Annotated in this window: 47 protein-coding genes and 1 pseudogene; 19 read left to right on the top strand and 29 right to left on the bottom strand. The window is 64.6% G+C overall.

Translation table 11 applies throughout. From position 1 onward, the window contains the following. Positions 1-5: 5 nt before the first annotated feature. The gene (locus QY049_RS11000; protein WP_194481721.1) at positions 6-1,418 is read right to left on the bottom strand and encodes a mannose-1-phosphate guanylyltransferase/mannose-6-phosphate isomerase; all 1,413 of its coding nucleotides are present in this window, start codon (positions 1,416-1,418) and stop codon (positions 6-8) included. Positions 1,419-1,865: 447 nt separating this feature from the next. Between QY049_RS11000 and QY049_RS10995 the strand changes: the two genes are divergently transcribed. Both QY049_RS10995 and QY049_RS10990 read left to right on the top strand, forming a co-directional pair. Next, complete coding sequence (locus QY049_RS10995; RefSeq protein WP_301269326.1) at positions 1,866-2,825, top strand: lysylphosphatidylglycerol synthase transmembrane domain-containing protein; 960 nt, start codon at positions 1,866-1,868, stop codon at positions 2,823-2,825. A gap of 50 nt (positions 2,826-2,875) precedes the next feature. Next, complete coding sequence (locus QY049_RS10990; protein WP_258766928.1) at positions 2,876-3,829, top strand: glycosyltransferase family 4 protein; 954 nt, start codon at positions 2,876-2,878, stop codon at positions 3,827-3,829. Here QY049_RS10990 and QY049_RS10985 read toward each other — a convergent pair. The 6 genes from QY049_RS10985 to rfaD form a co-directional block, all read right to left on the bottom strand. Further along, entirely contained in the window at positions 3,817-4,764 is a 948-nt protein-coding gene (locus tag QY049_RS10985; RefSeq protein ID WP_258766180.1) for an NAD-dependent epimerase/dehydratase family protein, read from the bottom strand. The genes QY049_RS10990 and QY049_RS10985 overlap by 13 nt on opposite strands. Further along, positions 4,761-5,981, bottom strand: a complete 1,221-nt coding sequence (locus QY049_RS10980) for a glycosyltransferase family 4 protein (protein WP_258766179.1) — start codon at positions 5,979-5,981, stop codon at positions 4,761-4,763. The genes QY049_RS10985 and QY049_RS10980 overlap by 4 nt, the downstream gene beginning before the upstream one ends. A gap of 2 nt (positions 5,982-5,983) precedes the next feature. Next, entirely contained in the window at positions 5,984-7,897 is a 1,914-nt protein-coding gene (locus QY049_RS10975; RefSeq protein ID WP_258766178.1) for an SDR family NAD(P)-dependent oxidoreductase, read from the bottom strand. An 80-nt stretch (positions 7,898-7,977) separates the two neighbouring features. Continuing rightward, positions 7,978-9,276, bottom strand: coding sequence for an O-antigen ligase (locus QY049_RS10970; protein ID WP_301269325.1), 1,299 nt, complete (start codon positions 9,274-9,276; stop codon positions 7,978-7,980). After that, on the bottom strand, positions 9,273-10,757 hold the full coding sequence (gene rfaE1 / locus QY049_RS10965) for a D-glycero-beta-D-manno-heptose-7-phosphate kinase (protein ID WP_258766176.1): 1,485 nt from the start codon (positions 10,755-10,757) through the stop codon (positions 9,273-9,275). Before rfaE1 ends, QY049_RS10970 begins: the two co-directional genes overlap by 4 nt. Before the next feature lie 12 nt (positions 10,758-10,769). After that, positions 10,770-11,750 (bottom strand): ADP-glyceromanno-heptose 6-epimerase, encoded by a 981-nt coding sequence (rfaD, locus tag QY049_RS10960; RefSeq protein WP_258766175.1) that lies wholly within the window; start codon positions 11,748-11,750, stop codon positions 10,770-10,772. Between the two features lie 173 nt (positions 11,751-11,923). Here rfaD and waaF point away from each other — a divergent pair, with 173 nt between their 5' ends. Further along, on the top strand, positions 11,924-13,009 hold the full coding sequence (gene waaF, locus QY049_RS10955) for a lipopolysaccharide heptosyltransferase II (protein ID WP_258766174.1): 1,086 nt from the start codon (positions 11,924-11,926) through the stop codon (positions 13,007-13,009). A gap of 649 nt (positions 13,010-13,658) precedes the next feature. On the opposite strand, the gene QY049_RS10950 is transcribed toward waaF, so the two are convergent. Continuing rightward, positions 13,659-14,696, bottom strand: a complete 1,038-nt coding sequence (locus QY049_RS10950; RefSeq protein ID WP_301269324.1) for a glycosyltransferase family 4 protein — start codon at positions 14,694-14,696, stop codon at positions 13,659-13,661. Between the two features lie 126 nt (positions 14,697-14,822). Between QY049_RS10950 and galE the strand changes: the two genes are divergently transcribed. The 3 genes from galE to QY049_RS10935 all read left to right on the top strand — a co-directional run bounded on the left by galE (position 14,823) and on the right by QY049_RS10935 (position 18,494). Then, positions 14,823-15,836 (top strand): UDP-glucose 4-epimerase GalE, encoded by a 1,014-nt coding sequence (gene galE / locus QY049_RS10945; RefSeq protein WP_258766172.1) that lies wholly within the window; start codon positions 14,823-14,825, stop codon positions 15,834-15,836. A 117-nt stretch (positions 15,837-15,953) separates the two neighbouring features. After that, on the top strand, positions 15,954-17,756 hold the full coding sequence (locus tag QY049_RS10940; protein ID WP_258766171.1) for an ABC transporter ATP-binding protein: 1,803 nt from the start codon (positions 15,954-15,956) through the stop codon (positions 17,754-17,756). Between the two features lie 36 nt (positions 17,757-17,792). Then, positions 17,793-18,494, top strand: coding sequence for a fumarylacetoacetate hydrolase family protein (locus QY049_RS10935; protein WP_028159809.1), 702 nt, complete (start codon positions 17,793-17,795; stop codon positions 18,492-18,494). Between the two features lie 67 nt (positions 18,495-18,561). Here the strand turns inward: QY049_RS10935 and QY049_RS10930 are convergent, their stop codons facing one another. From QY049_RS10930 to QY049_RS10915, 4 genes are all read right to left on the bottom strand, one after another. Further along, positions 18,562-19,020, bottom strand: coding sequence for a nuclear transport factor 2 family protein (locus QY049_RS10930; protein WP_301269323.1), 459 nt, complete (start codon positions 19,018-19,020; stop codon positions 18,562-18,564). A 34-nt stretch (positions 19,021-19,054) separates the two neighbouring features. After that, positions 19,055-19,984 (bottom strand): aspartyl/asparaginyl beta-hydroxylase domain-containing protein, encoded by a 930-nt coding sequence (locus QY049_RS10925; protein WP_301269322.1) that lies wholly within the window; start codon positions 19,982-19,984, stop codon positions 19,055-19,057. Between the two features lie 141 nt (positions 19,985-20,125). Next, complete coding sequence (locus QY049_RS10920; RefSeq protein WP_014493894.1) at positions 20,126-20,281, bottom strand: hypothetical protein; 156 nt, start codon at positions 20,279-20,281, stop codon at positions 20,126-20,128. Positions 20,282-20,433: 152 nt separating this feature from the next. Then, a complete protein-coding gene (locus QY049_RS10915; RefSeq protein ID WP_258766168.1) occupies positions 20,434-21,357 on the bottom strand; it encodes a LysR family transcriptional regulator in 924 nt (307 codons plus the stop codon). A gap of 201 nt (positions 21,358-21,558) precedes the next feature. Here QY049_RS10915 and QY049_RS10910 point away from each other — a divergent pair, with 201 nt between their 5' ends. Together QY049_RS10910 and QY049_RS10905 are read left to right on the top strand one after the other, a co-directional pair. Continuing rightward, a complete protein-coding gene (locus tag QY049_RS10910) occupies positions 21,559-22,269 on the top strand; it encodes an SDR family NAD(P)-dependent oxidoreductase (RefSeq protein WP_258766167.1) in 711 nt (236 codons plus the stop codon). Positions 22,270-22,329: 60 nt separating this feature from the next. After that, the gene (locus QY049_RS10905; protein ID WP_258766166.1) at positions 22,330-23,559 is read left to right on the top strand and encodes an MFS transporter; all 1,230 of its coding nucleotides are present in this window, start codon (positions 22,330-22,332) and stop codon (positions 23,557-23,559) included. Positions 23,560-23,575: 16 nt separating this feature from the next. On the opposite strand, the gene QY049_RS10900 is transcribed toward QY049_RS10905, so the two are convergent. The 4 genes from QY049_RS10900 to QY049_RS10885 all read right to left on the bottom strand — a co-directional run bounded on the left by QY049_RS10900 (position 23,576) and on the right by QY049_RS10885 (position 29,361). Then, a complete protein-coding gene (locus QY049_RS10900; RefSeq protein WP_301269321.1) occupies positions 23,576-25,036 on the bottom strand; it encodes an NAD(P)/FAD-dependent oxidoreductase in 1,461 nt (486 codons plus the stop codon). A 169-nt stretch (positions 25,037-25,205) separates the two neighbouring features. Next, positions 25,206-26,627: an adenosylhomocysteinase gene (gene ahcY, locus QY049_RS10895; RefSeq protein ID WP_301269320.1), complete on the bottom strand. Its 1,422-nt coding sequence runs from the start codon at positions 26,625-26,627 to the stop codon at positions 25,206-25,208. Between the two features lie 120 nt (positions 26,628-26,747). Continuing rightward, positions 26,748-27,944, bottom strand: coding sequence for a methionine adenosyltransferase (gene metK, locus QY049_RS10890; protein WP_194481702.1), 1,197 nt, complete (start codon positions 27,942-27,944; stop codon positions 26,748-26,750). A gap of 61 nt (positions 27,945-28,005) precedes the next feature. Further along, positions 28,006-29,361, bottom strand: a complete 1,356-nt coding sequence (locus QY049_RS10885) for a hypothetical protein (protein ID WP_301269319.1) — start codon at positions 29,359-29,361, stop codon at positions 28,006-28,008. A 165-nt stretch (positions 29,362-29,526) separates the two neighbouring features. On the opposite strand from QY049_RS10885, the pseudogene QY049_RS10880 reads away from it, so the two are divergent. After that, positions 29,527-31,244, top strand: a pseudogene (locus tag QY049_RS10880) (caspase family protein). 123 nt (positions 31,245-31,367) lie between these two features. Here QY049_RS10880 and QY049_RS10875 read toward each other — a convergent pair. The 6 genes from QY049_RS10875 to QY049_RS10850 form a co-directional block, all read right to left on the bottom strand. After that, the gene (locus tag QY049_RS10875; RefSeq protein ID WP_194481699.1) at positions 31,368-32,486 is read right to left on the bottom strand and encodes a cobalamin-independent methionine synthase II family protein; all 1,119 of its coding nucleotides are present in this window, start codon (positions 32,484-32,486) and stop codon (positions 31,368-31,370) included. Positions 32,487-32,508: 22 nt separating this feature from the next. Continuing rightward, entirely contained in the window at positions 32,509-33,225 is a 717-nt protein-coding gene (locus QY049_RS10870) for an ABC transporter ATP-binding protein (RefSeq protein WP_194481698.1), read from the bottom strand. Then, entirely contained in the window at positions 33,218-33,973 is a 756-nt protein-coding gene (locus tag QY049_RS10865) for an ABC transporter ATP-binding protein (RefSeq protein ID WP_301269318.1), read from the bottom strand. The genes QY049_RS10870 and QY049_RS10865 overlap by 8 nt, the downstream gene beginning before the upstream one ends. Further along, positions 33,970-34,998, bottom strand: a complete 1,029-nt coding sequence (locus tag QY049_RS10860) for a branched-chain amino acid ABC transporter permease (protein WP_301269317.1) — start codon at positions 34,996-34,998, stop codon at positions 33,970-33,972. The genes QY049_RS10865 and QY049_RS10860 overlap by 4 nt, the downstream gene beginning before the upstream one ends. Before the next feature lie 8 nt (positions 34,999-35,006). Beyond that, positions 35,007-35,876: a branched-chain amino acid ABC transporter permease gene (locus QY049_RS10855; protein ID WP_301269316.1), complete on the bottom strand. Its 870-nt coding sequence runs from the start codon at positions 35,874-35,876 to the stop codon at positions 35,007-35,009. A gap of 133 nt (positions 35,877-36,009) precedes the next feature. Further along, the gene (locus QY049_RS10850; RefSeq protein WP_258766157.1) at positions 36,010-37,200 is read right to left on the bottom strand and encodes an ABC transporter substrate-binding protein; all 1,191 of its coding nucleotides are present in this window, start codon (positions 37,198-37,200) and stop codon (positions 36,010-36,012) included. 529 nt (positions 37,201-37,729) lie between these two features. Here QY049_RS10850 and QY049_RS10845 point away from each other — a divergent pair. Continuing rightward, positions 37,730-38,005, top strand: coding sequence for a hypothetical protein (locus tag QY049_RS10845; protein WP_301269315.1), 276 nt, complete (start codon positions 37,730-37,732; stop codon positions 38,003-38,005). A 73-nt stretch (positions 38,006-38,078) separates the two neighbouring features. On the opposite strand, the gene purU is transcribed toward QY049_RS10845, so the two are convergent. Further along, positions 38,079-38,942, bottom strand: a complete 864-nt coding sequence (gene purU, locus QY049_RS10840; protein WP_258766155.1) for a formyltetrahydrofolate deformylase — start codon at positions 38,940-38,942, stop codon at positions 38,079-38,081. Between the two features lie 161 nt (positions 38,943-39,103). On the opposite strand from purU, the gene QY049_RS10835 reads away from it, so the two are divergent. After that, on the top strand, positions 39,104-39,958 hold the full coding sequence (locus QY049_RS10835) for a uroporphyrinogen-III synthase (protein WP_301269314.1): 855 nt from the start codon (positions 39,104-39,106) through the stop codon (positions 39,956-39,958). Here QY049_RS10835 and QY049_RS10830 read toward each other — a convergent pair. Beyond that, positions 39,955-40,638, bottom strand: coding sequence for a redoxin domain-containing protein (locus tag QY049_RS10830; protein ID WP_194481690.1), 684 nt, complete (start codon positions 40,636-40,638; stop codon positions 39,955-39,957). The two genes, QY049_RS10835 and QY049_RS10830, sit on opposite strands and share 4 nt — an antisense overlap. A gap of 21 nt (positions 40,639-40,659) precedes the next feature. Then, positions 40,660-43,944, bottom strand: a complete 3,285-nt coding sequence (locus QY049_RS10825; RefSeq protein ID WP_301269313.1) for an adenylate/guanylate cyclase domain-containing protein — start codon at positions 43,942-43,944, stop codon at positions 40,660-40,662. A gap of 285 nt (positions 43,945-44,229) precedes the next feature. Between QY049_RS10825 and QY049_RS10820 the strand changes: the two genes are divergently transcribed. Next, positions 44,230-45,486 carry an MFS transporter gene (locus tag QY049_RS10820; protein WP_301269312.1) on the top strand — a complete coding sequence of 419 codons (1,257 nt, stop codon included), beginning with the start codon at positions 44,230-44,232 and terminating at the stop codon, positions 45,484-45,486. On the opposite strand, the gene QY049_RS10815 is transcribed toward QY049_RS10820, so the two are convergent. Continuing rightward, positions 45,483-46,157 (bottom strand): Crp/Fnr family transcriptional regulator, encoded by a 675-nt coding sequence (locus QY049_RS10815; RefSeq protein WP_301269342.1) that lies wholly within the window; start codon positions 46,155-46,157, stop codon positions 45,483-45,485. The two genes, QY049_RS10820 and QY049_RS10815, sit on opposite strands and share 4 nt — an antisense overlap. Positions 46,158-46,493: 336 nt before the next feature. Between QY049_RS10815 and QY049_RS10810 the strand changes: the two genes are divergently transcribed. The 6 genes from QY049_RS10810 (at position 46,494) to QY049_RS10785 (ending at position 53,603) form a co-directional block, all read left to right on the top strand. Further along, entirely contained in the window at positions 46,494-47,315 is an 822-nt protein-coding gene (locus tag QY049_RS10810; RefSeq protein ID WP_301269311.1) for an ABC transporter ATP-binding protein, read from the top strand. After that, positions 47,312-49,243 carry a long-chain fatty acid--CoA ligase gene (locus tag QY049_RS10805; RefSeq protein WP_301269310.1) on the top strand — a complete coding sequence of 644 codons (1,932 nt, stop codon included), beginning with the start codon at positions 47,312-47,314 and terminating at the stop codon, positions 49,241-49,243. Before QY049_RS10810 ends, QY049_RS10805 begins: the two co-directional genes overlap by 4 nt. Before the next feature lie 79 nt (positions 49,244-49,322). Then, the gene (locus QY049_RS10800; RefSeq protein ID WP_195803414.1) at positions 49,323-50,216 is read left to right on the top strand and encodes a branched-chain amino acid ABC transporter permease; all 894 of its coding nucleotides are present in this window, start codon (positions 49,323-49,325) and stop codon (positions 50,214-50,216) included. A 3-nt stretch (positions 50,217-50,219) separates the two neighbouring features. Beyond that, positions 50,220-51,293 (top strand): branched-chain amino acid ABC transporter permease, encoded by a 1,074-nt coding sequence (locus QY049_RS10795; protein ID WP_301269309.1) that lies wholly within the window; start codon positions 50,220-50,222, stop codon positions 51,291-51,293. 42 nt (positions 51,294-51,335) lie between these two features. Further along, positions 51,336-52,619 (top strand): ABC transporter substrate-binding protein, encoded by a 1,284-nt coding sequence (locus QY049_RS10790; RefSeq protein ID WP_301269308.1) that lies wholly within the window; start codon positions 51,336-51,338, stop codon positions 52,617-52,619. A gap of 144 nt (positions 52,620-52,763) precedes the next feature. Further along, the gene (locus tag QY049_RS10785) at positions 52,764-53,603 is read left to right on the top strand and encodes an ABC transporter ATP-binding protein (protein WP_258766147.1); all 840 of its coding nucleotides are present in this window, start codon (positions 52,764-52,766) and stop codon (positions 53,601-53,603) included. Positions 53,604-53,668: 65 nt separating this feature from the next. Here the strand turns inward: QY049_RS10785 and QY049_RS10780 are convergent, their stop codons facing one another. Then, positions 53,669-54,823, bottom strand: coding sequence for an AGE family epimerase/isomerase (locus QY049_RS10780; RefSeq protein ID WP_301269307.1), 1,155 nt, complete (start codon positions 54,821-54,823; stop codon positions 53,669-53,671). 86 nt (positions 54,824-54,909) lie between these two features. Between QY049_RS10780 and QY049_RS10775 the strand changes: the two genes are divergently transcribed. Beyond that, positions 54,910-56,133: a phenylacetate--CoA ligase family protein gene (locus QY049_RS10775; protein WP_301269306.1), complete on the top strand. Its 1,224-nt coding sequence runs from the start codon at positions 54,910-54,912 to the stop codon at positions 56,131-56,133. Between the two features lie 22 nt (positions 56,134-56,155). Here QY049_RS10775 and QY049_RS10770 read toward each other — a convergent pair whose 3' ends face one another. After that, positions 56,156-57,100, bottom strand: a complete 945-nt coding sequence (locus QY049_RS10770; protein ID WP_301269305.1) for a GDP-L-fucose synthase — start codon at positions 57,098-57,100, stop codon at positions 56,156-56,158. Next, on the bottom strand, positions 57,081-57,671 hold a 591-nt coding region (locus QY049_RS10765), incomplete at its 5' end, for a GDP-mannose 4,6-dehydratase (protein WP_301269304.1). The genes QY049_RS10765 and QY049_RS10770, both read right to left, overlap by 20 nt.

Genomic DNA, 57,671 nt, shown 5'->3' with positions numbered 1-57,671 from the left:
GCTGGTTACGACCTTTGATAGTCGTCTTCAATCCGGATGATGTCGTCTTCCCCGAGATAGGAGCCGGTCTGGACCTCGATGAGTTCCAGCATGATCTTGCCGGGATTCTCCATCCGGTGCACCGCGCCCATCGGGATGTAGATGGACTCGTTCTCGTGCACCGTCTTCACGGTCTCGTTCACGGTGACGCGGGCGGCGCCGCGGACCACGATCCAGTGCTCGGCGCGATGGTGATGCTTCTGCAGCGACAGCCGCCCGCCCGGCTTCACCACGATCCGCTTGACCTGATGGCGCTCGCCATTGTCGACCGACTGGTAGCTGCCCCAGGGGCGATGCACCTTGAGGTGCTCCTCGGTGACCTTCGGCGCGACCGCCTTCAGCTTGGTGACGAGGCGCTTCAGCCCGTTGGCGTCCTTCTGGCGCGAGACCAGCACCGCGTCCGCGGTCGCGACCACGACGAGGTCGTCGACGCCTTCGAGCGCGACCAGCGCGTGATCGCTCGTGACGTTGCAATTGCGCGAATCCTCGAACACGGCGGTGCCGTGCGCGGCGTTGCCCTGCGCATCCTTGTCGGAGAGCTCCCACACCGCACGCCAGGAGCCGACGTCGGACCAGCCGCAGGACACCGGCACGACCGCTGCGCGCGAAGTCTTCTCCATCACGGCATAGTCGATCGAGATTGCCTTCGCCGCACCGAAGGCCTCGGGCTCCAGCGTGACGAAGCCGAGATCGCGGCCGGCGTTGGCGACCGCGCTGGACACCGCCTCGACACTCGCCGCATCCACCTTGCGGTATTCGTCGAGCAGCAGCGCCGCCGGAAACATGAAGTTGCCGCTGTTCCAGAGATAGCCCGAATTGACGTAGTCGGCGGCCTTCACCGCATCCGGCTTCTCGACGAAGCGTGCGACCGCGTGCACCTCGCCTGAGATCACCTCGCCTGGGCTGATATAGCCGTATTCGGTCGCCGGCCGCTCCGGCTTCACGCCGAAGGTGACGATGCGCCCCGTGCTCGCGGCAGCGAGGCCTTCGCGGCAGGCGGCGACGAAGGCGGCGTTGTCCTGCACGACATGATCGGCGGCGAGCGCGAGCACGATCGCTTCACTCGTGCGGTTCTGCGCGAACGCAGCGCCGGCGGCGATCGCCGGGCCGGAGTCGCGGCGCATCGGCTCGAGGATGACGTCGGCCTCGATGCCGATCTCGGCGAGCTGCTCCAGCACCATGAAGCGATACGCCGCATTGGTGATGACGATGGGTCGGTCGAACAGCGTAGCGTCCGAGACGCGCAGCAGCGTGTCCTGGAAGGTCGAGCGCGCGCCGAACAGCGGCAGGAACTGCTTCGGGCGCACCTCGCGCGAAGCCGGCCACAACCGCGTGCCGGCGCCGCCGCACATGATCAGGGGGATAATGCGTTTGTCCATCGTCATCTCAAACCTTGAAGTCGTCCCGATAGCAGGCGACAGAATTGTGGACCCCGTGCGATCGGCTTGGATACTACACGGGCCGCGACGTCAAGATAGGTGACCTCGCGGCGCATTTTGCCATGGTCCAGAGAGCAGGATCGGCTGGCCGGCGGCGACGGCGTTTACAGACGGAAACATGCGCAAACAGGGCGATGTGAAAGCCGGGGAAACCGGCCGTCCCGGCGATCAGGGCCGCCCGATCCGTCATCCTGTTCCCAAGCGATCCCGAAACCCTGCCCGCGGCGCGCTTTGGCCGGTATCGAGGGGCTCGCAAGCGCCCTCGGCGGCGAAGCACGGCGGACGAAGGAGGGCTATTGCAAGATCGACGCCAAAACCATACCAAAGCGGCCGAATTCGGCGCCTCGCGTCGGGTCGCCTCCAATCTTCGCAAACCCCGCGGGCGAGATGCGCCGAATCCTGTTGTCGACGGCCAAAATCCTGATTTCCGGAGCGCTGCTCTATCTGGCGCTGCGCAAGGTCGACCTGACCGAGCTGTTGTCGCGCTTCACCGCGACCAGCCTGTTCTGGATCGGCGTGGCGATCGCGGTCACGTTCCTGCAAATCCTCGTCGGCGTGCTGCGCTGGCGCGAGGTCAGCGCCGCGTGCGGCGCGCCGCTCGAGCTTGGCCGCGCCATGCGCTACAACGTGATCGGCTCCTTCTTCAACCAGACCCTGCCGTCGGCGATCGGCGGCGATGCGGTCCGGCTCTGGCTGGTGGCGCGCGCCGGTGCCGGATGGCGCGCGGCAACCTATTCGATCTTCGTCGATCGCGCGATCGGCCTCGTCGCGCTCGCGATCCTCATCGTCGCGAGCCTGCCCTGGAGCTATCAGCTCATCACCGACACGCATGGACGTTCGGCGCTGCTGCTCATCGACCTCGCGGCGCTCGCCGGCGGCATCGGCTTTCTCATCTTCGGCGCGCTGAAGTGGCCCTGGCTGAAGACGTGGTGGGCGACCCATCACATCCACGCCTGCGCCGTCATCGCCAACCGCGTCATCTTCAGCCGCACCCGCGGGCCGATGATCGCAATCCTGTCGCTGCTCGTCCACGTGCTCGCGGTCGTCATTGCCTGGTGCGTGGTGAAATCGATCGCCGCCCCCGTCAGCTTCGCCCAGGTCTTTCTGCTGGTGCCGCCGGTGATGCTGATCACGTTGATGCCGATCTCGATCGCCGGCTGGGGCGTGCGCGAGGCAAGCATGGGCCTGGCCTTCGGCTTCGCGGGGCTGGGCGCCAACGAGGGCGTCAACGTCTCGCTGCTGTTCGGCGCGGTCTCGTTCATCGTCGGGGCGTTCGGCGGCCTGGTCTGGATCCTCAGCGCGGAGAAAGCGGCGCAGGGCTCGGCGCAGCTCGGGGTCCCGGAGTGACCGCGCCCACGATCGCGGCCTCGCTGCTTGCCGCAGCGATCGCCGCGCTGATGTCGGCGCTCATCACCTGGATCAGCCGCCCCCTGCTGCAGCGCTACGCGCTGGCGCGGCCGAACGCACGTTCCTCGCACCGGATCCCCACCCCGCAGGGCGCGGGCATCGCGGTGATCTCGGCGACGCTCGTCGTCGCATTGGCGTGGGCGGCCTGGGCCAACGTTGCGATCCCGCCGGCGCTGGTCGTCGCAACCGTCGTGATCGCACTGGTCGGGTTTGCCGACGACATCGTCTCGCTGCCGGTGCTGGTGCGGCTCGTGCTGCAGGCCGCCTGCGTCGGCGCCGTCGTGTTCACCACATCCGACGATGCGCGCATCGTGCCTGATCTGCCGCTGGCGCTGGAGCGCGGCCTGATCCTGCTCGCCGGAATCTGGTTCGTGAACCTCGTCAACTTCATGGACGGGCTCGACCTGATGACGGTGGCGGAGGTGGTGCCGGTCACCGCGGCACTGCTGCTGCTCGGGCTGCTCGGCGAACTGCCGTGGCCGGCGGTGTTGATCGCAACGGCCCTGTGCGGCGCGATGCTCGGCTTTGCACCGTTCAACAAGCCGGTCGCGAAAGTGTTCTTGGGCGATGTCGGCAGCCTGCCGATCGGCCTTCTGGTCGGCTGGTGCCTGCTCGCGCTTGCCTGGCGCGGTGAGCCCGCCGCGGCGCTGCTGCTGCCGGCCTATTACCTCGCCGATTCCACCATCACGCTATCCCGCCGCATCGCGCGCCGCGAGCAGTTCTGGTCGGCGCATCGCTCGCACTTCTACCAGCGCGCCACCGACAACGGCTTTTCGGTTCGGCGCGTCATCGGCGAGGTGTTTGCGCTCAACCTCCTGCTGGCGGCGCTTGCCATCCTCACCGTCCGCGCCGGCTCGGCGACCGTCACGCCGCTCGCGCTCCTGGCGGGCGCGATCGCGGTTGCCGTCGTGCTGCGGCGGTTCTCCCGCCCTCAGGCGTCCTGAGCCGCCAGCGCCAGCCGCAGACCCTCGTCGAGCGACACCTCCGGCTGCCACCCCGTCGCGATCGCCTTGGAGACGTTGAGCTCGAGCGAGCCGATCAGGCTGTCATGCGTGTCCTGCCGGCCGAGCAGGCCGAACAGCGAGCCCAGCAGCTCGGGTGACATGCCGAACAGCCGCGGGCTCTTGCCGGAAGCTCTCGCCAGCCGCTCGACGAATTCGGGCGTCGAGACCTGCTCCCTGTCGGCCACCAGGAAGATCTCGAAATTGCTTGCGGGATCGGGATGGGCCAGCTGGCGCAGGATGAAGGACGAGAGGTTCTGCACGGCGAGGAAGGCGCGGTGGTTGCGGATCGCGGCAAAGGGCAGCGGCACGCCCAAATTCACCGCGCGCGTGAGCAGCGCGAAATTGCCCTTGGCGCCCGCGCCATAGACCAGCGGCGGCCTGATCACCGAGATGTTCATGTCGCTGTCGCGCGCCAGCGTCCGTAGTCCCGCCTCGGCTGCCGCCTTGGACATGCCGTAGAGGCCGCGCGGCGTCAGGATGTCGTCTTCGCAGAACGGGGCACGGCCCTCGTTGCTGCGGCCATGCACGAGAACGGTGCTGACGAAGATGAACTGGCGCACGCCGGCGGTCGCTGCCGAGCGCGCCAGGTGCAGCGTGCCGGCGATGTTGACGTTGCGATAGAGCTGGACCGCGTGCTCCTCGTGCTTGTGATGCACGCGTGCGGCGAGATGAACGACGGCGTCGACGCCCTCGAGCGCGGCCGTCCAATCGGTGTCGGGGCCGATCGTCTCGATCACGACCTCGTCGTCGAGGCCTTCCGGGCTGCGAAAGGCGCGGCGGACCAACCATCCCGCGCGCACCAGGTCCCGCACCACATGACGGCCGACAAAGCCGCTCGCCCCCGTGACCAGCACGACCCGCTTGTCCTCGCTCATCGTTGCTCCCTCAGGCTCGGGTTGCGCATCAATTCCTCGATCAGGGCGGCATAGGCGTTCATCGCGACGCTGCGATCGAACTTCGATGCCGCCTTCACCGCGCGTTCGGCCAAAGCGCCGTCACAGGATTTGGACGCCGCACGGATCGCCGCGGCGAGCTGATCGGCGCGGCCCGGCGTCACCACCCAGCCCAGCCCGTTCTCCACCACCGTCAGGGCCGCCTCGGCCTCGGGCTCCGACACCAGCACGACCGGGCGGCCGACCGCCAGCAGATTATAGAAACGGCTCGGCACCGATACCCCGGCGACGTCCTTCCGGTACGGGATGATCCAGAGGTCGGCGGCGGTCAGGAACGCCTCGAGCTCGGCATCCTCGACCCGCCCCACGAAGGAGACGTTGGGTAGGTTGGCATCGGCCTGCAGCTGCTTCAGCCGTTCGAAGCCGATGCCCCAGCCGGAGAGCAGGAAATGAATGTCCGCCTCGTTCTCGAGCAGGCGCGCCGCCTCGAACACGATCTCGGGATCGTGGGTGAAGCCGAGATTGCCTGACAGCCCGACGATGAAGCGCGCCGCAAGGTCTTTCCGGAACGGATTGTCCGACGTCACCGGCCGCGTCGCAGGCACGAGTGTGGCCCAGTTCGGAATGAAGCGGATCTTGTTTCGCGTCATGCCGGCATAGCCGAGCAGCGGCGCTTCCGCATCGCGGCCGATGGTGATCACGGCATCGAGCGCGCGGAACATCAGGCTGTTGGCGGCGCGCATCACGCCGGTCACCAACGCGCGCGGCTTCAACAGGCCCGCCATCACCAGCACGTCGGGAAAAAGGTCATGCATGATCAGCGCCGAGCGTGCCCCCTTGAACCGGGCCGCGGCAGCGACCGCGTAAGGCAGCATGAACGGTGCCGTGACGGTCAGCACGACGTCGCCACGCCGCAGGCGCCGCAGCAGCGCGACGAAGATGCGCAGCACGAACAGCAGTTCGGAGAGACCGCGGCGGACCAGCGCCGCCTTTCCTCCCATCCGGTTCCTGATGGTGACTACGTGCGGCTTATCCGCACCGGTCTGCGAGGCCGGCAGCGCACCAGGCGAGCCCGACAACACCACGACCTCGTGCTCGGAGGCGAGGCGGCAGGCTATCTCGGCCATGATCGCCGCGGTCGTGCTCGGATCCGGCGGATAATGCTGGCTCGCGACGACGATCTTGCCTTCTGGCTGCATGGTCAGGCCGCGGTCGACCCGAATTCGGGGACCGCATCCTTCAGGATGGTGCTGATGGTGGCCCGATCGTCACGCGCGATCGCCTGGTCGAGCGCCGCGATCCATTTGCGCAGGGTCTGCATCGGCGGCTCGTTCGGCTGCGCGGCCATGATGCCGGCAACGCCGATCTCGCGGGTCGGCTCTTCGGAGGCGAACAGGATTTCGTTCAGGCGCTCGCCCGGTCGCATCCCCGTGAACACGATCTCGATGTCGTAGCCGGGCTGAAGACCCGAGAGGCGGATCATGCGCTCGGCGAGATCGACGATCTTCACCGGCTGGCCCATGTTGAGCACATATACGGAAACGTCGGGACGCTGTGTTCCGAGCGCATGCGTCGCCGCCGTGATCACGAGATCGCAGGCCTCGCGAATGGTCATGAAATAGCGGACCATGTCGGGATGCGTGACGGTCACCGGGCCGCCGGCTTCGATCTGGGCCTTGAATTTCGGCACCACCGAGCCGTTCGAGGCCAGCACATTGCCGAACCGGACCGAGATCAGCCGCATCGGCGGCTTGGTGCCGGTGCCACCCGCCGCAAGATCGTGGTCGAGCGCCTGGCAGTACATCTCGGCGAAACGCTTGGTCAGGCCCAGCATCGACACCGGCTCGATCGCCTTGTCGGTCGAGATCATGACCATGGCTTCGGCGCCGGCGGCCAGCGCCGCATCGGCGACGTTGATCGAGCCGAAGATGTTGGTCTTGACGCCTTCGCTCCAGTCGCGCTCGAGGATCGGCACGTGCTTGAGGGCTGCCGCGTGGAACACGATGTCAGGCCTGAACTCGGCCATCAGGCGCATGACGCGCTCGCGGTCGCGGATGTCGGCGATCCGGCCCTCGATCGCCGCCCCGGTGTCCTGCGCGGCGAGCGCCTCGGTGATCGCGTAGAGCGCCGGCTCTGAATTCTCCACGATCAGCAGGCGCGCGGCGCCAAAGGCGACGATACGCTCGCAGATCTCCGAGCCGATCGAACCGCCGCCGCCGGTGACGATCACCGCCTTGCCCTTGATGAGGGCCTCCAGCCGCGCATAGTCGATCTTTTCGCTGGGCCGCAGCAGCAGGTCCTCGACCGCGACGGCCGTGAGCCGCGGGGTGTCGCCGCTCTCCAGCGAGGGCATGCGGTTGACGATCACACCCAGCCTGCGCGCCCGCATCAGGATCGATTCCGGGTGGGCCTCCGGTTCGAACGCGGACGGCGTCATCACCACGCGGCTGATCGCCTTGCCGCGCTTGGCGAAATCGGCGACGACGTCCTCGATGTCGTCGATGCCGCCCAGCACCGGCAAGTTGCGGATCAACTGGCCGCGATCGGAGCTCGACGGCGACAGCAGGCCGACCGGCCAGATCCGCTTGATCGATCCGCTCTCGATGCCGCGCAAGAGCACCTCGGCATCCGCGGCGCGGCCGATCAGCAGCGTCGGGGCTGCGTCTTCGCTGCGGGCATGGCGCCGCACTCGCGTATAGCGGAAGTAGCGATAGGCCATGCGCAGGGCGCTGAGCGCGAAGATCTCGAGGAACCAGTAGAGGACGATGGTGACCTTGCCGAGGAAGAAGGCGCCGCGAACGTTGGGGGCGACGAAGATGTAGTCCAGCGCCAGCAGCGCAACCGTCAGCACGCTCGCGACGCGGATGATGTTCATCGCGTCCGGCAGCGAGATGAAGCGCCATTTCGTTGTGGTCAGGTTGAAGACGAAGAACACGACCACGCTGAAGGCGAGAAAGTACGGCAGAATCTCGAAGAGCAGCGGCAGGCGGTCGTAGAAGCCGTCGCCACCCTCAAAACGCAGATAGAACGCCGCGAACAGCGCCGCCGTCGTCGCCAACAGGTCGTGGAGCGCGATCATGAAATTGCGCAAAGTGAGATGCGAAAGACGCGTCATCCGCCGACCAATGAATATCCCGATAGTTGCAACCTACCGCGCTGATAGCCCATCTCGACAGGACTTGCCAGCCGCGCAGCTCAGGAACCCGCTTGCCCAACCTTCGCCTCGGCCTGTCGTCTCCGGATCACCATGCCGCCGGCAACGCCGACGCCGAGAACGTACATCCAGCCCTCGTGGAAATCGAACAGATGGGAGTTGAACAGCGATGTGAAGACGTTTTGCACGACTACCAGAAGGCCGACCCACCTGGCAAACCCCTCGCCACTAAATAGCTGAAAATGAAAGATCCAGATCGCGTAGAGAACCCCGATGCCGATGGCACCCCACTGGATGGCGACATGCAGCGTTTGGTTATGCGGGTTCGGAAAGACCCTCACGCCCGGAACCCATGAACGCTCCTTTGCAGCTCTCTCGAACAGCCCTTGCGTGGAGCCGGTACCGTGCCCCACGAGCGGAGCCTGAACGAAAAACTGCACGGCATGCCGCCAATATTCGAGGCGCTCGCCCATCGAGGTCGGCACGTTCTCCTGCATATAGAGACGGTAGTCGCGCGAAAACGTGTCGGCCGTCTTACGCAATTGCGGCGAGGCTTGCCAAGCAAGCACGGCAAAGACAATCATAGCTGCAGAAATCATGGCGACGCTGCGCCACCTCAAATGAAGCAGCGCGAACACAGCGAGCATGATCGGCACTGTGACCAGCGCGGTGCGCGACACCACCACGAAGGTCATGTTGACCAGAAAGCTCAGCGCGAGCGCCATCAACAGAACCGCGAGCCAGTAGCGCTTCTCGCGCAATAACATCATCACGGGATAGGCGAGCGCAACCGCGCACAGCGTGAATTCCTGGCTCTGGTCGATATAGTTCTTGACGAAGATGCCACGCTCGAGGGGATCATAGGGCCTCAGGGAGAGGCTCGGATAAAAAGCGACAAGCCATGACATCACCGAGAGCAGCGCGCAGGACACCAGGAATGCGACGAATATCCAGTGTCCGCGCGGCGAGCGCTCGAAATGATAGAGCAGCACCGGCAGCACGAGCAGCTTGACGGTCGGGACGACCGCATAGAGGCGCGCGCCCCAGGCTGCGTCCGACCACAGCGTTCCTACCAGCGCGAGCACGAACAGCGCGATCGGTGCCGCGCAGATTGGACGCGTCAGCGATTGCTGGAATGCCCTGATGTCGAGGAACGGCACCATGCAGACCAGGAACGCGGCATTGAAGATGGCCGTGAGCGACGTCGACCATGGCAACGAGGCCGCGGTCAGGATCGCGAATAGATCGACGGTCTCGCTCCAGGCCGCAGGGCTCCGGAAACGCCGCCACAGCATCTGGACGGTCGTCTCCCGGGCGAGCACCGTCGCTTGGTCCGTCACTTGGAGCCTCCGCGCGCACGATGGACCAGCGCTGTCGTGCTGAAGCCCTTGAGGATGTCGACCAACACGACCACTCCCCCCGCAGCCTCGACCACCTCGTGGCCGACGACCTGCTCGCGGGTGTAGTCGCCGCCTTTCACCAGCACGCTCGGCGTGATCCGCGTGATCAGGTTGATCGGCGTATCTTCCTCGAAGATGACGACGAGATCGACCGCCTCGAGCGCGGCCAGCACTTCAGCCCGCGCGCGCTCGTCCTGGACCGGACGGTCCGCGCCCTTCAGCCGCCGCACCGAGGCGTCGCTGTTCAGGCCGACGATCAGGCGGTCGCAGGCGGCGCGCGCCGCGGTCAGCACCTTGACGTGGCCGGGATGCAGGATGTCGAAGCAGCCGTTGGTGAAGCCGACGCGCAGCCCTTCCCGCTTCCATTCGGCGAGCCGGGCATCGAGCGCGTCAGGCACGCTCACGACCTTCTCCTCGGCCGCGAGGGTGGCATGCGGCAGGATCTTCCGGCGCAACTCGGCGGCGCTCACGCTGGCCGTGCCCTGCTTGCCGACGGCGACGGCGGCCGCAGCACTCGCCATCCGCAGCGCCGTGTCCCAATCCGCGCCCGCCGCAATCGAGACCGCGAGCGCGGCAGCGACGGTGTCGCCGGCGCCGGAGACGTCGCGCACCTTCACCGGGAAAGCCGGAACATGAACGGCTTCGCCCTGGCGCGGCACCAGCGTCATGCCGTGCTCGCCCTGCGTCACCAGGATCGCCTCGCAATCGGCGAGCCGCATCACGTCCTCGCTGGCATCGACGATGCTCTGCGCCGTGTCGGCGCGGCTGCGGGTGGCTTCCGCGAATTCCTTGCGGTTGGGCGTCAGCAGCGTGGCGCCGCGATAGATCGCCCAGTTCAGGCTCTTGGGATCGACGATCACGCGTTTGCCGAGCTTGCGTGCGGTATCGATGGTGTGGCGGATCACGCGCGCCGTCAGCACGCCCTTGGCGTAGTCGGACAGCAGCACGACATCGGCGCGCGCGATCTGCGGCAGGATCGCCTCGATCAGCTTCGTTTCGACCTCGTCGGAGGCCGCGACCGCCTGCTCCCAGTCCGCGCGCAGCATATGCGTGGAGAAATGTTCGGAGACGAAGCGGACTTTTCGCGTCGTGGGGCGCGTGGGGTCGCACACCAGCGCGCTCTCGATGCCGTCGTGGTTTGCCAGCGCCGCCTTGAGCCGCGCGCCCGCATCGTCCTCGCCGACGAGGCCGACGAAGACGCAGCGCGCGCCGAGGGAGGCGATATTGCGCGCCACGTTGCCGGCGCCGCCGATATGAATCTCGCTGCGTTGGGCCGCGATGACGGGGGTCGGCGCTTCGGGCGAGATCCGCGACACCTCGCCGTAGACGAACTCGTCCAGCATGATGTCGCCGATGCAGAGCACCGTGCGGCCGGAGATGGCTTGCGCGAGGGCATCGAAATCGAGAATGGGCGTCGGCATGATCTTGTGGCCTTAGCGGAAGCGATCGGGCCGGTCGAGATAATCCCCGACATACGCCTTCACCGCGTCCTCGAGCGTCGTGAAGCCGCCGTTATAGCCGGCACGGTGGAGACGATCGACCTTGCTCTCGGTGAAATACTGGTAGCTGCCGCGGATCTGCTCGGGCATGTCGATGTATTCGATATTTGGCTTTGCATCGAGCGCGGCATAGGCCGCCAGCATCAGCTCGCGGAAGCTTCGCGCCTTGCCGGTGCCGACATTGAACAGGCCGGAGACGGGCGGCGTCGCCAGGAGCCACATGATCACGCGCACGACGTCGTCGACATAGATGAAATCGCGGCGCTGATCGCCGTCGGCGATGCCGTCGCGATGCGACTTGAACAGCTGCACGACCCGGCCGGCTTTCACGTCGTCGAAGCGGCGCGCCAGCACGCTCATCATCGTGCCCTTGTGGTATTCGTTCGGGCCGAACACGTTGAAGAATTTCAGGCCGGCCCATTGCGGCGGCAGCCTCTCGCCGCGCGCGACGCGCTCGGCGACCGCGAGATCGAACAGCTGCTTGCTCCAGCCGTAGAGATTCATCGGCCGCAGCTTGTTCAGCGCCGACAGCGAGGCGTCATCGTCAAAGCCTTCCGCGCCGTCGCCATAGGTCGCAGCCGAGGACGCGTAGATCAGCGGCACCGCGTTCGCCGTGCACCAGTCGAGCAGGCGCATCGAGAAGCGGAAATTGGTCTCGATCACGAGGTCGCCGTCGGTCGCGGTGGTCTCGGAAATCGCCCCGAGATGGATCACGGCATCCAGTTTGCGGCCCTTCAGCCAGTCGGGCAGCTCGACCGGAGGCACGATATCCACAAGCTGCCGCTTGGCGAGATTGCGCCATTTGCCGTCGCTGCCGAGCAGGTCGCTGACCACGACGTCGCTGCGGCCGGCCTCGTTCAGCGCAGCCACGACGTTCGATCCGATAAAACCGGCCCCGCCGGTCACCAGCAACATTCCAAATACCCTGCCCGATTTTTGCGGCCCGATACCTGCCGTAGCGCATCGTCCGTCAAAGTGTAAGCATTTTGGGCCGACGCCATTGGACTCGTGCCTGTGTCGGCTTTACCTGCCGACCCGGAGCGGCTAACCGAACCGCCAGATCAGAGCGTTTGCGGCCCTATTAACGAATGAACAAAGATTCACAATTTGATGGGAGCGGGGATCGGAGCGATACACGCCCGATCCTGATCGTCCCCTATATGTGGATCGGCGATTTCGTCCGGAATCACACCGTTGTCCGGGTCCTGAAAGAGCGTTGGCCGAATCGGCCGGTCGATCTCCTGACCACATCCCTCTGCGCCCCCCTGGTCGATTACATGCCCGGCGTACGGGAAGGCATCGTCTGGGACCTGCCCCGCGGCCGTCTCGCCGTAGGCCGCCAGCTTGGCCTCGCGAAGCTGCTGCGCGAACGGGACTACGGCACGGCCCTGGTGTTGCCGCGGACCTGGAAGGCCGCCATTGCGCCGGCGCTGGCCGGCATCCCCGAGAGGGTCGGTTTCGTCGGCGAGTTCCGGTTCGGCCTGCTCAACCGCTGGCGCTGGGGCGAGAAAAAGCTGCCCCGCTTCATCGACAAGAACGCTGCGCTCGCCCAGCCCGACGGTGCTCCCTTGCCGCCGGAATGGCCGGTGCCGCAATTGCGGGTTCAGCCCGAGGAGATCGTCCGCTGGCGCCAGGCCAATGGCCTCGGTGCCGGCGCCGCCGTGGCGCTCGCTCCCGGTTCGGTCGGGGTGTCGAAACGCTGGACGTATTATCCCGAGGCTGCCCGCCAGCTGGTCGAACGTGGACTCGAGGTTTGGGTCGTCGGCGGCCCTGCCGAAAGGGGCCTCGCCCAGGAGATCGTCGCAGCCGGCGGCCCGGGGACCGCTGGCGGCCCAGGAGTACGGGATCTCACCGGCAACGATTTGCGCAACGGTGTCCTCGCCATGGCCGCCGCGGGCGTCGCGATCTCGAACGATTCCGGCCTGATGCATATCGCGGCCGCTTTGGGCACGCCCACCATGGGCATCTTCGGCCCGACCAGCCCCTATCTCTGGGCCCCCCTCAACGGCCTCGCCGCGACCGTGGTCCAGGACAAGAGTGTTCTCGCGTGCCAACCGTGCCAGAGCACGATCTGCAGGATGAACGACCACAGGTGCATGCGGGACATCGCGGCGAGCGAGGTGGTGGCGATTGCGGAAAGGGTGCTGGGTGAGGTTGGGAGGCGGGTGCGCTAACTAGGGCGCGGACGTATCAGATCACAGCCAAGGCCCGACCGGCGAGATTCATGCTGACGCAGCACAGAGTAAATCTCGCAGGCATCACATCACACGGGCCCTTATGCGCCGGCAATCCATGGTCCGTTCGCGTCAACCGCCTCCGACGACCGCTTGAGCATCCACGAAAGTAGTAGGGCACTGAGGGGATGCGATCACGGCGGGTCCGGCGGTCGCGATGAACAGATCGCGAGTTGGCCAACCGAGACCGATCAGCAGGCCTCCCAAGGTTGGCCCAACGATGGCGCCGATGAGTCCGATCCCCAGAGCCCAGCCGACACCCGTTGACCGTAGGCGATCCGGGTAACTTGACGCCGGTCTCTTCGACGATATTGGCGATCTCCAGCGCATCTCCCATGGTCGTGCAGAGTGGCTTGTCCATCATCATGTGCAGGCCCCTCTCGGCCCCGGGCCGACCACTGGAAAGCGCTGCGGATGGGCAACTGACGATGTTTGCAATGATGAAAGCCTAGCGCTGTTTTGCCCGACAAGTCAACCAAAATTTCGCAAAATCCGCAAGACGCACTCGACTAGCAGCCAACTCGTCGATTCAACGACTCTCGTCTACTGTGCATGGGGTTGTTTTCGCGGTTTCGTTGCGAGCGGCGCTTCAGAGCAGCGGCCGATAGACCTCGCCGATTTGCGCAGCCTCGGCGTCGAGGCTGAACCTTGCGAGCACGCGCTCACGTCCCCGCTCGCCCATCGCGGTCGCGGCAGCGACGTCCCGCATCAGCGGCTCGACCGCCTCGGCGAGCGCGTCAGCGTCACCCGTCGGGATCAGCACGCCGCTCACGCCATCCTCGACCACGAGCTCGGCAGCACCGGCACGTGCGGCGACGAGCGCACTGCCAGCTGCCATCGCCTCGATCAGCGTCAGGCCGAAACCTTCGTTGCGCGGAGTGAAGGCGTAGATCGTCAACCGCTGATACCAGCGCTGCACCTGTTCGATCGGCAGCTCGCCGGTGATGACGATGCGCGATTGCAGATTGACTGCTTCGATGCGTTTCTTCAGCTCGTTCGCGAAGGGGGTCTGCTCGGCCGTGACCTGACCAACGATGACCGCGGTGAAGTCTGGATAGCGCGGCAGCAAGCGGCACATCGCATCGACGAACATGTCGGTGCCCTTCTGTGCGCGCACGCGGCCGAAGCAGCCGATCGCGTAACGGCCCGGCAGTGCGGCTTCCGCGAAGGCCGCGGCGCGATTATGCGGTGGCGCGTAGACGTCGGTGTCGACTCCGTGCGGGATCACCGTCGCCTTCACCTTCAGGAACGAGGCCGAGACATCGGAGGTCGCGATGATCGCGTCCATCTGCCGGATCAGCCAGCGCGTGATCCAGCTGTGATGCCGCTGCGCTGCCGAGGTGAACACCAGCTTGAGCGGCCAGCCGAGCGCGCGCAGCAGCACCCCTGCGATCATCTCGTTGTTGCGCCGCGCGTGCCAGATCAGCGGTGTCTTGCGGCGCCATAGTTTCAGGACATCTGCGACGCGGAGGCGCGCGATCCCCTCCGGCGCGTCGGTGCCGAACCATGCGGCGCGATAGAGCTTGGCCAGCCGCGGCGCCACCATCCGGTTGGTCGCGGTGACCCCGGAATAGCGCCTGTGCAGATTTGGCACGATCACATCGAGATCGCCGGGGGAATTCGCCACGTCATGCTCCGTTTGGTGCGTCCCCTATACGCAACATTAAGTATAGTGACCAGTTCAGCGCTGCCGATACCCCCTCTTCACCACGCAAACGTTAGCTTGGCGCGTTGGTCGAAGACGGGTGAGATCATGACTGTGCTAGTCACCGGCGGCGCCGGCTATATCGGAAGTCACACGGTTCTGGCGCTGGCGGAAGCCGGCGAGGACGTCGTCGTGATCGACGATCTCTCCACCGGGTTCTCCGCCTATCTGCCTGAGGGCGTGCCGCTGTTCATCGGCGATGCCGGCGACGAGAACCTGCTCGAGGGCGTGATCGCCCAGCACGACATCGAAAGCATCGTTCATTTCGCGGGATCGGTGGTCGTGCCGGATTCGATGCGCGATCCGCTCGGCTACTACCGCAACAATTTCACGACCGCTCGCAATTTGCTCAACGTCGCGGTCAAGCGCGGTATCAACCGTTTCATCTTCTCATCGACCGCCGCCGTCTACGGCAATCCGGATCAGGTGCCGGTGCCCGAGCACGGGCCGACGCGGCCGCTGTCGCCGTACGGCTCGTCGAAGCTGATGACCGAGATCATGCTGCACGACGTCGCCGCCGCCTACGGCATGCAGTACGTGACCTTGCGCTACTTCAACGTCGCCGGCGCCGATCCGCAGGCGCGCATCGGGCTTGCCACCGTCGGCGCGACGCATCTGCTCAAGATCGCGGTGGAAGCCGCGACCGGCCAGCGCGCCAAGATCGACGTGTTCGGCACCGACTATCCGACTCAGGACGGCAGCTGCATCCGCGACTTCATCCACGTCACGGACCTGTCGCAGGCCCATCGCTCCGCCCTCGCTTACCTGCGCAACGGCGGCGCCTCGACGACGCTGAACTGCGGCTATGGCCGCGGCTATTCGGTGCTGGAAACCATCGACGCGGTGCGCCGGGTCTCGGGCCGCAGCTTCGCGGTGCAATACGCCCCGCGCCGGCCCGGCGACATCATGACCATGGTCGCCGACACCAGCCGCATCCGCGGCCTGCTCGACTGGAGGCCGCAATACGAGGACCTCGAGACCATCGCGGCGCATGCGCTGGCCTGGGAGGACAAGCTGTTCCGCGAGCGCCATGGCGAACTGCGCCACGCCGTCTCGGCCTAAAACCCGCCCCTGTGCAAGCCCTTAATTGGGCTTGAAAACCGCGGCTTTAGCGGGCACAGAGGCCATTCGATCCCTGACGCGCGGGCAGGCTTTTCCTGCGCCGTCAATGGACACCGGATGGCTCAGTTTCCAAAGAAGATCACCGACGATCCCTATGCGGCGATAGCCCTCGTTCGCCGCCTGGTCATGGAACAGGGCGTCGTCTATTGGCGGCGCTACCTTGTGGCCTTTTCGCTGATGGCACTCGCCGCAGGTGCGACCGCCGGCGCGACCTATGTGCTCGGCCAGGTCATCAACCAGGCCTATGTCGACAAGAACATCCCCGGTATCGCGATGTTCTCCGGCATCACGGTGATTCTGCTCTTCATCAAGGGCGTGGCGACCTACGGCCACATGGTGATCCTGACCAAGATCAGCAACGCCATCCTCGCCACCAACCAGCGCCGGCTGTTCGCCAAACTGATGCGCGAGAGCGTCGGCTTCTTCTCCGAGCGGCACTCCTCGGAATTCCTGGCGCGCCTGACGGCCGGCGCGAAATCGATCACCGACGTCCTCAACATGCTTGTCAACGCGATCGGGCGCGACCTGTTGATGCTGGTGGCGATGATCGGCGTGATGGTGTGGCAGGATCCGCTGATGTCGCTGATCGGCCTCGTCGCGGTGCCGCCGGCGATGCTGGTGCTGCGCAAGCTGGTCAAGCGCATCAAGGGCCTCGCCTATAACCAGTTCACCGGCACCGCCGACATTCTCGAGACGATGCAGGAATCGCTGCAAGGCATCCGCACCGTCAAGGCGTTCACGCTCGAAGACACCATGCAGGGCCGCATCGACGGGAACATCGCGATCGTCGAGCGCAACGCCAACAAGATGGCCCGCGTCGCCAACCGCTCCAACCCGCTGATGGAAATGCTCGGCGGCTTCGCGGTCGCCGGCTGCCTGCTATACGGCGGCTACAGCGTGGTCGCGCTCAACGCCACGCCCGGCGCGTTCTTCTCCTTCATGACCGCGTTCCTGATGGCGACCGAGCCGGCGAAGCGGCTGGCGCGACTCAATATCGATCTCAACAGCCAGCTCGTCGGCGCGCGCATGCTGCTGGAGGTGGTCGATAGCCCCGCGAGCGAGCATTCCGACGACGACAAGCCTGCGCTGAAGCTGTCCGACGCGCGGATCGAGTTGCGCGACGTCAGCTTCTCCTATCGCTCGGGCGAGACCGTGCTCAACCGCATGAGCTTCGTCGCCGAGCCCGGCAAGGTCACCGCGCTGGTCGGGCCGTCCGGCGGCGGCAAGTCGACCGTGCTGGCGCTGCTGCTGCGCTTCTACGAGGTGACGCAGGGTGACATCGTGATCGACGGCCAGTCGATCGGCGCTGTCTCGCGCAAATCGCTGCGGTCGCAGACCGCTTATGTCGGCCAGGACGTCTATCTGTTCCGGGACACCATCCGCAACAACATCGCCTTCGGCAAGCCTGGCGCGAGCGAGAACGAGATCATCGAGGCCGCGAAGGCCGCCTGCGCGCATGATTTCATCATGGGGTTCCCGCTCGGCTACGACACCCCGGTCGGCGAGCACGGCACGCAGCTCTCCGGCGGTCAGCGCCAGCGCATCGCGGTGGCGCGCGCGCTGATCAAGGACGCGCCGATCATCCTGCTGGACGAAGCCACTGCCGCGCTCGATTCCGAGTCCGAGCGGCAGGTGCAGGAGGCGATCGAGCATCTGTGCCGGAACCGTACCACCATCGTGATCGCGCACCGGCTGCACACCATCATGCACGCAGACAGCATCCTCGTGGTCGAAGGCGGTGAGATCGTCGAGCAGGGCCGGCATGACGAGCTCCTGCGCCGCTCCGGCCGCTACGCCTCGTTCTTCCGCCTGCAACATCACGACGCCGGCGCTCTGGCGCCGGTCAGCGCAACCGCATAGAGTTCCTTCTCAACCCAAGAGCAGCGAGACCGCTTCATGAACGCCGCCTCCTACGTCATCCCGCTTCCGCCCCAGGCTTCGCTTCCCGTCGTCGGCGAGACCGGCCGTTTTCCGGTGCGCCGCATCTGGTGCGTCGGCCGCAACTATCTCGAGCACATCCGCGAGATGGGCAATGACGAGCGCGCCCCGCCGTTCTTCTTCGCCAAGCACGCCGACATGCTGGTGCCGGATGGCGCCACTATCCCCTATCCGCCGCTGACCAAGGATCTGCATCACGAGGTCGAGTTGATCGTCGCGCTGAAGAGCGGCGGCCTGAACATCCCCGCCGAGAAGGCACTCGACCACGTCTATGGCTATGCCGTCGGCATCGACCTGACCCGCCGCGACCTCCAGATCGCCTCGCGCAAGAAGGAGCGCCCGTGGGAGATCGGCAAGTCGTTCGACGGCTCCGCGCCCGCCTCCGCGGTGCAGCCGGCCTCGAAGATCGGCCATCCCACCAAGGGCAGGATCTGGCTCACGGTCAACGGCAAGGAAGCCCAGACGGGCGACCTCGAGCAGATGATCTGGAACGTGCCGGAGACGATCTGGCAGCTTTCACAGCAGGTAAAGCTTGCTGCCGGCGACATCATCATGACGGGCACGCCGGCCGGCGTGTCGCAGCTCCAGCCCGGCGACAAGCTCGAATGCGGCGTCGACGGCGTCGGCACGCTAAAGGTGAGCATCGGCCAGCCGGAATAGGCTCAACGGCATTTCCAAATCGAAAAGGCCCCGGACGTGTCCGGGGCCTTTTCTGTTCAAGTCTCATCTACCACGCTTTCACCGGCCGACTGGCATGGCTTGCCTGCGGAACACCGCGATTGAGCGACATGTGCGAATGCACGCACAGCCAGCCATCGCCATTCCTTGAAAATATCATGGTCGCACGGCCCGGACGCGGAAACACGCTGCCGTCGGGATGATAGCCCGTGCTCGTCCACGGCGCGATCACGGTCGCCATCGCGCCGTCCGGGGACGCCAGGACCGCAGTTTGGTCGAGGACGAAGCGGAAGTCGCTCGTCTTCGGCCAGACATTGTCCCATTGCGTGGTGACCCATTGGTCGAGCCCAGGGATGACGTCGTTATGCGTGCCGAAAGCAAGGACATTCGGATGAAAGAGCGGCCTTGCCGAAGCGTAGTCAACCTCGCGAACATAGCCTGAGAAGGTTTCAAGCCACCGGTGGAAGAATTCACCCGTCTTGGTGTCGGCGGTCGGCAACGAAGTCATCGCCTGCTCCAGATACGTCGCAACCGCACGGCAACTACTTCAACGCCGAAAACACGATGAGGCCGAGGATCAGCGCCGTCAGCGAGTACTTCAGCGTGTAATAGACGTTGCGATTCCACTCCTTGACCTTGCGGCTGCCGAGATGGATCTCGTAGAGCTTGCCGAACACCTTGTTGAGCACGCCGACATTCTCGCCCTCGACGTTCTGGGTCGCGGACGCCTTGACGATGTGATGGCTGACCCAGCGGTTGATCGCGGTCATTAAGCCGAACTTCATCGGGCGCTCGACGTCGCAGAACAGGATGATGCGATTGACGTCGGTCTGGTTCTCGGCGCTGTGGATGAAGGTTTCGTCGAACATGAAGGCCTCGCCGTCACGCCAGACGCATTCGACGCCGTCGACCAGGATGCGGCACTTGTTCGAGTTCGGCGTGACGAGGCCGAGGTGGTAGCGCAGCGAGCCGGCAAAGGGATCGCGGTGCGCGCCGAGCTTGCCACCGGGAGGCAGCATCGCGAACATCGCGCCGTGCACGCTCGGGATCGACTTGAGCAGCTCCACCGTCTTCGGGCACAGCGTGTTCGCCGAGGGCAGGAAGTCGTCGTACCATTTCAGGTAAAAGCGCTTCCAGCCGCTCTTGAAGAACGAGTAGAAGCCCCAATCGTTATTCTTCGCTGCCGCGCGGATAAAACCTTCGTCGAACAGGCGCACGGCCTCGTCGCGAATGGTCTCCCAGTTCTCGCTGAGTGGCTTCAATTCCGGGAACTGCTCGACCGAGATCACCGGCTTGTTCGGCACCGCCGACCCGGCATACATCAGCACATTGTAGGGCGCGAGATAGGTCGAGTGATCGCCAAGCTGGCGCGCGAAGCGCAGCCGCTGCTTGCCGCGGAAGTGAACGTAAATGGTTGATGCCGCAAGCACATACAAAATGACGAGTTGCGGCGCAAAAAGCTGTTTCAGCATTTCCCCAATCCCAAGTGACCCAGCCGAGGTGTCGTGTAACCCGCGGCGCCCTCACCGGCAAGATATTCACCGGGGGTTGCGGCCACGCTCGGGGGAGTTTGGGGATGGAACCGGGGCGAAAACGGACCGAAACGAACCGAATTACGCCCGGGACAGCGCCTGAAGACCCTTGAAGGTCAGCCGCTTGGGGTCGGTGACGCCAGCAAGATAGAGCCGGCGGATAAAGGCGATGACGGCGTCGCGGTCGCAATCGGTCAGCGCGACGACGGCGTCGACCGCGATCTTCTGGGCTTCCATTGGGCTCACCTCGGCCTTGCGAGTAACCCCGGCCGGAACAGGCTAGGACTCATCCGTTAATCCCGCGTTAACCGTTCTAAACCATCGCCGATTCAGCCCGGCGGCCGCATGCGCAAAACCACGCATTGGCAGTCGCGCTGCGACCGAAATGTCTAGTGCGCCTTGAGGCTCTTCTTGAGCTGCGCAAAGTGCTTCTTCAGCCGGGGCACGGCGAAATCGGTGAAGGCCCGCACCTTGGGCACCGAGAGCCGACCCTGCGGGGCGATCAGATGTGCCGGCATCTCCGGATCCTCGTCGCTCGCCAGCACGATTTCGAGCTCGCCGCGCGCGACCTGCTCGGCGACCTGGTACGAATACATCCGCGCGACGCCGCGCCCTGAAACCGCGGAGGCCACCGCCGCATAGGTGCTGTTGACCGTGAAGCGCGGCGTGAACTGGACTGTTCGCGGCACCGATGAGCCCGCTTGCGGCGCAAAGGTCCACGAATTCGAAAGGTGGGCCATCGCCACGATCTGGTGTTTTGCGAGATCGCCGGGCTCGGTGATGTGCGGATGCTGCTTCAGATAGCGCGGCGCGGCCACCACGACGCGGCTGATCTCTCCGACCCGCATCGCAACCATCGCCGAATCCGCAAGCGGCCCGATGCGCAGCGCGATATCGACGCCCTCCTCGATCAGATTGACCGCGCGGTCGAACAGCAGGAGCCTTGCCGACACCGTCGGATAGGCGTCGAGGAACGCATCGAGGATCGGCCGCAGCACCATCTCGCCCGAGACCACAGGAGCCGTGATCGTGAGCAGGCCGCGTGGCGCGGTTCGCGGCCCGGCCGCGATGTCGTCGGCCTCTTCCAGCTCGGTCAGCACGCGGCGGCAGACCGCGACGTAGCGTTCGCCCTCCTCGCTCAGCTTGATCGATCGGGTGGTCCGATGCAGCAACTCGGCGCCGACCCGCTCTTCGAGAAAGGCGATTGCGCGACTGACCGCCGCCGGTGACCGGCCGAGCTTTCGGCCCGCCGCCGCGAGGCTGCCCTCGTCCACCGCAAGGACGAACACCTTCATCGCATCCAGACGATCCATGCCTGCTCGCCACCCTGAAAATCCACCGGCAAACTAAGCGCTTGCGCCAACCGCGACAACTGCCGCCAGGCGCCCGTCCGGCATTCATACGCGCCGCGAAAGAGTGTCTGCCGGACGGCGCGTATTCGCAGCCGGGCTGCCAGGGCGTACCTCGACTCCACGCCAGCCAGCGCAGGCACGAATCAACAACAGGAGCCCGTCATGGGTATCGAACAGAAGGTTGCCATCATCACCGGTGCATCGCAGGGCATCGGCGCCGCTCTGGTCCAGGGTTTTCGCGATCGCAATTATCGCGTCGTCGCGACAGCAAGGTCGATCAAGCCGTCGAGCGATGACGACGTTCTCGCCATTGCTGGCGACATCGCCGACCGGAAAACGGCCGAGCGCGTGGTTGCACAGGCGGTCGCACGCTTCGGGCGCGTCGACACGCTGGTCAACAATGCCGGCATCTTCGTCGCAAAACCGTTCACGCAATACACCGCCGAGGACTACGCGGCCGTGATGGGCACCAACGTCGCGGGCTTCTTCAACATCACCCAGCTCGCTATCGCCGAGATGGAGAAGCAGGGGTCTGGCCACATCGTCCAGATCACCACCACGCTGGTCGATCAGGCCAATTCGAACGTGCCCTCGGTGCTGGCCTCGCTGAGCAAGGGTGGACTGAACGCCGCGACCAAGTCGCTCGCAATCGAATATGCCAAGCGCGGCATCCGCGTAAACGCGGTTGCGCCAGGGATCATCAAGTCGCCGATGCATCCGGCGTCGACGCACGCCCAGCTCGGCGCGATGCACCCGGTCGGCCACATGGGCGAGATGTCCGACATCGTCGATGCCGTGCTCTATCTGGAGGGTGCGTCCTTCGTCACTGGCGAGATCCTGCATGTCGATGGTGGCCAGAGCGCCGGCCACTGATCGCGGAGCCGCATTAGCCAGAGAGGATGATCCGCGCGCCGTTGCGCGCAGGAGGACGAGATGACCAACGCAAATACGAAGCAATACTTGGAGGCCCGGCTGCATCAGCAGCCGGGATCAGATTCACAATCAACTTGGCGCTATGCCGTGGCGGGACTTTCCGCCTCGCTGGTCGGACTTGGCCTCGCGCGCTTCTCCTACACACCGCTGATCCCGGCGCTGATCGCGGCAAAGTGGTTCAGCGCCTCCGACGTCGTCTATCTCGGCGCGGCAAATCTCGCAGGCTATCTCGCCGGCGCACTCGCAGCGCGAGCTGTCGCAGCGCGGATCGGTGCAGTCCGGTCGTTGCGGGCAATGATGCTGCTTGCCACCCTCTCCTTCTTTGCCAGCTCTGCGCCGGTATCCTTCATCTGGTTCTTCGGCTGGCGCTTCCTCTCCGGGCTGACCGGTGGAATCATCATGGTGCTGGCGGCTTCCGTCATTCTGCCTCACACTTCGCCTGCCCGGCGCGGCATCGTCGGCGGCGTGATCTTTGCCGGCGTTGGCCTCGGCGTTGCAGCATCGGGCACGCTGGTGCCGCTACTGCTGCAACAAGGCTTGCAGCAGAGCTGGTATGGGCTCGGCTCGCTCTCGGCCGTGTTGACGCTCACGAACTGGTGGAACTGGCCGGCGGACACCAGGACTGACGCAGCAGCTTCGCATCATGCGAAGCAGCGTCAGACTTCGGCCGCCGCCCGTGCGCTGCTGATCCAGTATGGGCTCAACGCAGTCGCGCTGGTGCCGCATATGGTCTTCATTGTCGACTTCATCGCACGCGGCCTCGGCCAGGGCATTGCGGCGGGATCGCGCTACTGGGTGCTCTATGGCCTCGGCGCGATCGTCGGACCGCTCGTCACCGGCCATCTCGGCGACCGCTCGGGATTCGGACCAGCGTTGCGAGCGGCCTTTCTGATCGAGGCGGCCGCCGTGCTGCTTCCCACAGTGAGTACCGCCCCGGTGTCGTTGATCGTGTCAAGCGTGGTTGTCGGTGGCCTTACGCCCGGCATCGTGCCGCTAGTGCTTGGACGCATCCACGAACTTGTCCCGCACCCCACCGAGCAGCAGCGCGCGACGTGGAGCCACGCCACCACCAGCTTTGCGCTGTTCCAGGCTGCCGCGGCCTACGGCTTCTCCTGGATCTACGCGAACACCGGCGGCGATTATCTGGTTCTGTTCGGCCTCGGCGGCGCCGCCGTGGTGCTGGCGCTCGCGATCGACCTCGGCCTCGCGCTCACCATGCGGAAGGCGTAACCGCCGGCGGTTGTGATCAGGAATATTGCATCACGCCGTCGTCGATCCGGCCAAAGCGCAACGAGACGATGTCGAGGGCGTAGTTCTGGTACAGCCGCCACGGCTGCTTCGAGCCCTGCTTCGGCATTTTTGCGACCGAGCGCTGCACATAGCCAGATGTGAAATCGAGTGACGGCTGCGCCGTGATCGTGGGATCGTCATTGTGCGGCATGGCTTGCCGGAAATTGTGCCGGTCCATGTAGTTGATGAGCCGGCAGACATACTCGCAGGTGAGATCGCATTTCAGCGTCCAGGACGCGTTGGTGTAGCCGAAAGCCGAGGCCATGTTCGGCACGTCGGCATACATCATGCCCTTATAGGTGAGTGTGTTGGCGAAATCGACGATGCGGCCGTCGACGCTGACCTCGAGGCCGCCGACGACCTGGAGCACCAGCCCGGTTGCCGTGACGATGATGTCGGCGGCGAGCTCGCTGCCATCCTTCAGGCGGATGCCGTCGCGGGTAAAGGTGTCGATCTCGTTGGTGACCACGGTGGCGCGCTTGTCGCGGATCGCCCTGAAAAGGTCGCCGTCGGGCACGAGACAGAGCCGCTGGTCCCAGGGGTTGTAGCGCGGGGTGAAATGGGTGGCGATGTCGTAGTCCGGGCCGAGCGCCATGCGTACGCCACCGAGGATCAGGTTCTTCACCTTGTCCGGCCGCCGCCGGCTAAGGTGGAAGAAGAACATCCCCCACATCACATTGCGCCAGCGGATCAGATGATAAGCCAGTCGTGCCGGCAGGTTGCGGCGCAATTTGTTGGCGACGGGATCCTGCGCAGGGCGCGACACCACGTAGGTTGGCGAGCGCTGCAGCATGGTGACCTGCGCCGCCGTCTTGGCGAGCTCGGGCACCAACGTCACCGCGGTCGCGCCCGAGCCGATCACGACGACGCGCTTGCCGGTGCCGTCGATGTCCTCGGTCCATTTCTGCGGATGCACGATGCGGCCGGCGAAATCGGCAACGCCCGCAAACTCCGGCGTATATCCCGCCTCGTATTTGTAGTAGCCCGAGCACATGAACAGGAAATTGCAGGTGAAGCGCACGAGGTCGGTTGCGCCCTCGCCCGCCGTGCGCTCGACCTCGACGGTCCAGCGCGCCTCCGGCGTCGACCACGCCGCACGCTTGACGCGATGACGGAAGCGGATGCGCTTGTCGATGCCGTTCTCGGCTGCGGTCTCGCGCACGTAATTCAGGATCTGCGACCCGTCCGCGATCGCCTTTGGATCGGTCCACGGCTTGAAGGAATAGCCGAGCGTGAACATGTCGCTGTCGGAGCGGATGCCCGGATAGCGAAACAGGTCCCAGGTGCCGCCGATGCAGTCGCGCCCCTCCAGGATGACGTAGCTCTTGCCGGGGCACTTGCTCTGAAGGTGATAGCCCGCGCCGATTCCGGACAAGCCGGCACCGACGATCAGCACATCGAAATGTTCTTGTTGCATGGTTTTCCTCCGCCGCGCGGGATAGTCCGACCGCAGGCCCGGGCCGTCAATCCGCAACAACCGAACTGGGAACCGATTTTTTGCGCCGACGCGGCCGCCTTTCGCCGCACGGACAAAGCAAAAGGCCCCGGATTACTCCGGGGCCTTCGCGCAGTTTGATGGATCAAACTCAGTAGCGGTAGTGGTCCGACTTGTACGGACCTTCCTGCTTCACGCCGATGTAGTCGGCCTGATCCTTGCGCAGCTCGGTGAGCTTGACGCCGATCTTGGCGAGGTGGAGGCGCGCGACCTTCTCGTCGAGCGTCTTCGGCAGCACGTACACTTCCTTCTTGTACTTGCCGTCCTTGTTGTTGGCGAACAGCTCGATCTGCGCCAGCGTCTGGTTGGTGAAGGACGCCGACATCACGAAGGACGGGTGGCCCATCGCGTTGCCGAGGTTCACGAGCCGGCCTTCCGACAGCATGATGATGCGATGCTTGTCGGGGAACTCGATCTCGTCGACCTGCGGCTTGATGTTGGTCCACTTCAGATTGCGCAGACCCGCGATCTGGATCTCGTTGTCGAAGTGACCGATGTTGCAGACGATGGCGCGATCCTTCATCGCGCGCATGTGCTCGATGGTGATGATGTCCTTGTTGCCGGTGGCGGTGACGAAGATGTCGGCGCGGGGCGCGGCGTCTTCCATGGTCACGACCTCGTAGCCTTCCATCGCAGCCTGCAGCGCGCAGATCGGATCGACTTCCGACACCATCACGCGGCAGCCGGCCTGGCGCAGCGAGGCCGCCGAGCCCTTGCCGACGTCGCCGAAGCCCGCGACCATCGCGACCTTGCCCGACATCATCACGTCGGTGCCGCGGCGGATGCCGTCGACCAGCGATTCACGGCAGCCATAGAGGTTGTCGAACTTCGATTTGGTGACGCTGTCGTTGACGTTGATCGCCGGCCACAGCAGCGTGCCGGCCTTCTGCATGTCGTAGAGACGATGCACGCCCGTGGTGGTTTCTTCGGAAACGCCCTTGATGCTCTTGGCGATCCCGGCGAAGTAGCCCTTCGGCTTTTCCTTGAGCTGCTTCTTCAGCAGCGCGAAGAAGACCTCCTCTTCTTCGGAGCCGGGCTTGTCGAGGAAGGCGGCGTCGCCGTTCTCGGCGCGCAGACCGAGATGGACGTACATGGTGGCGTCACCGCCGTCGTCGAGGATCATGTTCGGGTGACCGCCACCGTGCCAGTCGAACAGTTTTGCGGTGTAGTCCCAGTAGTCTTTCAGCGTCTCGCCCTTGACTGCGAAGACGGGAATGCCGGTGGCTGCGATCGCGGCCGCAGCATGGTCCTGCGTCGAATAGATGTTGCAGGAGACCCAGCGAATGTCGGCGCCGAGGGCTGCCAGCGTCTCGATCAGCACGCCGGTCTGGATCGTCATGTGCAGGGAGCCGGCGATGCGCGCGCCCTTCAGCGGCTGCTTCGGGCCGTACTCTTCGCGGGTGGCCATCAGGCCGGGCATCTCGGTCTCGGCGAGCGAGAGCTCCTTGCGGCCGAAATCGGCTAGCGAAATGTCCTTGACGATGTAATCGGTGAAGCCGGGCTTCGCGTTCATGGAGAGGTCCTGTTTGTTTGACTGTCATTCCGGGGCGCTCGTGGAACGAGCGAACCGGAATCCAGAGGTTCGAGATTCCGGGCTCACCGCTCTCGCGGCGCCCCGGAATGACGTCGGTGATCAGAGAGCGCGCTTGAGCGGCTCGACGAGATCAGTCTTCTCCCAGGAGAAGCCACCCTCATTGTCCGGCGTGCGGCCGAAATGGCCGTAGGCCGAGGTACGCGCGTAGATCGGGCGGTTGAGGTCGAGGTGGCTGCGGATGCCGCGAGGCGTGAGATCCATCGCCTGTGCGGCTGCCTTCTCGAGCTGATCCTCCGACACCTTGCCGGTGCCGTGAGTGTCGATGTAGATCGACAGCGGGCGCGCCACGCCGATGGCGTAGGCGAGCTGCAGCGTGCAGCGGTCGGCGAGACCGGCAGCGACGATGTTCTTGGCGACATAGCGCGCGGCATAGGCCGCCGAACGATCGACCTTGGTCGGATCCTTGCCGGAGAATGCACCGCCGCCATGCGGAGCTGCGCCGCCATAGGTGTCGACGATGATCTTGCGGCCGGTCAGGCCGGTGTCGCCGTCGGGACCGCCGATGTAGAACTTGCCCGTCGGATTGATGTGCCAGATCGTCTTCGGCGTGATCCAGTCCTTCGGCAGCGCCTCGCGGACATAGGGTTCGACGATGTCGCGGATCTGCTTGGACGAGATGTCCTCGACCAGATGCTGGTGCGACACCACGATCTCGCGCACGCCGACCGGCTTGCCGTTCTCGTACTGCACGGTGACCTGGCTCTTGGAGTCCGGGCCGAGCACCTTCTCCTTGCCGGAGTGACGGGCTTCGGAGATGAGACGCAGGATCTTGTGGGCGTAGAAGATCGGCGCCGGCATCAGGTCGGGCGTCTCGTTGGTGGCGTAACCGAACATGATACCCTGGTCGCCAGCACCCTCTTCCTTGACTTCGCCAGGCTGGAGCGCGTCGACGCCCTGCGCAATGTCGGCCGACTGCGGGTGCAGCAGGATCTCGATATCGGCCTTCTGCCAGTGGAAGCCTTCCTGCTCGTAGCCGATGTCCTTGATCGCCTCGCGCACGACGCTTTCAATCTGCTCGTTGGTCACCGACTTCGGACCGCGGGTCTCGCCGGCGATCACCACCTTGTTGGTGGTGGCCAGCGTCTCGCAGGCGGCGCGGATAGCCCACGGATCGATGCCGGCCTTCGGCCCTTCGCGATAGAACAGGTCGACGATTTCGTCGGAAATCCGGTCACAGACCTTGTCCGGATGGCCTTCGGAGACGGACTCGCTGGTGAAGAGATAGGACGCGCGCATCAAGAAACCCCTTGTTCCACCGCTACCGGCGGACGTTTGCGATGTTTAGAGTTGGATTATGTCAATCGCGCCGGCGCGAGATGACGTAGGATTCGTCGAGAAACCAGAGCCCATTGTACTTTCGCAACACTTCCCTGGCGGCATCCAGAGTGCGGCCGTTTTGAGTCATATCCGTCAACCGGTCGTCCTCAATCTGAGCGACATACACCGCCGCATTCCAGGCTGCAAAGGCTGTCGAGGTTCCGATGGTACCCATCACCTCGTTGGGCAGCGCTTCCATATCATACCTGAAGATCGAACGGTTATCCGCATAAGCATTAAAATTTAGATCGCGGCCCAACGACCCCAGCTCATACTTTACGGCGCGCAATAGCTCATGACGGCTCACCGAGAAAGGATTTTCTCCGGGCCAGATCGCCTGGATCATTTCCATGCCGGGATCGTGACCGTGGGAGTGGATTCCAATCAGGCGGCCGCCCGGCCGCAGGGCCCGCGCCAGCGGTGCAATGATCCGCTTGGCGCGGAAATTGACCGAGGACAGGGCCCGGTATGGCTGGGACGCAATGACGAGGTCGAAATTGGCCTCGGTCTGGCCCGGCCGCGGAATGGTCGAATCCAGCAAGAACCTGTGGTCCTCGCGGTAGAGAACCAGCACGACCGGCCGCTCGTACAGCGGCATCGCCGTGCGCGGGCTGATCGCCGCACGCCAGTTCTGCTCCAGGAACGGCCGCAGTTCGGCGATCTGCTGCTCGAACTCGCCCGATGAGGCGCCCCGCAGGGGGACCTCGTGCCAGACGGTTGCAGCGGCGGCCGCGGGCGATGCGGGCGTCAGCCAGGGCGCCTCCGAGTAGAACATGTTGGTGAAGACGAAAACCGACGCCGGATGCTCGAAAATGCGGTCGGGCACCTTCTCCAGCGTCAGGCGCAGATCCTCGAGACTGAGCTCCTTGCCGGCGACATAGAACGGCATATGCGGGTAGCGCTGGTGCGTCGCGCGCAGCACCCGCGCCAGCACCGTGCCGTCGCCGACGCCGGCGTCGAAAATGCGCAATGCCGGCGGCCTCGGGTGGATGGTCGATAGCTCCAGCGCCACCCGGTCGGCGATCACCCGCTTCTCGCTGCAGGTGTGGACGAACAGCAGATATTTCTGCCGGTTCTCGAAGAAGCGGAAATTGCCCCGCGGATCGCGCTTTTCCGGAGGCACCTGAAGTCCTCGCGGCGGCGGAAGGCCGCCGGTCGTCGACGCCGCGATATAGGCTTGGATCCGCTCCAGCGTGTCGATGGTGATGCGCTTGCCCTCGCGCAGGCGCTGCACGAGCTTCCCATCATTCACCGCCCGCCGGCCAAACGTCGATTCCGCCATGTCCGCCGTGCGGCAGAACTCGGTGATTTGGCTTAGGATTTCGTCGTTCTTCATCGGTGGGATAGTGGTGGGCAGATGAGTTGGGATCAATCATCTAGCAAATTCTGCCCACTCTGGGAATACCGGTAACTGCTTTACCCCAGCTGCGATGACGCGGGCGTGAACCCCGAGGAGCCGCCGGGCAACAAACAAGCACTTCTCCTCAGGGAACCACCGCCCATGCGCCGCCTGCTCGTCGCGCTCGCTCTGCTCGCCGCAACCCTGTGGTCGGCCTCCGCATCGGCCCAGTCGCGCAGCCAGCTCGGGCCGCTCTGCACCACCGACACCACCCCGGCGGACCAGATGGTCGACGCCTGCAGCAAGATCATCGCCCTGAAGGTGTTCAAGGGCGAGCAGCTCGCGACCGTCTATTTCTGGCGCGCGGTGGGCTGGAACAAGAGGGGCGACACGCAAAGGTCATTGCCGACAGCACCGAGGCGATCCGGCTCCAGCCGAGCCAGGCGGTCTACAACCTCAGGGGCTCTGCCTATTACGACAAAGGCGACTACGACATCGCCATCGCCGATTTCGACGATACGCTGAAGCTCGGCCCGCCAAGCGGCATCATCTTCCACAACCGCGGCAATGCCTGGCGCGGCAAGGGCGACTACGCCAAGGCGATCGCCGATTACGACCTGTCGATCAAGGCTGATCCGAGATCGGCGTTCTCGTTCCAGAACCGCGGCATCGCCAAGGAAGCACTCGGCGATCTCGACGGTGCGCTCGCCGACGTCAACCAGGCGATCCGGCTCGATCCGACACTGCCGCAGCCGCTGATCAACCGCACCACGATCTGGCGCGCGAAAGGCGATCTCGATCGCGCCATCGCCGATGGCAGCGAAGCGATCCGGCTCGCCAAGGACAAGCCGCCGGTCAACATCATGACGCCGCCGAACAGCGTGCTGATCTCTGGCTACACCCATCGCGCGCTGGCCTATGAGGCCAAGGGCGACTATGCGCACGCGAAGGACGACTACAAGGCAACGCTCGCGATTGTTGCGTCCGACGCCGGCAGCAAGGCCAATCAGGCCACCGCAAAGGTGCGGCTGTCGCTGGTGACGGACGCAGCCGCACCGATACCGCGCGATGCTCCCTCGCCGGTGACGCAGCCGTCGACTACCCCTGCCCCGCAGCGGAGCGGCGCAGCACCAGCACCCTCGCCAGCACCGGCCGTTCGCGGCGCGCGGATGGCGCTGGTGATCGGCAACGGCGCCTATGCCCACGTGAAGGCGCTGCCCAATCCGCCCAACGACGCGCGCGCGGTTGCGAAAAGCCTGCACGATATCGGCTTTACGGTGTCGGAGGGTGTCGATCTCGACCGCGCCGCGATGCAGAAGATGACGCGCGACTTCCTGCGCGAGGCGGCACGGGCGCAGGTCGCTCTCGTCTATTATGCCGGTCACGGCGTGCAGGTCGACGGCCGCAACTATCTCATTCCCGTCGATGTCGACCTCAAGCCGGGCAGCAGCATGACCGAAACGATGATCGACATGGACACGATCATGGCCGGTCTCGACGACCAGGTCCGCACCAACATCCTGATCTTCGATGCCTGCCGCAACAATCCGATGGCGCAGCAGACAGCAGGCGCCAGCGGCAGCCGCGGCATCGAAGGCGCATCAGGCCTTGCGGCGCCGTCAAGCCTCGGGTCCGGGGCAACGCTGGGAGCCGGCACGCTGATCGCATTCGCGACAGCACCGGGCCAGGTCGCGCTCGATGGCGAAGGCGCGAACTCGCCGTTCTCCGCGGCGCTGTCCCGACACATCGGCACGCCGGGACTGGAAGTACAGCAGATGCTGACGCGGGTGCGCGCCGAGGTGGTCGCGGGCACGAAGAACAGGCAGGTGCCGTGGTCGAACTCGTCGCTGCTGGGCGAGGTCTATCTGGCGGAGAAGTGACGACGCGGCCGCGCGTCGTCACCCCGGGATGGTGCTCAAGCACCAGACCCGGGATCTCGAGATTCTCAGGTGCGCAAGCGCGCAACATAGTTCGCGCTAAGCGCGCCCCGGAATGACGCCAAGTCAGTTGCCCCACACTTCCTTGGCGATCTCGACCGCGAGACTCAGCTTCGCCCACTGCTCTTCCTCGGAGAGGATGTTGCCCTCCTCCGTCGAGGCGAAGCCGCATTGCGGCGACAACGCGAGTTGCTCAAGCGGAGCGAACTTGGAGGCTTCCTCCAGACGACGCTTGATGTCGTCCTTCTTCTCGAGCTCGCCGAACTTCGAGGTGATGACGCCGACCACCACGACCTTGTTGCCCTTGGGCAGGAAGCGCAGCGGCTCGAAGCCACCGGCGCGGTCGCTGTCATATTCGAGGAAATAGCCGTCGTAGTTGGTGCCGGCGAGCATGGTCTCCGCCACCGGCTCGTAGCCGCCCGACGAAATCCAGGTGGAACGGAAATTGCCGCGGCAGACATGCGTCGTCACCACCATGTCGGCGGGCTTCTCGGCCAGCGCGTAGTTGATGATGCGGGCGTAGATCTGCTGGAGACCGTCCGGATTGTCGCCGCGCTCACGCGCCTTCTGCAGCTCGTCCGGCGAGCAGAGATAGGCCCACACGGTGTCGTCGAACTGGAGATAGCGGCAGCCGGCGTCGTAGAACGCCTTCACCGCCTTGCGGTAGGTCTTGCCGAGATCCTCGTAGAAGGCGTCGAGATCGGGATAGACGTCCTTGGAGATCGACTTGCGGCCGCCGCGGAAGTGCAGCACGGCCGGCGAAGGGATCGTCATCTTCGCGGTGACATGGGCTTGATCCGCAACCTTCTTCAGGAAGCGGAAGTGGTCCAGCATCGGATGATCATCGGGGAAATCGAGCTTGTCGATCACCCGGACCGCGTCGTGGCGGGTCTGCACGCCCGTGAACTGGATGCCGGTGTCGGGATGAAACAGCTCGCAGCCGGTGAGCTTGGCCAGGAAGTCGAAATGCCACCAGGAGCGGCGGAATTCGCCGTCGGTGGCAAGCTTGAGGCCGACCGAGGCCTGCTTGTGCACGACCTTCTCGATCTCCATGTCTTCGATCTTGCGCAGATCGTCGGCCGAGATCTCGCCCTTCTCGAGCTTCGCACGGGCTTCCTTGATCTTGGCGGGGCGCAGGAGGCTGCCGACCTCGTCGGCGCGGAAGGGGGCTTTGGTTCGCTGCATTTTTTTGACTCCCGAGAATTTTCTAGTGGGCCGCCGCCCCAGCGACCCCGAGGTGGCGCTCCAGTACCGACGGGTCGGCCTTCAGCGCGGCGCTCGGGGCGTCGTGGACGATCGTTCCGCGCTCCAATATCACAACGCGGTCGGCAAGCCCGAGAATCTTTTGAGCATTCTGTTCGACGATGATCGAGCAGATGCCGCCAGCCCGGGTGATGGTCCCGATCGCTTTCAAAAGCTCCTCGACGATGATCGGGGCCAGCCCCTCGGTCGGCTCGTCCAGCAGCAGGACCTTCGGGTTGAGGGTCAGTGCCCGGCCAATCGCCAGCATCTGCTGCTCACCGCCGGAGAGCTGGTTACCGAAATTGCTCCGCCGTTCCTTCAACCGCGGGAACATCTCGTAGACCTTCTCGACGGTCCAGGGGCCGGGCTGCGCCACCGCAGTCATGTTCTCTTCGACCGTCAGCGAGCGGAAGATGTTGCGCTCCTGCGGCACCCAGCCGATGCCGGCGCGGGCGCGCTGGTCGGGCCGCAAACTCGTGACGTCGGTGCCGGCAAGTTCGACAGTACCGGAGAAGCGGCGGGTGACGCCGACGATGGAGTTGATCAGCGTGGTCTTGCCGGTGCCGTTGCGCCCGAGCAGTGCCAGCACCTGTCCTTCAGACAGACGCAGCGACATGTTGGGCAGCACCACCGCCTCGCCATAGCCGGCGCGCAGGGACTCGATCGCGAGCAGGTCAGACATTGACCGCCTCCTCGCCGAGATAGACCGCCTTCACTTGCGGATCGCGCGCGACCTGATCGGGCGGCCCCTCCGTGAGCAGCGCGCCGGAGACCAGCACCGAGATGCGGTCGGCAAAGGAGAAGACCAGATCCATGTCGTGCTCGATCAAGAGCACCGTCACGTCGCGCGGCAGGCTGCCGACGACCGCGAGGATGTCGTGCCGCTCGCTTTCGGGCACGCCGGCCGCGGGCTCGTCGAGCAGCAGCACGCGCGGCTTTCCGGCGATCGCGACCGCAATCTCCAGCAGCCGCTGCTTGCCGTAAGGCAGCGTCACGGTCTGTTCGTTCATGACGTCGAGCAGATGGAAGCGAGTCAGGAGATCGGCGATCTCGCCGTTGACGTCGCTTCGCGTTCCCATCCGCCGCCACCAGTCGCCGCCGTGACCGAGGCGTTCGGACACGGCGAGGCCGATGGTCTCGAGCGGGGTGAGATCGGGATAGAGCTGGTTGATCTGGAAGGTGCGCGACAGGCCGCGCAGCACGCGCTTGTGCACCGGCAGATCGGTGATGTCCTGCCCTTTGAGCAGGATGCGGCCCGAGTTCGGCTTGAGCACGCCGGTGAGTTGGTTGATGACCGTGGTCTTGCCGGCGCCGTTTGGGCCGATCAGGGCATGCCGGGCACCCTGCTCGATCTTCAGCGACAGGTCACGGGTGACGCGAAGGCCGCCAAAAGTCTTTTCGAGATTCTGGGTTTCAAGCGCGATGGTCATGCGTCGCTCTCCGGCACGGCGACGACGGCTTTTCGCCCAGCGACCTGCTTGATGACGAGGTTCGGCACATACAGCACCCAGCGATGCAGGCGCTGGCGGCCGACCAGCACGATCACGACCAGCACGAGGCCGATCCAGAACTGCCAGTATTGCGGCGTGATGGTGGAGAACACTTCCTGGAGCATACGGAAGATCACGGCGCCGATCAGTCCGCCATAGAGATAACCGGTACCGCCGATGACGAGCACCAGCATCAGATCGGCGGAGCGGTCGAAGGCGAACACGTCGAGCGAGGCGATCGCGGTGGTCTGGGTGAACAGCGCGCCGGCGATGCCGGCATAGAAAGCCGCGAGCGTGTAGATCGCGATCAGGCGGCGGTTGACGGGGATGCCGATTGCGGCCGCACGCAGCGGGTTGTTCTTGATCGCGCGCAGGGACAGGCCGAACGGCGAGTGCACGATGCGGCGGGCGAGCAGGAACAAGACGAACAACACCGCGAGCGAATAGAAGAAGCCGGCCTTGCCGAACATGTCGAACGGGATTTGGCCGAGGATCGGCTGCATCTCGATGCCCTGCAGGCCGTCGGTACCGCCGGTGATGTCGGAGAAACGCTCGGCGAGCGCCTCAAGCAGCAGCGCGATGCCGAGCGTCACCATCAGGCGGGTCAGGTCGACGCCGCGGATCACCAGGAAGCTGGTGGCGAAGCCAAGCACCATCGCGGCGAGGCCCGCCGCGATCAGCGCCAGCACGGGTTCGTTGATGATGCCGTGCAGCGCCAGCAACCCCGCAGCATAGGCCCCGACGCCGAAGAAGGCGGCATGACCCAGCGAGACGATGCCGGCATAGCCGAGGATGAGATCGAGCGACATCGCAAACAGCGCCAGCCGCAGGATGTCGGTCATGATCAGGTAGCGCGTGGGAAACAGAAGGCCGCAGGCGAGAACGACGAGCCAGAAAGCGGCCTCGCCATAGTGCCAGCGCGCATGGCGCTGGGCGTGATAACCGACGTCGGAAGATGCGTTCATCGGCAGACTCAACGCGCAGCCGTGCGGCCGAACAAGCCGTTCGGGCGCCAGATCAGGATCACGATCATCATGGTGTAGATCACGAACGGTCCCATCTTCGGCACGTAATATTTGCCGGCGACGTCTCCGATGCCGAGCAGCAGCGAAGCCAGAAACGGCCCCGTGATCGAGGACGAGCCGCCGACGGTGACCACGATCAGGAAGTAGATCATGAACTTCAGCGGGAAATACGGATCGAGGCCAAGTATCTCGGCGCTCAGCGCACCGCCGAGGCCGGCAAGCCCGCATCCAAAGGCAAAGGTGAAAGCGAACACCTGCGGCACGTTGATGCCGAGACCGCTGGCGGCACGGGGATCATCGACGGCGGCGCGCAGGCGGCTGCCGAAGCGGGTCTTGGCCAGCACCATCTGGAGGCCGATGGTGAGCAGGCCGCAGATCACGATGATCATCAGCCGGTAGCGGCCGATGCCGACGCCAAACAGGTCGAACTGCCCCTGCAGCGCGGCCGGCAAGTTGATGAAGACGCGGGACGAGCCCTGGATGTAGTCGACGGCGGCGACCGACATGAAGGTCAAGCCGATCGTAAACAGCACCTGATCGAGATGGCTGCGCGCATAGAGATGACGATAGAGCGTTCGCTCGAGCACGATGCCGATCGCCGCGGATGAGACGAAGGCAAGGGGCAACGCCGCAAAGAAGGGCCAGCCGTGCTGGTTCACCAACAGCATGCACACATAACCGCCGGCCATGGCGAAGGCGCCATGAGCGAGATTGACGAAGTTCATCAGGCCGAGCGTGACCGCGAGCCCGCACGCGAGGACGAACAGCAGCATGCCGTATGCCACGCCATCGAACAGGTTGGTGAGGATTGAGGTCATCGAAGGTCGATCGGTCCTAAGCGTTCGTCATTCCGGGGCAGCGCGTGCGCGCTGAACCCGGAATCTCGTTTCAGTCACTTCGAGATCCCGGATGCGCGCTAGGGCGCGCCCCGGGATGACACGCTTTCGCGCGTCACTTCTTGGTCTTGCCGAGATCCTTGACGGCTTCGAAGGTCTGGAACTCGACGTTGTAGAGTTCGCCGTCGACCTTCTCGACCTTGCGGATGTAAACGTTCTGGATGATGTCGCGCGTCTCCGGATCGATCGAGATCGGGCCGCGCGGGCTCTCCCACTTCTGACCCTTCATGGCCTCGACCAGCTTGGTGCCGTCGGTGTCGCCATTGGTCTTCTTGAGCGCCTCGTAGATCAGGTGGATGCCGTCATAGCCGCTCACCGCCATGAAGCCGGGACGTGTGCCGAACGCCTTCTTGTAGGCGGCGACGAAGTCCTTGTTCATCTGCGAAGGATGCGCCGCCGAGTAGATGTGCGCGGTCACGGTGCCGAGCACGGCGTCACCCATGTTGTTGAGCAGGTCGTCGTCGGTGACGTCGCCCGGCCCGATCACCTTGATGCCGGCCTTGTCGAGGCCGCGCTCGGCATACTGCTTCATGAAGTTGCCGCCCTGGCCTGCGGGCACGAACACGAAGATCGCGTCGGGCTTGGCATCCTTCATGCGCTGCAGGAACGGCGCGAAGTCGGGGTTGGCGAGCGGCGTCTTGACCTCTTCGACCACCTGGCCGCCGCCGGCAGTGAAATGTTCCTTGAAGAAGTTGAGCGCGTCATTGCCCGGCGCGTAGTCCGAGGTCAGCGTCGCCACCTTCTTGATGCCATTCTTCACCGCCCAATCGCCGATGATGGTCGAGGACTGCGCCAGCGTGAAGCTGGTGCGCACGATATAGGGTGAGCGCTCGGTGATGATGGAGGTGCCGGCCGCCATCACGACTTCCGGGATCTTGGCCTGGGTCGCCAGCGGCGCGGCCGCGAGCGCCGCCGGCGTCACGCCGAAGCCGCCGATGAAACTGACCTTGTCGTTGACGATCAGTTCCTGCGCGGCGGTCTTGGTCTTGTCCGGGATCGCCGCGTCGTCCTTGACGATGATCTCGATCTTCTTGCCGGCGACGGTGTCGCCCTTCTGCTGCATGTAGAGCTTGATCGCGTTCTCGATCTGCTTGCCGGTCGAGGCCTGGCCGCCGGTCATCGGCAGGATCATGCCGACCTTGACGGTGTCTTCCGCCTTGGCCGGCACGAGGCCCGCTAGGCCCGAGACGGCGGCAACAACGGCCGCCCAAGAGACCGTTTGGGTAAACTGCTTGCGTTCGAACATCAGATGTCCCTCCCCTTCATTCCTTGACTCTTGTGCGCCGAACCGAGTGCCCGGTCCTTGCCTCACGTTAACTTACGCACGAGCGATATCGCGCGTCACATGGCGTCTTTCGCGCCCTCATTGTCAATCGGACGTTTGGCGACCATTCGGCGCAAGCCACGCGTTCCGGTTGCTGACGGCGGGAAGCGATGTCGCGGTTACGTCCGGGTAACCCGAACACCTCGATCTTGGTCGCGTCCATTTGTACGATTGTACAAATAAAATGGACCTGTCAACGAAAAAGCCCCGCCGGTGGAAGCCAGATTGTCGCGAGCCGATCGCCGCAGTCTAGAAAAGCGCCGGCCAGCGTGGATGGAGGATTTCGTCTTTCATTTGCAGAATTCAGACATCTGCAGGAAAGCAAGGCCCTGACATCCGGTATTTTTGTACCTACCTCGAATAAGCCAATTTTACCTTGTTGATGGCTACTGTTCCCCGGCGCTGGTCTGCCGGCGTCCGGTTCCTCTCCCCGATTGCAGTGCGCCCGAAGATGTCCAGACGTTTCCGCTCGATCGTGTCCCTGCTCACACTCGCCGCGGGACTGGCTGGATGCGGCACAGTCAACGAGAAGCTTTCAGCCGGCATGGGCGACTACGTTCCGCAATGGGTCGGCGGCCTGCCGGCGGACGCACCGCCCCGGCCGGGCACGCCGCAATACGACGCCTGGATGAAGGAACGCGAGCGCAAGCGGCTGATGCCCGCGGCGGATCGCGAGAAGGAAGAGCAGGCGCAAAAGGGCGCAACGCCAGGCAACGCGGTGCGCTAGATCCTGCCGTCATTCCGGGGCGATGTGGCAGCATCGAGCCCGCCTCTTCGAGGCGCCCCGGAATGACAGTGTCCTAGTCCACGAAGACTACGGTCTTGCGGCCGTTGAGGATCACGCGGTCATCCAGGTGATAACGGATCGCGCGTGCCAGCACGCGGCGTTCGATGTCGCGGCCCTTGCGGACGAGATCTTCCGGCGTGTCGCGATGGCTGATGCGTTCGACGTCCTGGTCGATGATCGGGCCCTCGTCGAGATCGCGCGTCACGTAATGGGCGGTGGCGCCGATCAGCTTGACGCCGCGCTCGTGGGCCTGGTGATAGGGCTTTGCACCCTTGAAGCCCGGCAGGAACGAATGATGGATGTTGATGCAGCGGCCGGACAGCTTGCCCGACAGATCATCCGACAGGATCTGCATGTAGCGGGCGAGCACCACGAGATCGGTCCCGGTCTCGGCGACGAGCTTCAGGATCTGCGCCTCCTGCTCGCTCTTGGTTTCCTTGGTCACAGGCAGATAATGGAACGGGATGCTGCCGAAATCGAGCCCGGCATAGACCTCGCGCGGATGGTTGGAGACGATCGCAGCCAGTGTCATCGGCAATTCGCCGGTGCGCCAGCGGTAGAGGATGTCGACCAGGCAGTGGTCGGACTTCGACACCAGCAGCATCACCTTGCGGTGCGCGGCACGGTCACGCATCTGCCACTCCATGCCGAAGCGCTCGGCAATCGCCGCAAAGCCGGTCTGAAGCGCGGCCAGTTCCACGGCGAGATCGGCCGCGGTGAACACCACCCGCATGAAGAATTTCTTGGTCTCGACGTCGTCGAACTGCTGGGCGTCGAGAATGTTCTGTCCGGAGTTCGCCAGGAAGGTCGACACGGCCGAGACGATGCCGGGACGATCCGGACAGGACAGGGTCAGAACATATTGATGATCGGGCATGGCTGTTGAAGGGATGGCTCTTGGTGAAGGTTTGTGCAAGGGCCGCGGACAGACCCGCGATTTGCGCCCTGCTCTAGCACCGGGGCGACCCTTGCGCCAATCCCGACGACGGAGTCAGGATGAATGGACGATTGCGATTTTCGACTGACCGGAGCACGCCCATGGCCGACCGTTTGAACGGCACCCGCATCCTGATCCTGGAAACCCGCGAGGAGGCGCAGTTCTCGAAGCTCCTGACCGAGCAAGGCGCCGAAGTGGTGCAATGCCCGATGTTCACCATCGAGGACGCGCCGGACCCCGCCCCGGTCGAAGCCTGGATCCGCCGTGCCATCGACCGGCCGTTCGACGACCTCGTGCTGATGACCGGCGAAGGCCTGCGGCGGATCATGAAACTCGCGCGCGCGCGCGGGCTCGACCAGGCCTTGGTCGCAGCGCTGGCCAAATCGCGAAAATTCACCCGCGGCCCGAAGCCCGGCAAGGCGCTGCGCGAAATCTCGCTCGAGGCGCAGCAGACCACGGAGAAACCGACCACCGAGGGTGTGGTCGAGATGATGGGCCAACTCGATTTGAAGGGCCATCGTCTTGGCCTCCAGCTTTATCCCGACAAGGATCACGGCGCGCTGACCAGTGCGCTCGCCGCGCAGGGCGCAGAGGTCGATACCGTGCTGCCCTATGCTTATGACTCGAAGGCAGCGGATGCCAATATCGTCGCCGCTATCGACGACATGGCCGAGGGACGAATCGATTCCGTCGCGCTGACCAATCTCGGCCAGGTCCGCCGGCTGATCGAGGCGGCGAAGGCGCATGGCAGCGAGGCGAAGTTGCGCGCCGGCTTCGAGCGGACACTGATCGCCTCAGTCGGACCGGCAGTCTCGGGCGAACTCGCCGCGCATGGTCTGCGCACCGACATCTCGCCTGCGGATGACGCCTATTTCATGCGTCCATTGATCTCGGCGATGGCGGCGGCGCTTTCAGAGAAGCGACTGGCCGGTCAATGGCCAGGCGGCGATGCCTAACCCGCCACTTGCGAGGCGGCCGACATCAATTCCTGCGGGCTCGGCATCCCGAACATGCGCTGGCCGCCATCCGGAACCTCGGTAAAGGTCCAGCGTACGATTCCTTCCCGATCGAGCAGAAACTGGCCGAACAACTGGCCCGTGCCGGCCGCCGCCATGCGCTGATCGGCTTCGGTCATCTCGTAACCGTCTTTGTTGTTGAGGTACTCGGCGGCTGCCGACCGAGCCATCGGCCCAGGCAATTCGCCGGGCATATCGACTGGTGGCATGCTCATGATCACGTCCATGCCGACCTTGCGTGGCCACTCGGTCTCGTTCTGCGTGAACTCGATATTGGGCAGGCCGAATGCGCGGTGCGAGACTCGATCCGGGTCGGCCGCGGCGAGCAGATTTGGCAGTGGATTATAACGGAAATAGAGCCGCGCCCGGTCGATCGGCGTGTTGACGACCGTGAGAGTTTCGATGCCCTTTCCGCGCAGCGCGCCGTCAAGCTGCGCCTGCGCGGCAATATGGCGCCGGCAGAACGGGCAATGCAGGCCACGAAACAATCCCACCAAAATCGGACTCTGCCCGCGATAATCCTCGAGCGCGATCTTTCCTTCGCGTGTGATGGCATCCAGGACGATGTTCGGTGCGCGATCGCCCGGCTGAAGTGTTCCATCCACAAGACGTTCTGACATGGTTGAAATCCCTCACATTGGCTAGTCGAGAAACGGCAATACGATCAGCCCTGCAGGATCGAGCCCGTGCCGGGCGCAGACATCATGGGCCAGCGCGAAATACCGCTCGGCCTCGGGCATGTCGCCTCGATCAAGGTTCAACGTCGCAAGACCATCATAGCACGGAAACAGCTGCTGCGGCTCGCCGGTCTCGCTCGCCACCTCGATGGCCTCGTTGTAGCAGCGCGCGGCCAGATCAGGGCGAAAGTGGCATTGATGGATCTGTCCGAGCACGATCAAGGGCACCGGGAGATGCTCGCGCTGGTCGAGCGCGCGATCGATCTCGATTGCCTTTTCGGCAGCCGGCACCCCCTCCTCGGTGCATCTGTCCGTGAAGGTGCAACAGGCAACGGCAAGATTGGCAAGAAGGCGCGCCTGGAAGCCGAGATCCCCGGTTCGACGCGCGACATCGAGGCCGCGCCGGCAGACCTCGACGGCTTTCGCCGGATCGACAATCGTGTAGAGCACGCCAAGGTTGGTGTAGCCGCGACACACTTCGTTGAAAAGGCCGGCGGCCTCCGCTGCCGCGACACTTTGCTCCACCTCGCGTACGGCCTCCTGATGTCGCCCGAGCCGCGCCAGCGCAACCGCCTTGGTGTTGAGGGCCTCCGCAACGGCGCGCGCCGCCTCGAGCCCGGCCTGCTCGTCCGCGTCCGCCGGTACGGACCGCGCATGGCTGAGTGCCTCGTCTGCCCATCTCGCCGCAGCGCCGTGATCGCCGACGCGAAAGGCGAGACGGCCACGCTCCTGCAATAGGTGCGCCCATTCGATCGGCGCGCTGATCCCGCCAAGCCGTTCAGCCGCATCGGCATAGTAAGTCTCTGCGTTGATGCGCTTGCCGGCGTCCCAGAACAATCGGCCGAGCTTGCGACGAATTCGCGCCTCGCCGAGGCGGTCCTCTGCCGTACGGTATCCTTCCAGCGCACATCGATAGTGCTCCTCGGCCGCGCTTCGGCGGCCGGCCACGCGACAGAGATCTGCAATGCACTCGTACAAGATGAGGCGTTCCGGCTCGCACCCACTGCCGGTCGACAGCACGGCGAGGGACTGCTGGTAGAAGCGAAGGGCATCATCGTTGGCATAGCTGGCGCGTGCGCGATCGCCAGCAGCGCACAGATAGCTCGCGCCCTTCGGCTTGCTCGGGCTCAGACTGAAGTGATGTCCGAGCTGTATGAGATCTTCAAGACGCTCGGGCTCAACGCCATAGAGCCTCTCCAGCGCGGCACCAATCCGTCCGTGAAGCTCGATCCGCCGCTGAAGAAGCAGGTTCTGGTAGATCACGTCCTGAAGCATGGTTTGCGTGAAGCGATAGGTCCGCTGTGAAATCGAGTTCGAGCCCGCGATTTCCTCGATGATCTCCGCGTCGCAAAGAAGTTCGAGCCCTGCTTCCACCCTCGCCGGCTCGGTGGCGGCAGCCCCGAGAGTCGCCGCATCGAAACGCGGACCGATCACCGCGGCCTCCTGTGCCAGGTGGCGCGCCTGATGCGGCAATCGGTCGAGGCGCGCCAGCAACAGCGCCTGAATGCTTGCTGGAATATCGGTGGCGGCTTCATCCGACTTCATCCGCCACTGCGCTCCGTCGCGTTCCAGCGCGCCAGCCTCGATGAGGCCGCGGATGATCTCCTCGAGGAAAAGCGGATTGCCGCCGGCGCGATCGAGGATTCGACCGAACAGAGGTCCCGGTGGTTCACACCACCCCTGACTGAAATAGGCCGCGAGCAGCCTTTGTCCGTCGGCATCGTCAAGCGGGGGCAGCCGAATGGTCGTGTGGCTGATCCTGCTCGAACCGAACAGGTCCAATTCCAGTACTGGCCGGTGTGTGAACAGCAGCATCAGCCGAGTCCGCTCCAACCGATCCATCAGGAACCGCAACGCCTCAAGCGACACCGCGTCGGCCCAATGCAGATCCTCGACGATGATCAGAAGCGGCGACAATGCCAGGCGGCGTTCGAAGACGGTACGAATCGCGAAAAATATCTGCCTGCGGAGTTGCTCGGGCTCGACATGCCTGAGCACGCCGTTGGGGTCGCCAAGCCCGAGGACGTGCAGATAGAGCGGCATCAGGCGATCGGCCTCGTCGCTGGCGAGGCCAAGCTCCGACAACGCTTCGGCGACTTTCGCCTGCGCCTCCAGGGCGCCAGCCTTCTGCGATATCCCGTATGCACTACGCAGCACGGCTGCGAGTGTGCCATAGGATTGTTCGCCGAGCGGCGAGCAGGCCACCTGCCGGATTGCCACCCCTGCGAAGAGATCGTCGTCGCGGATGCGGGCGGCGAATTCGCCGACCAGGCGCGTTTTCCCGATGCCGGCTTCACCGACCAGCCGAACGAGTTGAGCGGCGCCGCCGCACGCAAGATCGAGGCTGCCGATCATGCGCGCCAGCTCGGCGTCGCGTCCAATCAGCGGCGCATTGAGGCCGAGCGTGTCGAGACCTCGTGCCGCGCGGGGCGTGTCGAGCGGCTCCTTCAGGCGGTGGACCAATACGCTGCCCATCTTGCCCTTGAGCGAGACCTCGCCAAGAGAGTCGTAGGAGAACGCATGCCGCGTCAGACGATGGGTCAGGGGCCCGACCAGCACTTCGCCCGGAGCCGCCATCGACTGCAGTCGCTGGGCCGTATTCACCGTGTCACCGGTCACCGAATAGGATTTGGCGACGCCTACGCCAAGCCCGCCCGCGACGACATGCCCGGTGTTGATACCGACATGGAGCAGCAGCGGCGAACCGGCATACGCCTCCGCACGTTCGCTGAGGCGCGCCGTCCGGCCGATCATGTCGAGAGCCGCGCGCACGGCTCGCTCGGGGTCGTCCTCGTGCGCGGCTGGCGCACCGAACAGCGCGAGCAGCGCATCACCAATGAATTTATCCACGAAGCCGCCAAAGCCCTGCACCGCGGCCGTCAACTCCTCGAACAACTGATTCTGAAGCGTCTGCATGATCTCGGGATCGAGCCGCTCGCTCATCGCAGTGAAGCCGCTAAGGTCGGCAAACAAAACGGTGATGGTGCGGCGATTTGCTTCGCCATCGATATGGTCCGACTGCCGTCGAAATGCGTGTTGGGCCGTCCGCAACGTTGGCGAGGACTGCGCTGATCCCGGCCCGTGATCATTCCTGGTCCCGCTGACAAGGGCGCCGCATTTCGGGCAGTAGGCAAAATCCGGCGCGCATGGAAAGCCGCAGCCATGGCACGCCTGCGGTTGCTTCGTGCCGCACTTCGGGCAGAAGGCAAAGCCGCCCTGAACCTCGAAACCGCAACCGGAGCAGTTCATGGCTCGAGACCTCGCGAAAACGCGATGGTGTGATCTGCTGGCCCGACGGGATGGGCCTCAGGATGCAGACCAGAATGGGCTTTGCGCGCCGGAAGAGCAAGCGCGGCCAGTCCATGTTTCCGTATTGGCCGAACAACGAAGCGATGCCGCGGGCGCACGGGTGCACCGCACGTCGGGGGCGGACATGCGGTAGAACCAATTGACAGACGCATCGCCGGGGCTACCTTGCCGAGCAGAAGAACAATAATAAGGGCCGGGAATCGCCGTGAAACCCGTCAACGCATCTTGAGCACACCAAAAAGACCTTCCGCGCTCGCGCCATTCCGCATCCGCAACTATCGCTTTCAGTGGCCGTCGGACCTGCTCACCTCCTGGGCGTTCGAGATCGAGACGCTGGTGCTCGGCTGGTACATCCTGGTCGAGACAGGCTCGGTGCTGCTGCTCACCATTCTCGCCTCGCTGCAATATGTCGGAACGCTGATCGCTCCGGTGCTCGGGATGATCGGGGACCGGATGGGTCACCGCGATCTTCTTGTCGTGCTGCGTCTCACCTATACGGTCCTCGCCTCGACCATCATGGTGCTGGCGCTGACCGGTCATCTGGCGCCGCTCAAGGTGATGATCATCGTGACGATCATGGGCCTGATCCGCTCCTCGGATCTCGGCCTTCGCAGCGCGCTTCTCGCCGACATCATGCCCGCCGAGCTGCTGGTCGGAGCGATCAGCCTGTCGCGCACCACCCAGGACAGCGCGCGCATCGCCGGAGCGCTGACGGGAGCCGGACTGTTCGCGACCTTCGGCATCGGCAAAGTCTATGCAGTGATCGCCTGCCTCTATTTTGTGGCCGCGATTCTGATGCTGTGCCTGACCCGACCGGAGAAGTCCGCGGAGCATCGCTTGGTGGAAAGCCATTCGGGCTCGCGGCTGCTGCGCGATCTCAAGGAAGGCATCGTATATTCCTGGAACGGGCCGGCCATGCTGGCCGCGCTCTGCGTCGCATTCCTCGCCAATCTCACCGCGTTTCCGCTGACGAATGGGTTGCTGCCCTACATCGCGCGCGACATCTTTCATACCGACCAGACCGGCCTCGGCTACCTCTCGGCGAGCTTCGCCCTGGGCTCGCTGATCGGCTCCGTCACGCTCAGCCTGGTCGGCGGCCTGCGCATTGCCCGGCTCCTGATCGGCGCCACGCTGGCCTGGTACACGCTGCTGCTGGTGTTCGTCGAAATCAGGACCATGCCAATCGCCATGGCTTGCCTCGTGCTGACCGGCATCGCCCAGAGCATGTCGATGATCTCGGCTGCCGTGATCCTGATGCGAACGGCGAGCGCGCACCTGCGCGGCCGCGTGATGGGGGTACGCATGATGGTGATCTACGGTCTGCCGGTCGGATTGCTCGCGGCCGGCAGCCTGATCGACGTCATCGGCTATTCAGCAACGGGGTCGCTTTATGCCGCCGCGGGTTTCGTCGCGATGCTGGGCATCGCCATCCGCTGGCGCGCCGACCTCTGGCCGGTGCACGCATCCGCCAATGCGCGCTAATCCCCGTATCCGCGCAGCCGCTCGACGTTGAGGATGGTGACGCCGCCGTACTCCAGCCGCAGCAGCCCCTCCTTCTCCAGTCGGTTCAACGCGCGGTTGGCGTTCTGGCGCGACATGCCGGAGAGCGCACCGATCTCCTCCTGGGTAATCTCCAGATGCGCGGTCGATTCCGGATAGAGGATCGGATTGAACAGCGAGGCAATGCTGCGGGCAAGCCGAGACGTCGCATCGAGCGTGCGGTTGACTTCGAGCATGCCGATGAACTGGCCGAGCCGCTCGTTGAGCTGGCGCACCAGGAAGCGGTTGAAGCCGACGCTGTTCTCGAACAGCCACATGAAGGCCGAGCGCTCCATCAACGCGACGCGGCTGTCGCGCAGCGCGACCACGTCGTAGCGACGCAGCTCGTTCTTGAGCACGCTTCCTTCGCCGAACCAGGCGCCTGCCGTCAGCCCCGCAAGGCTGGTCTCCTTGCCGTCGCGCGACACCCCTCCCATGCGGGCAAGGCCGCTCACCATGCCGGCCCAATAGTCGAATTTGTCACCGCGCATGAACACGTTCTCGCCGGTGTCGTAGGACCGCTCCGTGATCCCGGCACGGGCGACCTCGATCTCCGCTGGCGTGAGCTCGCGCGACCAGGCGGCAACGCGCTTCAATTGATCCTCTGAGATCATGATCGAGAGGCCAGCCGCACCGTTTCGTCGCTCCATCCTTCTGCTGCACTGCAGCACAATCGTTCCGACCACCATCCGACGAAAGATAGAAGCCGCTGCCGCCCTAAAAACTTTGTCGCAGAATTGTCAGGCCGGAGACATTTCAAAATAGCGCTTTCCCCTATTGAGAACCACCTCGGGCGATGCGGCTTTTGATCCCAAACGGGGCGAAAGCGACGCGGCTCCGGTCGGGACCATGTGCTGCATGGCCTCACCGGCATGGCCGTACTAGGATCGTCCACGAGGAACCGACGAAGAGCGCCGCTGAACGCGCCATCACCGGGAGGGATTTGTTTGGTGGCTACCAGTCTCGAAGTGCGGGGCGTGTCCTTGCGATTCGGCGGCGTTCGCGCGCTGACCGACGTCAGCTTCGCCATCAGCGAGGGCGAGCTGTTCTCGATCATCGGTCCCAACGGCGCGGGCAAGACCTCGATCGTGAACTGTATTTCCGGCCGCTACAAGCCGACCGAAGGCCAGCTGTTCTACCAGGGCCGCGACATCACCGGCCTGACGCCGAATGCGCGCCCCAAGCTCGGCATCGGCCGCACCTTCCAGAATCTCGCGCTGTTCCACCACATGAGCGTGCTCGACAACATCATGGTCGGCCGCCACCACCTGCTGAAAAACAATTTCCTCACGGGATCGCTGTATTGGCTCACCGGCGCGCGCAGGGAAGAGCTCGATCACCGCCGCAAGGTCGAAGAAATCATCGACTTCCTCGACCTCCAGTCGGTGCGCAAGGCGACCGCCGGCACCCTCTCCTACGGCCTGCGCAAGCGCGTCGAGCTCGCTCGCGCCATGGCGCTGGAGCCGCGCCTCATCCTCCTCGACGAGCCGATGGCCGGCATGAACTTCGAGGAAAAGGAGGACATGGCCCGCTACATCGTCGACCTCAACGAGGAGTTCGGCATGACGGTGGTGATGATCGAGCACGACATGGGCGTGGTGATGGACATTTCCCACCGCGTCATGGTGCTAGATTTCGGCCGCAAGATCGCCGAGGGCGACCCGGCCGCCGTACTCGCCGATCCTCACGTCAAGCGCGCCTATCTCGGCGAGGAGGACGAGGCGCTGGTCGATCCTGACGATGCCCCGCCTTCACAGGAGAGCGCGGCATGATGGATTACGCAGCCCGCGTCGCCCAGGCCGACACCTATCCGAAGATGCTCCGGCTCAACGCGAAGGAGCACGGCAACGAGATCGCGCTGCGCGAAAAGGATCTCGGCCTCTGGCGTCCCTTCACCTGGAACGACTACCAGGCCCGCGTGCGCGACTTCGCGCTCGGGCTGATCGAGCTCGGCCTCGGCCGCGGCGACGTCATCGGCATCATCGGCGACAACCGGCCGGACTGGGTTGCCGCGGAAGTGGCCACCCATGCGATCGGCGGATTGAGCCTCGGGCTCTATCGCGACGTGCTGGACGAAGAGGCATCCTATCTCCTCAACTACGGTGAAGCGCAGCTCGTCTTCGCCGAGGACGAGGAGCAGGTCGACAAGCTGCTGGCACTGGCCGGGCGCGTGCCGAAACTCAGGCACGTCATCTATTCCGACCCGCGCGGCATGCGGAAATATGACGACCCGCGGCTGATGTCGGCCGAGAAATTCGCCGAGCTTGGCCGCGCCCGCGCCGCGCGCGAGCCGGAGCTTTACGACAAGCTCGTCGATGCCACCAACGGCGAGGACGTCGCCATCCTCTGCACCACCTCGGGCACCACATCGCATCCGAAACTCGCAATGCTTGCCGCCGGCCGCGTGCTCGGCCATTGCGCCACCTATCTCGCCTTCGACCCTAAAGGACCCGACGACGAATACGTCTCGGTGCTGCCGCTGCCCTGGATCATGGAGCAGGTCTATGTTCTCGGCAAAGGCCTGCTCTGCCGGATGAAGATCAACTTCGTCGAAGAGCCCGACACCATGATGAACGATCTGCGCGAGATCGCGCCGACATTCGTGCTCTTTGCCCCACGCGTCTGGGAATCCATCGCCGCCGACGTCCGCGCCAAGGTGATGGACGCGACACCCTTCAAGCAGCGTCTGTTCGACATCGGTATGAAGTCGGGCCTCGCCGCGCTCGAACAGAGTAGGCGCTCCGGTTTTGCCGATGCGATCCTATTCCGCGCGCTGCGTGACCGGCTCGGCTTCACGCGCCTGCGCTCGGCCGCGACCGGCGGCGCGGCGCTCGGACCCGATACCTTCAAGTTCTTCCAGGCGATGGGGGTGCCGCTACGCACGCTCTACGGCCAGACCGAACTGCTCGGGGCCTACACGCTGCATCCCGAGGGCAAGGTCGATCCTGACACCACCGGCGTGCCGATGGCCGACAATGTCGAGATCCGCATCGACAATGCCGACGTCCACGGTGTGGGCGAGATCGTGGTGCGGCATCCCAACATGTTCCTCGGCTATTACAAGAACCCGGAGGCGAGCGTCGCCGACATCCGGGACGGCTGGATGCTGTCGGGCGATGCCGGCTATTTCAACGACAATAAGCAGCTCGTCGTCATCGACCGCATCAAGGATCTCGCCGAGACCTCGCGCGGCGAGCGCTTCTCGCCGCAATTCATCGAGAACAAGCTGAAATTCTCACCCTATATCGCCGAGGCCGTGGTTCTCGGCGCCGGCCGCGATGCGCTCGCGGCGATGATCTGCATCCGCTACTCCATCATCTCGAAATGGGCGGAGAAGAACCGCCTCTCCTTCACGACCTACAGCGACCTCGCCTCGCGGCCTGAGGTCTATAAGCTGCTCCGGAAGGAGGTCGAGACCGTCAACGCCACGCTGCCGCCGGCGCAGCGCATCTCGCGATTCCTCCTGCTCTACAAGGAGCTCGACGCCGACGACGGCGAGCTCACCCGCACGAGGAAGGTGCGCCGCGGCGTCATCAACGAGAAATACGAAGGCATCATCGACGCGATCTACCGCGGCGATGCCGACATCCCCGTCGACACCGTGATCCGCTTCCAGGACGGCACCACGCAACGTGTGCGCACCACGCTGCGGGTCGTGGACCTCGGCGGACGTGGCCCCATGGCGGAGGCCGCGGAGTGAACTCACTTCCAATGCAGAGCGCGCCGCAATTGATCCACCCCTCCCTGCGCAAGCTGGGAGAGGCGAAGGAAAGCATCACATGAACACCGCCTTCCTCATCCAGCTTCTGGTCAACGGCCTCGTGGTTGGCACGCTCTATGGCGTGGTCGCGATGTCGTTCGTGCTGATCTACAAGGCGACGCAGGTCGTCAATTTCGCGCAAGGTGAATTGCTGCTGGTCGGCGCCTGGGTTTGCTGGGCGCTGCTCGCCAAATACCAGGTGCCGTTCTGGATCGGCATGCCGATGACGCTGGTCTTCATGTTCGTGTTCGGCATCGCGATCCAGGTACTTATCCTGAGGCCCATGATCGGCGAGCCCATCATCTCCGTCATCATGGTGACGATCGGCCTGTCCACCGTGCTCCAGGCGACGCTGAAATGGATGTTTGGCGTCAACCCGCAGCCGTTCCCGCGCGTGTTCGAGAGCCAGTCGGTCGCCCTGTTCGGGCTCCAGATCCAGACGGTCTATGTCATGAGCCTCGTGGTCTCGCTCGCGATGATGATCGGCATGGCCTGGTTCTTCCGCGCCTCGAAGTACGGCCTTGCGATGCGCGCCACCGCGTTCAACCAGCAGGTGGCACAATCGCTCGGTATTTCCGTCAAGAGCGTGTTTGCGATGGCCTGGGCGATCTCCGCGACCGTCTCTGCGGTCGCGGGCGTCGTGGTCGCCGTGGTGAATGGCGTCTCCTCGGGCCTTGCCGCCTACGGCATCAAGGTGTTTCCGGCCGCGATCCTCGGCGGGCTCGATTCCGTCGGCGGCGCCGTGCTTGGCGGCATCATCATCGGCCTGCTCGAGAACATCGCGCAATATGTCGACAGCCAGTATCTGCACTGGGGCAATCTCTACGAGATCGCGCCGTTCTACGTCCTCATCATCGTGCTGATGATCAAGCCTTATGGCCTGTTCGGCACCCACGACATCGAGCGGATATGATCCATGGCCGGCCCTTCCCTCATCCCCGCTGGTGATTTCCGCACCTCTTACGCGGCCGACACCACGATCTTCCCGACCGCGACCAGCCGCAATTTTGCGATTGCAGGCGTGCTGCTGCTCTGCCTCGTGCCGCAATTCATCAGTGGCTACTGGCTCAGCATCCTGATCCAGATCGGCATCTTCTCGATCGCGGCGCTGGGGTTGAACATCCTGGTCGGCTTCACCGGCCAGATCTCGATCGGCCACGCCGCCTTCTTCCTGCTCGGCGCCTTCTCCTCCGCCTACATCTCCAACAACGCGCCGATCCCGGTGTTCTTCGCAATTCCGCTCGCCGGTGTCGTCACCGCGCTGGTCGGCCTGGTCTTCGGCATCCCGGCGGCGCGGCTGAAGGGGCTCTACCTCGTCATCGCGACGCTGGCCGCACAATATATCCTGCTCGACTTCTTCTCCCGCGCCGAATGGTTCTCAGGCGGATCGGTGCCGGCAAGCGCCGAGCCGTTCTCGATCTTCGGCTACGCGCTGCGCGGCGATAAGCAATATTTCTACGTCGTGCTGACCTATGTGCTGGCAAGCTACATCCTCGTCACCAACCTGATGCGCACGCGCGACGGCCGTGCGCTGGTGGCAATCCGCGACCATTATCTCTCCGCGGAAATCATGGGCATCAACCTCACCAAGTACCGTACGCTGTCGTTCGGGCTGGCCGCCTTCTTCGCCGGCATCGCCGGCGCGCTCTATGCGCACTACCAGAACGTCGTGTCGCAGGAAGGTTTCGGCATCGAGCGCTCGATCCTGTTCCTCGCCATGATCATCATCGGCGGTACCGGCTCGATCATGGGCACGCTGATGGGCACCGCGTTCGTGGTGCTGCTGCCGGAATCGATGGAGTGGATCAGCCTGCATCTCAAGGGCGGCGCGATCGACCAGGCGCTGTCGCTCAACAACAACCTCACCTTCCTGCGCGAGATCGCGATCGGACTCATCATCATCGTGTTCCTGATGTTCGAGCCTGATGGCCTCGCGCATCGGTGGCGGCAGATCAAGGCTTATTGGAAACTCTACCCGTTCTCGTATTGAGCGCGGCCAGTTCAACAAACCAATAACAGGAGGAGACGACCCATGAAGAAAAAAACCCTTTTGAGCACCGCTTCCCTTGTGCTCGCGATCGCCGCATTTTCGGCCAGTGCGCAGGCACAGATCGCGATCGGCCATCTCGAGGACCGCTCGGGCGGCACCGCCGACGTCGGCACGCCGTTCGGCCAGGCCGTCGCCGACACCTTCGCCTGGGTCAACAAGAACGGCGGCGTCGGCGGCAAGCAGCTCAACGTCGACACCAACGACTACGGCTACCAGGTGCCGCGCGCGATCGCGCTCTACAAGAAATGGTCCGCACCGGACAACAAGGTCGCCGCCATCATGGGCTGGGGCACGGCGGACACCGAAGCGCTGACCGGGTTCCTCGCCCAGGACAAAATCCCGGACATGTCCGGCTCCTATGCGGCCGCGCTGTCCGACCCTGAAGGCACCAGCGGCAAGGCCAAGCCCGCGCCCTACAATTTCTTCTACGGTCCCACCTATTCCGACGCGCTGCGCGCGATGCTGATGTGGGCGGCCGAGGACTGGAAGGCCAAGGGCAAGCCGGGCAAGCCGAAATACGTCCACATGGGTGCCAACCATCCCTATCCCAATGCGCCGAAGGCCGCCGGCGAGGCGCTCGCCACCGAGCTCGGCTTCGAAGTGCTGCCGCCGCTGGTCTTCGCGCTGAGCCCCGGCGACTACAGCAGCCAGTGCCTGAGCCTGAAGAGCTCGGGTGCGAACTACGCCTATCTCGGCAACACGCCCCAATCCAACGTGTCGGTCCTGAAGGCCTGCAAGGCGGCGAACGTGGACGTTCAGTTCCTCGGCAACGTCTGGGGCATGGATGAGAACGGCGCCAAGGCTGCCGGCGACGCCGCCGACGGCGTGGTGTTCCCGCTCCGCACGGCCGTCGCTTGGGGCGGCGATGCGCCCGGCATGAAGACCATCGTCGAAATCTCCAAGATGTCGGACCCTTCAGGCAAGGTCTATCGCCCCGTGCATTACATCGCAGCTGTCTGCTCGGCACTCTACATGAAGGAGGCGCTCGACTGGGCCGCCAAGAACGGCGGCGCCACCGGCGAGAACGTCGCCAAGGGCTTCTACCAGAAGAAGGACTGGGTGCCGGCAGGCATGGAAGGCGTCTGCAATCCCTCGACCTGGACCGAGAAGGACCATCGCGGGACCATGAAGGTCGACCTCTATCGCTCGAAGGTGTCGGGCGCGACCGACGGCGACATCAACGACCTCATGAGCAAGGGCACGATCAAGCTCGAGAAGGTCAAGTCGGTCGAGCTGCCGCGCAAGCCGGAATGGTTTGGCTGGTGAGCCTCGCCATTTCCCCGCGTGCAATTGTCATCCCCTGCGAAAGCGGGGGATCCAGTACGCCGCGGCTTCTCCCTGAATCTCAGGCGCCTCTGGAATACCGGGTCGCCGGTCAAGCCGCGCGACGACAGCGGAGTGTTACGAAACATGACCGAAATCCTCGAAGCATCTCGCACCTCGCCCAATGTCGTACCTGCGCCTCCCCTCCTGGCGGTGCGCAACATCGAGGTCGTCTATGACGACGTCATCCTGGTGCTGCGCGGCCTCAGCCTCGACGTGCCCAAGGGCGCGATCGTGGCGCTGCTCGGCGCCAATGGCGCCGGCAAGTCGACGACCCTGAAGGCGATCTCGGGGCTGCTGAAGACCGAGGACGGCGAGGTCACGCGCGGCGAGATCCTGTTCGAGGGCGAGCCGATCGCCGGCATCGATCCGGACAAGATCGTCCGCCGCGGCATCTTCCAGGTGATGGAGGGCCGGCGCATCGTCGCCGACATGACGTCGCTGGAAAACCTCAGACTCGGTGCCTTCACCCGCAAAGACCGCGGGGTCGACGCCGATCTCGACATGGTCTTCAATTATTTTCCGCGCCTGAAGGAGCGCACCGGACTTGCCGGCTATCTCTCCGGCGGCGAGCAGCAGATGCTGGCCATCGGCCGCGCGTTGATGGCGCGCCCGAAGATGATCCTGATGGACGAGCCGTCGATGGGCCTGTCGCCGCTGCTGGTAAAAGAGGTGTTCTCGATCATCCAGAAGATCAACCGTGACCTCGGCGTCACCATCCTGCTGGTGGAGCAGAACGCGCGCGCCGCGCTGTCGGTGGCAAGCCACGGCTACATCATGGAGCAGGGCAAGGTCGTGCTCGACGGCACCGCGGACGAGCTGCGCGACAACGAGGACGTCAAGGAGTTCTACCTCGGCGGCGCCGGCGACCAGCGCAAGAGCTTTAAAAATCTCAAGAGTTTCAAGCGGCGCAAGCGGTGGCTTTGACAAAGCGTTTTCAAGCGAAGTGGGAACCGGTTCGCGTGAAGAAAACGCGTCAAGACAAAAGAGATCTAACCTTCAAGCACCTGCTCCGCTTCCGTGACCGCACAGAGCACATGATAGAACGACGACGCAGGAATGGTGTCGACCAGCGATTTGCCGTCGCTGTCGAACTGGTCGTACCAGCCGCCGCGCACGGGATGGCTGAGATAGTGCCGTTCGAGCCGCAGCAGCGCCGCGCGCGCTTCCGCCGCCGCACCCGCCTCGCCGGATTCGGCCTGCGCGATCCACGCTTTCGCGATCTCGGTCTGCGGCCACAGCCGGCGTGTGCTGCGGCGGATGTTGCCGACGTCATCCCCCTCGTCGACGAGGCACGCCGTGGCCGCGTCGCGATAGCGCAGCGCCGTCGCCAGCAGTTCGGCACGGCGTTGTCCGGTCGGGCATCCCGTGATGCGTTCGAAACCTTTCAGCAGCCAAACCCATTCCGCCTGATGACCGGGCTCGACGCTGACAGGCTCGATCTTCGACCAATCCTCTTCGAAATATTCGCCGAGCGCGCACTTCCGCTTGTCGTAGAGATTGGCGAGGAACAGCGCGAAGAACTCGCCGGCGCGGTTCTGGAACGACAGATCGTGGGTCGCGTCGAAGCACGCGATCATCGCCTCGAACAGATGCATCTGCGGGTTCTGCCGGCGCGGCAGCGACACCGGCAGGCTTTCGTGCACGCCGCCATGCGGCGAGCGCAGATGACCGTCGAGGAAAGCGAGCAGCGCGTCGATCTCGTCGCGGATTTGCGCGTCCTGGTCGAGCGAATAGACCGTGGCGAGCGCGAACAGAATGAAGGCGTGGTCGTAAGCGTCGCGCCGCGCATCCAGCACCGCACCATCAGGCGTCAGCCGGTGCACATAGCCGGGCTTGCCGTCGGGCGCCTTCGCCTTTGCCAGGAGGTGCTCGAGCCCCTTCAGCGCAATCGCGCGCCCCTCGGGATACCAGCCCATCTGCGCCGCCTTGGCATAGCACCAGATCTGGCGGGCCTGCACGAACACCCGCCGGGGCGCGGCCGTATCCGCCGTGCCGTCGCGGTGCAACCGATCGATGAATCCGCCCGAGGCGCCGTCCCAGCCGACGGTGGACCACAGCGGGATCGCATCCTCGATCATCCGGCGCTTCAGGCGCGCGACGACGCCAGCCGTCTCGTCCGCCGGAATGATGCTCTCGTCCGCCATCGTGTCCTCTCCGCGCCCCGCCAATGGCCGTCTGATACCCATGCGGGCGGCGGCGTGCAACGGATGCCAACCCGGAAAGGCCTGCCATGACCGCCCATTACGACGCCCGCGAGACGCGCGAACAGGCCGTGCGCGAGGCCGAGCTGTTTTCCCAGCTGCCGGACGTGCTGCGCGGCGCGATGGCGGCGCCCGCCTATGCCGAACGTCTCAAGGGCATCGATCCCGCCGCCGTGACCTCCAGGGCCGTGCTGGCGGGCCTGCCGGTGCTGCGCAAGTCGGAACTGCCGGCCCTGCACAAGGCCTCAGCGCCCTTCGGCGGCTTCGTGAAGGCCTCACCGGGGTCGTTCGCCCGCCTCTTCACCTCCCCGGGTCCGATCTTCGAGCCGGAGGGCCGCCAGACCGATCCCTGGCGCGGCGCGCGGGCGCTGTTCGCAGCCGGGTTCCGCTCCGAGGACGTCGTGCTCAACACCTTCAGCTATCACCTGACCCCCGGCGGCTTCATTTTCGACGCCTCGGCGCGCGCACTGGGCTGCGCGGTGATCCCTGCCGGCCCGGGCAATGTCGAGCAGCAGTTCGAGCTGATCGAGGCCTACCGTCCGGTCGGCTACAGCGGCACCCCTGATTTCCTGAAGATCCTGCTCGATGCCGCCGCGACCGCAGGCCGCGACATCTCCTCAATCAAGCGCGCGCTTGTGTCGGGCGCGGCCTTCCCGCCCTCACTCCAGGCCGAGATCAAGGCCCGCGGCATCGACGCCTACCAGGCCTTCGGCACCGCCGATCTCGGCCTCATCGCCTTCGAGACCGACGCGCGCGACGGCATGGTCGTGAACGAGGATCTGATCATGGAGATCGTCAAGCCCGGCACCGGCGATCCGGTGGCGCCGGGCGATGTCGGCGAGATCGTAGTGACCTCGCTCGATCCGCATCATCCCTGGATACGGCTCGCGCTCGGTGACCTCACCGCAGCGCTGCCAGGCCAAAGCAAATGCGGCCGCACCAACATGCGGATCAAGGGCTGGATGGGCCGCGCCGATCAGACCACCAAGGTCAAGGGCATGTTCGTCCGCCCCGAGCAGATCGCCGAGATCGGCAAGCGCCATCCCGCGCTCGGACGGCTGCGCCTCGTTGTCACGCGCCGAGCCGAAGCTGACGCGATGACGCTGAAGGCCGAATGCGCCGAAGCGAGCGAGGCGATGCACGAGGAGATCGCCGGCACCTTGCGCGCGGTGACGAAGCTCGGCGGCGGCGTTGAGCTGGTCGATCCGGGCGCTCTGCCGAATGACGGCAAGGTGATTGCGGACGAGCGGTAGCGGGGTGCGCTCCCACTCAGATCTATACCGCCAATCGATTGTACGCTTCATAGGCGAGCTTTAGGCCATCCTGAAGCGACGTCGTCGCGCGCCAGCCGAGCCTGGTCAGCCTGTTGACATCGAGCAGCTTGCGCGGCGTGCCGTCGGGACGCGAGGTGTCGAAGACAATCTCGCCGCGATAGCCGACGATCTCGGCGACGACTCGCGCGAACTCGGCGATGGCGATGTCCTCGCCGGTGCCGATGTTGACCAGCTCCTCGCCGGAATAGATCTTCATCAGATGCACGCAGGCATCCGCCATGTCGTCGACATAGAGGAACTCGCGACGCGGCGTGCCGGTACCCCAGACCGCGACGGTCTTCGCGCCCGACACTTTCGCCTCGTGAAAGCGACGGATCAGCGCGGCAACGACGTGGCTCAGCTCGGGGTGATAATTGTCGCCGGGGCCGTAGAGATTGGTCGGCATCACGCTGATGAAGTCGCTGCCATACTGGCTGCGATAGGCCTCCGCCATCTTGATGCCCGCGATCTTGGCAATCGCGTAGGGCTCGTTGGTCGGCTCCAGCGGGCCCGATAGCACGCTGTCCTCGCGCAGCGGCTGCGGCGCCAGTTTCGGATAGATGCAGGAGGAGCCGAGGAACATCAGCTTCTCGGCCCCGTTTTGATGCGCGGCCTGGATCACGTTCGCGGCGATCGCGATGTTGTCGTAGATGAACTCGGCGCGCAGCGTGTTGTTGGCGACGATGCCGCCGACCTTGGCCGCGGCGAGGAAGATGACCTGCGGCCGCAGACGCGCGAACCAGTCGAACACGGCAGCCTGGTTGCAGAGATCGACCTCGCGCCGGTCGACGGTGACGAGATTCACATTCTCCCGCGCCAGCCGGCGCACGATGGCGCTGCCGACCATGCCGCGATGGCCGGCGACGTAGACGCTCTTGCCTTTCAGCTCAAACGGTACGCTTGCCATTGACGACATCCCGTTTGGCATCGGCCAGATCGCTCGTCATCATCTCCTCGACGAGTTGCGCAAAGCTCCGCTTCGGCTTCCAGCCGAGCACCTGCCGCGCCTTGCTTGCATCGCCGACGAGCAGATCGACCTCGGTCGGGCGGAAATAGGTCGGGTCGATCTTCACCACCGCCTTGCCGCTGGCGGCATCAATGCCGGTTTCATCGACGCCGGCACCGCGCCATTCGATGCGACGGCCGACATGGGCAAAGGACAGCTCGACCAATTCACGCACTGAGCGCGTCTCGCCGGTGGCGAGCACGAAATCGTCGGGCTTGTCGGCTTGCAGGATCATGTGCATGCCCTCGACGTAATCCTTGGCATGGCCCCAGTCGCGCTTGGCCTCGAGATTGCCGAGATAGAGCGTCTGCTCCAGCCCGACCTCGATCCGCGCCACACCGCGCGTGATCTTGCGCGTGACGAAGGTCTCGCCGCGGATCGGGCTCTCGTGGTTGAACAGGATACCGTTGCTGGCAAACATGCCATAGGCTTCGCGGTAGTTCACCGTGATCCAGTAGCCATAGAGTTTTGC

Source organism: Bradyrhizobium sp. WYCCWR 13022 (assembly GCF_030435535.1).
Lineage (GTDB): Bacteria > Pseudomonadota > Alphaproteobacteria > Rhizobiales > Xanthobacteraceae > Bradyrhizobium.
Note: the sequence above shows the minus strand (reverse complement) of the source record. Positions and strands in the feature narration are given on the sequence as shown.

Bases quoted from the DNA above. Each gene is read 5' to 3' on its own strand.
- QY049_RS11000 (WP_194481721.1), bottom strand. From the start codon at position 1,418: ATGGACAAACGCATTATCCCCCTGATCATGTGCGGCGGCGCCGGCACG.
- QY049_RS10995 (WP_301269326.1), top strand. From the start codon at position 1,866: ATGCGCCGAATCCTGTTGTCGACGGCCAAAATCCTGATTTCCGGAGCG.
- QY049_RS10990 (WP_258766928.1), top strand. From the start codon at position 2,876: ATGTCGGCGCTCATCACCTGGATCAGCCGCCCCCTGCTGCAGCGCTAC.
- QY049_RS10985 (WP_258766180.1), bottom strand. From the start codon at position 4,764: ATGAGCGAGGACAAGCGGGTCGTGCTGGTCACGGGGGCGAGCGGCTTT.
- QY049_RS10980 (WP_258766179.1), bottom strand. From the start codon at position 5,981: ATGCAGCCAGAAGGCAAGATCGTCGTCGCGAGCCAGCATTATCCGCCG.
- QY049_RS10975 (WP_258766178.1), bottom strand. From the start codon at position 7,897: ATGACGCGTCTTTCGCATCTCACTTTGCGCAATTTCATGATCGCGCTC.
- rfaE1 (WP_258766176.1), bottom strand. From the start codon at position 10,757: ATGCCGACGCCCATTCTCGATTTCGATGCCCTCGCGCAAGCCATCTCC.
- rfaD (WP_258766175.1), bottom strand. From the start codon at position 11,750: ATGTTGCTGGTGACCGGCGGGGCCGGTTTTATCGGATCGAACGTCGTG.
- waaF (WP_258766174.1), top strand. From the start codon at position 11,924: ATGAACAAAGATTCACAATTTGATGGGAGCGGGGATCGGAGCGATACA.
- galE (WP_258766172.1), top strand. From the start codon at position 14,823: ATGACTGTGCTAGTCACCGGCGGCGCCGGCTATATCGGAAGTCACACG.
- QY049_RS10940 (WP_258766171.1), top strand. From the start codon at position 15,954: ATGGCTCAGTTTCCAAAGAAGATCACCGACGATCCCTATGCGGCGATA.
- QY049_RS10935 (WP_028159809.1), top strand. From the start codon at position 17,793: ATGAACGCCGCCTCCTACGTCATCCCGCTTCCGCCCCAGGCTTCGCTT.
- QY049_RS10930 (WP_301269323.1), bottom strand. From the start codon at position 19,020: ATGACTTCGTTGCCGACCGCCGACACCAAGACGGGTGAATTCTTCCAC.
- QY049_RS10925 (WP_301269322.1), bottom strand. From the start codon at position 19,984: ATGCTGAAACAGCTTTTTGCGCCGCAACTCGTCATTTTGTATGTGCTT.
- QY049_RS10920 (WP_014493894.1), bottom strand. From the start codon at position 20,281: ATGGAAGCCCAGAAGATCGCGGTCGACGCCGTCGTCGCGCTGACCGAT.
- QY049_RS10915 (WP_258766168.1), bottom strand. From the start codon at position 21,357: ATGGATCGTCTGGATGCGATGAAGGTGTTCGTCCTTGCGGTGGACGAG.
- QY049_RS10910 (WP_258766167.1), top strand. From the start codon at position 21,559: ATGGGTATCGAACAGAAGGTTGCCATCATCACCGGTGCATCGCAGGGC.
- QY049_RS10905 (WP_258766166.1), top strand. From the start codon at position 22,330: ATGACCAACGCAAATACGAAGCAATACTTGGAGGCCCGGCTGCATCAG.
- QY049_RS10900 (WP_301269321.1), bottom strand. From the start codon at position 25,036: ATGCAACAAGAACATTTCGATGTGCTGATCGTCGGTGCCGGCTTGTCC.
- ahcY (WP_301269320.1), bottom strand. From the start codon at position 26,627: ATGAACGCGAAGCCCGGCTTCACCGATTACATCGTCAAGGACATTTCG.
- metK (WP_194481702.1), bottom strand. From the start codon at position 27,944: ATGCGCGCGTCCTATCTCTTCACCAGCGAGTCCGTCTCCGAAGGCCAT.
- QY049_RS10885 (WP_301269319.1), bottom strand. From the start codon at position 29,361: ATGAAGAACGACGAAATCCTAAGCCAAATCACCGAGTTCTGCCGCACG.
- QY049_RS10875 (WP_194481699.1), bottom strand. From the start codon at position 32,486: ATGCAGCGAACCAAAGCCCCCTTCCGCGCCGACGAGGTCGGCAGCCTC.
- QY049_RS10870 (WP_194481698.1), bottom strand. From the start codon at position 33,225: ATGTCTGACCTGCTCGCGATCGAGTCCCTGCGCGCCGGCTATGGCGAG.
- QY049_RS10865 (WP_301269318.1), bottom strand. From the start codon at position 33,973: ATGACCATCGCGCTTGAAACCCAGAATCTCGAAAAGACTTTTGGCGGC.
- QY049_RS10860 (WP_301269317.1), bottom strand. From the start codon at position 34,998: ATGAACGCATCTTCCGACGTCGGTTATCACGCCCAGCGCCATGCGCGC.
- QY049_RS10855 (WP_301269316.1), bottom strand. From the start codon at position 35,876: ATGACCTCAATCCTCACCAACCTGTTCGATGGCGTGGCATACGGCATG.
- QY049_RS10850 (WP_258766157.1), bottom strand. From the start codon at position 37,200: ATGTTCGAACGCAAGCAGTTTACCCAAACGGTCTCTTGGGCGGCCGTT.
- QY049_RS10845 (WP_301269315.1), top strand. From the start codon at position 37,730: ATGTCCAGACGTTTCCGCTCGATCGTGTCCCTGCTCACACTCGCCGCG.
- purU (WP_258766155.1), bottom strand. From the start codon at position 38,942: ATGCCCGATCATCAATATGTTCTGACCCTGTCCTGTCCGGATCGTCCC.
- QY049_RS10835 (WP_301269314.1), top strand. From the start codon at position 39,104: ATGGCCGACCGTTTGAACGGCACCCGCATCCTGATCCTGGAAACCCGC.
- QY049_RS10830 (WP_194481690.1), bottom strand. From the start codon at position 40,638: ATGTCAGAACGTCTTGTGGATGGAACACTTCAGCCGGGCGATCGCGCA.
- QY049_RS10825 (WP_301269313.1), bottom strand. From the start codon at position 43,944: ATGAACTGCTCCGGTTGCGGTTTCGAGGTTCAGGGCGGCTTTGCCTTC.
- QY049_RS10815 (WP_301269342.1), bottom strand. From the start codon at position 46,157: ATGATCTCAGAGGATCAATTGAAGCGCGTTGCCGCCTGGTCGCGCGAG.
- QY049_RS10805 (WP_301269310.1), top strand. From the start codon at position 47,312: ATGATGGATTACGCAGCCCGCGTCGCCCAGGCCGACACCTATCCGAAG.
- QY049_RS10800 (WP_195803414.1), top strand. From the start codon at position 49,323: ATGAACACCGCCTTCCTCATCCAGCTTCTGGTCAACGGCCTCGTGGTT.
- QY049_RS10795 (WP_301269309.1), top strand. From the start codon at position 50,220: ATGGCCGGCCCTTCCCTCATCCCCGCTGGTGATTTCCGCACCTCTTAC.
- QY049_RS10790 (WP_301269308.1), top strand. From the start codon at position 51,336: ATGAAGAAAAAAACCCTTTTGAGCACCGCTTCCCTTGTGCTCGCGATC.
- QY049_RS10785 (WP_258766147.1), top strand. From the start codon at position 52,764: ATGACCGAAATCCTCGAAGCATCTCGCACCTCGCCCAATGTCGTACCT.
- QY049_RS10780 (WP_301269307.1), bottom strand. From the start codon at position 54,823: ATGGCGGACGAGAGCATCATTCCGGCGGACGAGACGGCTGGCGTCGTC.
- QY049_RS10775 (WP_301269306.1), top strand. From the start codon at position 54,910: ATGACCGCCCATTACGACGCCCGCGAGACGCGCGAACAGGCCGTGCGC.
- QY049_RS10770 (WP_301269305.1), bottom strand. From the start codon at position 57,100: ATGGCAAGCGTACCGTTTGAGCTGAAAGGCAAGAGCGTCTACGTCGCC.